At 57.7% G+C, this 57,343-nt stretch carries 52 protein-coding genes and 8 pseudogenes (2 of these 60 running past the window's edge); 39 read left to right on the top strand and 21 right to left on the bottom strand.

Features of this window, described 5'->3' with window-relative positions; translation table 11 throughout:
• The 5 genes from ACA058_RS11170 to ACA058_RS11150 form a co-directional block, all read left to right on the top strand.
• Positions 1–573, top strand: the 3' portion of a protein-coding gene (locus tag ACA058_RS11170; RefSeq protein WP_497639120.1) for a DUF932 domain-containing protein. The gene continues 396 nt to the left of window position 1, outside the view; the window shows 573 of its 969 coding nt (coding positions 397–969); its start codon lies off the left edge, out of view; the stop codon is at positions 571–573.
• Between the two features lie 75 nt (positions 574–648).
• On the top strand, positions 649–1,653 hold the full coding sequence (locus tag ACA058_RS11165) for a YqaJ viral recombinase family nuclease (protein ID WP_497639119.1): 1,005 nt from the start codon (positions 649–651) through the stop codon (positions 1,651–1,653).
• An 89-nt stretch (positions 1,654–1,742) separates the two neighbouring features.
• Positions 1,743–2,639, top strand: coding sequence for a recombination directionality factor (locus ACA058_RS11160; RefSeq protein ID WP_497639118.1), 897 nt, complete (start codon positions 1,743–1,745; stop codon positions 2,637–2,639).
• Positions 2,640–2,696: 57 nt separating this feature from the next.
• Positions 2,697–2,909: a hypothetical protein gene (locus ACA058_RS11155; RefSeq protein ID WP_497639117.1), complete on the top strand. Its 213-nt coding sequence runs from the start codon at positions 2,697–2,699 to the stop codon at positions 2,907–2,909.
• Between the two features lie 66 nt (positions 2,910–2,975).
• On the top strand, positions 2,976–3,299 hold the full coding sequence (locus ACA058_RS11150; RefSeq protein WP_497639116.1) for a hypothetical protein: 324 nt from the start codon (positions 2,976–2,978) through the stop codon (positions 3,297–3,299).
• A gap of 9 nt (positions 3,300–3,308) precedes the next feature.
• Here ACA058_RS11150 and ACA058_RS11145 read toward each other — a convergent pair whose 3' ends face one another.
• Entirely contained in the window at positions 3,309–3,656 is a 348-nt protein-coding gene (locus ACA058_RS11145) for a helix-turn-helix domain-containing protein (RefSeq protein WP_497639115.1), read from the bottom strand.
• A gap of 139 nt (positions 3,657–3,795) precedes the next feature.
• Between ACA058_RS11145 and ACA058_RS11140 the strand changes: the two genes are divergently transcribed.
• From ACA058_RS11140 to ACA058_RS11090, 11 genes and pseudogenes are all read left to right on the top strand, one after another.
• On the top strand, positions 3,796–4,149 hold the full coding sequence (locus tag ACA058_RS11140; protein ID WP_497639114.1) for a hypothetical protein: 354 nt from the start codon (positions 3,796–3,798) through the stop codon (positions 4,147–4,149).
• A 125-nt stretch (positions 4,150–4,274) separates the two neighbouring features.
• Positions 4,275–5,063: a hypothetical protein gene (locus ACA058_RS11135; protein ID WP_497639113.1), complete on the top strand. Its 789-nt coding sequence runs from the start codon at positions 4,275–4,277 to the stop codon at positions 5,061–5,063.
• Between the two features lie 883 nt (positions 5,064–5,946).
• Positions 5,947–7,493, top strand: a pseudogene (locus ACA058_RS11130) (TerC family protein).
• 698 nt (positions 7,494–8,191) lie between these two features.
• Positions 8,192–8,662, top strand: coding sequence for an HPF/RaiA family ribosome-associated protein (locus tag ACA058_RS11125; protein ID WP_497639112.1), 471 nt, complete (start codon positions 8,192–8,194; stop codon positions 8,660–8,662).
• Positions 8,649–9,116: pseudogene (locus ACA058_RS11120) on the top strand (L-threonylcarbamoyladenylate synthase). Before ACA058_RS11125 ends, ACA058_RS11120 begins: the two are co-directional and overlap by 14 nt.
• On the top strand, positions 9,113–10,087 hold the full coding sequence (locus tag ACA058_RS11115; RefSeq protein ID WP_497639111.1) for a TerC family protein: 975 nt from the start codon (positions 9,113–9,115) through the stop codon (positions 10,085–10,087). Before ACA058_RS11120 ends, ACA058_RS11115 begins: the two are co-directional and overlap by 4 nt.
• Positions 10,088–10,251: 164 nt before the next feature.
• A complete protein-coding gene (locus ACA058_RS11110) occupies positions 10,252–10,902 on the top strand; it encodes a DUF2459 domain-containing protein (protein ID WP_497639110.1) in 651 nt (216 codons plus the stop codon).
• A 798-nt stretch (positions 10,903–11,700) separates the two neighbouring features.
• A complete protein-coding gene (locus ACA058_RS11105) occupies positions 11,701–15,024 on the top strand; it encodes an Ig-like domain-containing protein (protein WP_497639916.1) in 3,324 nt (1,107 codons plus the stop codon).
• 334 nt (positions 15,025–15,358) lie between these two features.
• Positions 15,359–15,661 carry an ArsR/SmtB family transcription factor gene (locus ACA058_RS11100; RefSeq protein WP_095195290.1) on the top strand — a complete coding sequence of 101 codons (303 nt, stop codon included), beginning with the start codon at positions 15,359–15,361 and terminating at the stop codon, positions 15,659–15,661.
• A gap of 61 nt (positions 15,662–15,722) precedes the next feature.
• Positions 15,723–16,697: a zinc-dependent alcohol dehydrogenase family protein gene (locus ACA058_RS11095; RefSeq protein WP_497639109.1), complete on the top strand. Its 975-nt coding sequence runs from the start codon at positions 15,723–15,725 to the stop codon at positions 16,695–16,697.
• Positions 16,698–16,739: 42 nt separating this feature from the next.
• The gene (locus ACA058_RS11090; protein ID WP_497639108.1) at positions 16,740–17,033 is read left to right on the top strand and encodes an antibiotic biosynthesis monooxygenase family protein; all 294 of its coding nucleotides are present in this window, start codon (positions 16,740–16,742) and stop codon (positions 17,031–17,033) included.
• A 283-nt stretch (positions 17,034–17,316) separates the two neighbouring features.
• Here the strand turns inward: ACA058_RS11090 and ACA058_RS11085 are convergent, their stop codons facing one another.
• A complete protein-coding gene (locus ACA058_RS11085; protein ID WP_497639107.1) occupies positions 17,317–18,747 on the bottom strand; it encodes an IS1182 family transposase in 1,431 nt (476 codons plus the stop codon).
• 213 nt (positions 18,748–18,960) lie between these two features.
• Between ACA058_RS11085 and ACA058_RS11080 the strand changes: the two genes are divergently transcribed.
• The 7 genes from ACA058_RS11080 to ACA058_RS11050 all read left to right on the top strand — a co-directional run bounded on the left by ACA058_RS11080 (position 18,961) and on the right by ACA058_RS11050 (position 26,782).
• Complete coding sequence (locus ACA058_RS11080) at positions 18,961–19,503, top strand: hypothetical protein (RefSeq protein ID WP_497639106.1); 543 nt, start codon at positions 18,961–18,963, stop codon at positions 19,501–19,503.
• Positions 19,428–21,440 (top strand): DUF1254 domain-containing protein, encoded by a 2,013-nt coding sequence (locus tag ACA058_RS11075; RefSeq protein ID WP_497639915.1) that lies wholly within the window; start codon positions 19,428–19,430, stop codon positions 21,438–21,440. Before ACA058_RS11080 ends, ACA058_RS11075 begins: the two co-directional genes overlap by 76 nt.
• 34 nt (positions 21,441–21,474) lie before the next feature.
• Positions 21,475–23,151, top strand: a complete 1,677-nt coding sequence (locus ACA058_RS11070) for a DUF1254 domain-containing protein (protein WP_497639105.1) — start codon at positions 21,475–21,477, stop codon at positions 23,149–23,151.
• Between the two features lie 70 nt (positions 23,152–23,221).
• Positions 23,222–23,389 (top strand): hypothetical protein, encoded by a 168-nt coding sequence (locus ACA058_RS11065; RefSeq protein WP_497639104.1) that lies wholly within the window; start codon positions 23,222–23,224, stop codon positions 23,387–23,389.
• A 42-nt stretch (positions 23,390–23,431) separates the two neighbouring features.
• Positions 23,432–23,791: a DUF1254 domain-containing protein gene (locus tag ACA058_RS11060; protein ID WP_497639914.1), complete on the top strand. Its 360-nt coding sequence runs from the start codon at positions 23,432–23,434 to the stop codon at positions 23,789–23,791.
• Positions 23,697–23,960 (top strand): DUF1214 domain-containing protein, encoded by a 264-nt coding sequence (locus tag ACA058_RS11055; RefSeq protein ID WP_497639103.1) that lies wholly within the window; start codon positions 23,697–23,699, stop codon positions 23,958–23,960. Before ACA058_RS11060 ends, ACA058_RS11055 begins: the two co-directional genes overlap by 95 nt.
• 863 nt (positions 23,961–24,823) lie before the next feature.
• Positions 24,824–26,782: a methyl-accepting chemotaxis protein gene (locus ACA058_RS11050; RefSeq protein ID WP_497639102.1), complete on the top strand. Its 1,959-nt coding sequence runs from the start codon at positions 24,824–24,826 to the stop codon at positions 26,780–26,782.
• 231 nt (positions 26,783–27,013) lie between these two features.
• On the opposite strand, the gene ACA058_RS11045 is transcribed toward ACA058_RS11050, so the two are convergent.
• From ACA058_RS11045 to ACA058_RS11025, 5 genes are all read right to left on the bottom strand, one after another.
• Positions 27,014–28,450 (bottom strand): IS1182 family transposase, encoded by a 1,437-nt coding sequence (locus ACA058_RS11045; protein ID WP_497639101.1) that lies wholly within the window; start codon positions 28,448–28,450, stop codon positions 27,014–27,016.
• A 297-nt stretch (positions 28,451–28,747) separates the two neighbouring features.
• Positions 28,748–30,121, bottom strand: a complete 1,374-nt coding sequence (locus ACA058_RS11040; RefSeq protein ID WP_497639100.1) for a transposase — start codon at positions 30,119–30,121, stop codon at positions 28,748–28,750.
• 164 nt (positions 30,122–30,285) lie between these two features.
• Positions 30,286–31,131 (bottom strand): hypothetical protein, encoded by an 846-nt coding sequence (locus tag ACA058_RS11035; RefSeq protein WP_497639099.1) that lies wholly within the window; start codon positions 31,129–31,131, stop codon positions 30,286–30,288.
• A 16-nt stretch (positions 31,132–31,147) separates the two neighbouring features.
• A complete protein-coding gene (locus tag ACA058_RS11030) occupies positions 31,148–31,972 on the bottom strand; it encodes a DUF2092 domain-containing protein (RefSeq protein ID WP_497639098.1) in 825 nt (274 codons plus the stop codon).
• A gap of 57 nt (positions 31,973–32,029) precedes the next feature.
• Complete coding sequence (locus ACA058_RS11025) at positions 32,030–32,842, bottom strand: transporter (RefSeq protein ID WP_497639097.1); 813 nt, start codon at positions 32,840–32,842, stop codon at positions 32,030–32,032.
• Between the two features lie 328 nt (positions 32,843–33,170).
• Here ACA058_RS11025 and ACA058_RS11020 point away from each other — a divergent pair, with 328 nt between their 5' ends.
• The 8 genes and pseudogenes from ACA058_RS11020 to ACA058_RS10985 form a co-directional block, all read left to right on the top strand.
• Positions 33,171–34,784, top strand: a complete 1,614-nt coding sequence (locus ACA058_RS11020) for an arylsulfatase (RefSeq protein WP_497639096.1) — start codon at positions 33,171–33,173, stop codon at positions 34,782–34,784.
• Between the two features lie 77 nt (positions 34,785–34,861).
• A complete protein-coding gene (locus ACA058_RS11015; RefSeq protein ID WP_497639095.1) occupies positions 34,862–36,130 on the top strand; it encodes an OmpP1/FadL family transporter in 1,269 nt (422 codons plus the stop codon).
• A gap of 47 nt (positions 36,131–36,177) precedes the next feature.
• Entirely contained in the window at positions 36,178–36,855 is a 678-nt protein-coding gene (locus tag ACA058_RS11010; RefSeq protein ID WP_497639094.1) for a DUF3313 domain-containing protein, read from the top strand.
• A 62-nt stretch (positions 36,856–36,917) separates the two neighbouring features.
• Complete coding sequence (locus ACA058_RS11005) at positions 36,918–37,346, top strand: hypothetical protein (protein ID WP_497639093.1); 429 nt, start codon at positions 36,918–36,920, stop codon at positions 37,344–37,346.
• A 14-nt stretch (positions 37,347–37,360) separates the two neighbouring features.
• A complete protein-coding gene (locus ACA058_RS11000; protein ID WP_497639092.1) occupies positions 37,361–37,819 on the top strand; it encodes a glycine zipper 2TM domain-containing protein in 459 nt (152 codons plus the stop codon).
• Positions 37,820–37,983: 164 nt separating this feature from the next.
• Positions 37,984–38,265: pseudogene (tnpA, locus tag ACA058_RS10995) on the top strand (IS66-like element accessory protein TnpA); the annotation flags it as partial.
• The gene (gene tnpB / locus ACA058_RS10990; RefSeq protein WP_497639091.1) at positions 38,262–38,597 is read left to right on the top strand and encodes an IS66 family insertion sequence element accessory protein TnpB; all 336 of its coding nucleotides are present in this window, start codon (positions 38,262–38,264) and stop codon (positions 38,595–38,597) included. The pseudogene tnpA (ACA058_RS10995) and the gene tnpB (ACA058_RS10990), both read left to right, overlap by 4 nt.
• A gap of 61 nt (positions 38,598–38,658) precedes the next feature.
• Positions 38,659–39,108: pseudogene (locus ACA058_RS10985) on the top strand (IS66 family transposase); the annotation flags it as partial.
• Here ACA058_RS10985 and ACA058_RS10980 read toward each other — a convergent pair.
• The 10 genes and pseudogenes from ACA058_RS10980 to ACA058_RS10935 all read right to left on the bottom strand — a co-directional run bounded on the left by ACA058_RS10980 (position 39,084) and on the right by ACA058_RS10935 (position 46,746).
• The gene (locus ACA058_RS10980; protein ID WP_497639913.1) at positions 39,084–40,019 is read right to left on the bottom strand and encodes a sensor histidine kinase; all 936 of its coding nucleotides are present in this window, start codon (positions 40,017–40,019) and stop codon (positions 39,084–39,086) included. The pseudogene ACA058_RS10985 and the gene ACA058_RS10980 sit on opposite strands and share 25 nt — an antisense overlap.
• Positions 40,020–40,055: 36 nt before the next feature.
• Positions 40,056–41,440, bottom strand: a pseudogene (locus ACA058_RS10975) (ATPase domain-containing protein); the annotation flags it as partial.
• Positions 41,437–41,871: a hypothetical protein gene (locus tag ACA058_RS10970; protein WP_497639090.1), complete on the bottom strand. Its 435-nt coding sequence runs from the start codon at positions 41,869–41,871 to the stop codon at positions 41,437–41,439. The gene ACA058_RS10970 and the pseudogene ACA058_RS10975, both read right to left, overlap by 4 nt.
• 101 nt (positions 41,872–41,972) lie before the next feature.
• A pseudogene (locus ACA058_RS10965) lies at positions 41,973–42,179 on the bottom strand (hypothetical protein); the annotation flags it as partial.
• Positions 42,180–42,210: 31 nt separating this feature from the next.
• Positions 42,211–42,789 carry a plasmid pRiA4b ORF-3 family protein gene (locus ACA058_RS10960; RefSeq protein ID WP_497639089.1) on the bottom strand — a complete coding sequence of 193 codons (579 nt, stop codon included), beginning with the start codon at positions 42,787–42,789 and terminating at the stop codon, positions 42,211–42,213.
• A gap of 3 nt (positions 42,790–42,792) precedes the next feature.
• Positions 42,793–44,298 (bottom strand): IS66 family transposase, encoded by a 1,506-nt coding sequence (gene tnpC / locus ACA058_RS10955; protein WP_497639088.1) that lies wholly within the window; start codon positions 44,296–44,298, stop codon positions 42,793–42,795.
• 37 nt (positions 44,299–44,335) lie between these two features.
• Positions 44,336–44,680 carry an IS66 family insertion sequence element accessory protein TnpB gene (gene tnpB / locus ACA058_RS10950; RefSeq protein ID WP_462034897.1) on the bottom strand — a complete coding sequence of 115 codons (345 nt, stop codon included), beginning with the start codon at positions 44,678–44,680 and terminating at the stop codon, positions 44,336–44,338.
• Complete coding sequence (gene tnpA / locus ACA058_RS10945) at positions 44,677–45,054, bottom strand: IS66-like element accessory protein TnpA (protein WP_497639087.1); 378 nt, start codon at positions 45,052–45,054, stop codon at positions 44,677–44,679. Before tnpA (ACA058_RS10945) ends, tnpB (ACA058_RS10950) begins: the two co-directional genes overlap by 4 nt.
• 27 nt (positions 45,055–45,081) lie before the next feature.
• On the bottom strand, positions 45,082–45,969 hold the full coding sequence (locus ACA058_RS10940) for a DUF1254 domain-containing protein (protein ID WP_497639086.1): 888 nt from the start codon (positions 45,967–45,969) through the stop codon (positions 45,082–45,084).
• A 99-nt stretch (positions 45,970–46,068) separates the two neighbouring features.
• On the bottom strand, positions 46,069–46,746 hold the full coding sequence (locus ACA058_RS10935; protein WP_497639085.1) for a DUF3313 domain-containing protein: 678 nt from the start codon (positions 46,744–46,746) through the stop codon (positions 46,069–46,071).
• Positions 46,747–46,781: 35 nt separating this feature from the next.
• Between ACA058_RS10935 and ACA058_RS10930 the strand changes: the two genes are divergently transcribed.
• On the top strand, positions 46,782–46,961 hold the full coding sequence (locus ACA058_RS10930) for a DUF1214 domain-containing protein (RefSeq protein ID WP_497639084.1): 180 nt from the start codon (positions 46,782–46,784) through the stop codon (positions 46,959–46,961).
• 132 nt (positions 46,962–47,093) lie between these two features.
• Here ACA058_RS10930 and ACA058_RS10925 read toward each other — a convergent pair whose 3' ends face one another.
• Positions 47,094–48,209, bottom strand: coding sequence for a formylglycine-generating enzyme family protein (locus tag ACA058_RS10925; protein ID WP_497639083.1), 1,116 nt, complete (start codon positions 48,207–48,209; stop codon positions 47,094–47,096).
• A gap of 181 nt (positions 48,210–48,390) precedes the next feature.
• On the opposite strand from ACA058_RS10925, the gene ACA058_RS10920 reads away from it, so the two are divergent.
• The 6 genes from ACA058_RS10920 (at position 48,391) to tnpC (ACA058_RS10895) (ending at position 55,893) form a co-directional block, all read left to right on the top strand.
• On the top strand, positions 48,391–50,877 hold the full coding sequence (locus ACA058_RS10920; RefSeq protein ID WP_497639082.1) for an arylsulfatase: 2,487 nt from the start codon (positions 48,391–48,393) through the stop codon (positions 50,875–50,877).
• Between the two features lie 397 nt (positions 50,878–51,274).
• On the top strand, positions 51,275–52,030 hold the full coding sequence (locus tag ACA058_RS10915) for a bestrophin-like domain (protein ID WP_497639081.1): 756 nt from the start codon (positions 51,275–51,277) through the stop codon (positions 52,028–52,030).
• 189 nt (positions 52,031–52,219) lie between these two features.
• Positions 52,220–52,840, top strand: coding sequence for a tyrosine-type recombinase/integrase (locus ACA058_RS10910; protein WP_497639080.1), 621 nt, complete (start codon positions 52,220–52,222; stop codon positions 52,838–52,840).
• A 763-nt stretch (positions 52,841–53,603) separates the two neighbouring features.
• Positions 53,604–53,930, top strand: a complete 327-nt coding sequence (gene tnpA, locus ACA058_RS10905) for an IS66-like element accessory protein TnpA (RefSeq protein ID WP_497635028.1) — start codon at positions 53,604–53,606, stop codon at positions 53,928–53,930.
• On the top strand, positions 53,927–54,328 hold the full coding sequence (gene tnpB, locus ACA058_RS10900; protein WP_497639079.1) for an IS66 family insertion sequence element accessory protein TnpB: 402 nt from the start codon (positions 53,927–53,929) through the stop codon (positions 54,326–54,328). The genes tnpA (ACA058_RS10905) and tnpB (ACA058_RS10900) overlap by 4 nt, the downstream gene beginning before the upstream one ends.
• Entirely contained in the window at positions 54,325–55,893 is a 1,569-nt protein-coding gene (gene tnpC, locus ACA058_RS10895; protein ID WP_497635027.1) for an IS66 family transposase, read from the top strand. The genes tnpB (ACA058_RS10900) and tnpC (ACA058_RS10895) overlap by 4 nt, the downstream gene beginning before the upstream one ends.
• A gap of 182 nt (positions 55,894–56,075) precedes the next feature.
• Here tnpC (ACA058_RS10895) and ACA058_RS10890 read toward each other — a convergent pair.
• Positions 56,076–56,342: pseudogene (locus tag ACA058_RS10890) on the bottom strand (IS630 family transposase); the annotation flags it as partial.
• Between ACA058_RS10890 and ACA058_RS10885 the strand changes: the two are divergent.
• Positions 56,336–56,828 (top strand): annotated as a pseudogene (locus tag ACA058_RS10885) (PLP-dependent transferase); the annotation flags it as partial. The pseudogenes ACA058_RS10890 and ACA058_RS10885 overlap by 7 nt on opposite strands.
• 112 nt (positions 56,829–56,940) lie before the next feature.
• Here ACA058_RS10885 and ACA058_RS10880 read toward each other — a convergent pair.
• Together ACA058_RS10880 and ACA058_RS10875 are read right to left on the bottom strand one after the other, a co-directional pair.
• Positions 56,941–57,300 (bottom strand): carboxymuconolactone decarboxylase family protein, encoded by a 360-nt coding sequence (locus ACA058_RS10880; protein WP_497639078.1) that lies wholly within the window; start codon positions 57,298–57,300, stop codon positions 56,941–56,943.
• Between the two features lie 42 nt (positions 57,301–57,342).
• Position 57,343, bottom strand: partial view of a thioredoxin domain-containing protein gene (locus ACA058_RS10875; RefSeq protein WP_497639077.1) — a 1-nt sliver only. The gene runs 1,988 nt beyond the window's last position; a 1-nt sliver of its 1,989-nt coding sequence is all that appears in the window; its start codon lies beyond the right edge, outside the window — the gene reads right to left on this strand; only part of the stop codon is in view: it crosses the right edge, with 1 base visible at position 57,343.

The following is a 57,343-nucleotide window of genomic DNA, read 5'->3' as shown; positions in this document are numbered from 1 at the left end:
AAGGGTAACGACCAGGTCAACGGCTACCTGCTGCTGGCAACATCCTGCGACGGCACCCTGGCCACCACGGCAACGCCGACCACAGTGCGCGTGGTGTGCAACAACACCCTGACTATCGCCCTTGATGGCACCAGCCGCGCGATCAAGGTGCCGCACAACACCCGCTTCGATCCGAAGGCAGTGAAAAAGCAACTCGGCATAGCCGTCGCCGGTTGGGACGAGTTTATGTACCGCATGCGCGCCCTGGCCGAGCGCAAGGTCCAGTGGCATGAGGCGCTGGGTTTCTTCATGAATGTGCTGTGCGAAACCAACCCGACCGGTGCTCTGCCGGAAGTCCTGCCCAACGAGCGCGCCCTGCGCAAAGTTCAAGAGCTGTACGAGGGTCGTGGCCGCGGCAGTCAGCTGGACTCGGCACGCGGAACCGCCTGGGGCCTGCTCAACTCCGTGACCGAGTTTGTCGACCACGAACGGCGGGCACGCAGCAACGAGTACCGCATGGACTCGGCCTGGTTCGGCCAAGGGGCGCAGATCAAGCAACGCGCCCTGGATGCTGCTCTGCGTCTCGCCGCCTAACAACACTACTCATCAGCCGCATCGCCCGGTCAGCTTAATGCTGGTCGGGCGTTTTTATATCTGCAGGTGAATACGATGAAAACAACGTCATTGAACAGCCATACCCGCAAAACCCGCCCAGCCCTGCGCCTGGTCAGCACCAAGGAACTGCCGCGCGAGGACTGGCTGGCCGTGCGCAAACAGGGCATCGGCAGCTCGGATGCAGCCGCCGCCGTCGGCCTCAATCCGTACAAGTCGCAGTTGGAACTGTGGCTGGAGAAAACCGGTCGTGATACATCACTTCCCAAGCTCGACCCGCAGGATGAAGAGAGTCCAGCCTACTGGGGCAATGTGCTGGAGCCCATCGTGGCCTGGCATTACAGCAAACGCAGCGGCAACCGGGTACGACGTATCAATGCCGTACTGCAGCATCCGAATCCCGAGCTGTCCTGGATGCTCGCCAACATCGACCGCGAGGTAATCGGCGCAGACGACGTACAGATCCTCGAATGTAAGACCGCCGGCATAAACGGGGCACGCCTCTGGAAGGAAGGCGTACCCGAGTATGTAGAACTGCAAGTGATGCACCAACTCGTAGTCACCGGCAAGCAGGCGGCAGATGTGGCGGTGCTGCTCGGCGGTCAGCACCTGGAGATCCATCGCATCGAGCGAGATGAGCAGATGATCGCCCGCCTGATCGAACTGGAGCGTAAGTTCTGGACCTACGTGGAAACCGATACCCCGCCGCCAGCCGACGGTAGCGCATCGGCCGAGGCGGCTTTGCGCTGCTTGTACCCGGAGGACAAAGGCCAGACCGTCGACTTCAGCGGCCATGCAGGGTTGGCGGCGGCCTACCTGGAGCTCAAGGCCGTGCGCCAATCCATCGGCGAGAAAGAAACGCGCGAGGCCCAGCTCAAGCAGATGCTGCAGCAGGCCATGGGCGAGGCCACCCGAGCGGAGTTTTCCAGCGGGTATATCAGCTGGAAGAAATCCAAGGGCAGCACCGTGCTCGATGTCGAACGCCTACTGCAAGAGAAACCTTACCTGCAGGTTCGCTACGCCAAAACCAAGGAAGGCAGTCGCCGCTTCCTGATCAACTGATTCCGCTACCTCTCACTTCCCTCCCCCTTGGCCAGTCCACGCAGTTCGCCCTGTGTGGCTGGCCTTTTTTCATTTCCAGGAGAACCATCATGTTGAAAGGCTTAGCCCTGACGCCCCCTTTGCTCGGACGCATCTCCATCGGCAAAGTCATCGAGAAAAACGGCAAACGCCTGCCGGAGAAAGATGATCAGTTCACCATCACGTCCCAGGTGCAAAGCAGGGATGGCTGGCTGCTACACCCACTCAACGACGAACTGCGCCAGAGCAAGGAAGACAAGCTGCGCAGCATTCCTGTACGCCTATTGTTCAACGAACCGGAACTGAATTTCCGGGCCGACTACACCCTGTTCGACCGGCAGTCTGGCAGGCCGTTGTGCGTGGGCAATGGCGAGACCTGCAAGCGTGCCACTCAAGACGGCATGCAGTCACTGCCCTGCCCCTCGCCGGATGCGTGTCCATTGGCCAAAGGGGGGGCCTGCAAGCCTTATGGTCGGCTGAACGTACTCATCGGTGATGACGATCCGCTGGGCAGCTTCGTGTTCCGTACCACCGGCTTCAATAGCATCCGCACTCTGGCCGCTCGGCTGCATTACTTCCAAGCCATCTCGGGCAACCGCCTGGCCTGCCTGCCGCTGGAACTGCGTTTGCGCGGCAAGTCCACCCGGCAAAGCCACGGCACGCCGATCTTCTACGTCGATATCACCGTGCGCAGCGGCATGAGCATGGAGGAAGCATTGCTCGCCGCTCGGCAGCTCGATGAAGCCCGGCAATCTGCGGGCTTCGATCAGGCCTCATTGGACAGCGCAGCGAAGCATGGGCTCGGCAACGGGGCGTTCGAGGACAGCGAGGAAGACGGTGGCGCCGTGATCGAGGAGTTTTATTCGAGCACGGATGCCGCCACCGGCGCTGCCCAGAGTGACGAACCGCAACCGGCACCCAACTCACTCGCGGGCAAGCTGGAAGCGCTCGCCTCGCACGGCAACTGATACCACTCCTGCCTGGGCTGAATGCATCGGCCAGGCAGGCTCTTTCGGAGAGCCGTCATGACCCTGCTTCGATTTCTATTCTGCCTATTCATTTTCATCGGGGCGCTGGCTGCAGCAGGCGTACTGGTGCTGAGCATTCTGCTAATGCTGCGTTTCCCGCCGTTGCTGGTCGCCGTAGTCCTTGCGTGCTGGATTCTGAACCGCCTGTGCAAGCTGCTGCGCGCATCCGGCCAGGACAATCCCACGAGAAATCCCACATCGCAGGGGTGACCTCAGCAACCTTTATGAGCGGCCAGACAGGGAATGGCCGCACTTAACCCATCAGGAGAATGAACGATGATCGGACAATGTTTGATCTGCGACTCAAGAGCCGTCCTGACCCAGGAGGCCGCAAGAGGCATTGCCCTGCTGGCCGGCCTGGCCGATGGCGCGCTACGAGGAGTTCAGGACACGAATCAGGGCACGCAGGATCGCCTCGGATACAACTCGCTACTGAGTGGGCTGGCCGCCATCGCACCGACTTACCCATCGGCGCTGCGATTGGCTGAGGATGTCGCCAAATATCACTTCGCAGGCTTCGACTGTCTGTGCCTGCGCTGCGGCGCTTTATTCGATGAGGCGGTGAAGGAAGCTTCTGAGCAAGCGCCTCAGCCGCCGTAAAATAGCAACTCAGTCACGACCGAGCCGGTCAACAAGACGCTCCACCACACCCATGACGAGTGCGCGGTCATCCGTATCCAGCGTGGACAGCAAATCGTAGAGCCTACGCGCCTGGTCTTCTGGGCGTAAACTGCCCGCCGTCAGCAAGTCGGCGGTTTCACAGCCAAAAATTTCCGCCAGTTCGACCAAACGCTCGATGTTAGGCATGACGATCCCACGCTCGATACGGGATACGGCCTCGCTCCCAATCCCAAGCTTTTCCGCAACCTGCTCCTGACTCAGCTTGCAACGAGAACGCTGGCGAGCAATTGCTTGACCAACAAGCTCCGCCAGCTGCTTCGATTCGGTTTTTGACATGCCACCCTCCAATTCAACTTGGATGGTTGGTCATCAACCTATTGACATGAAGGACTTACCAAACCGAGACTCAACCCAAAAGGTTGATATGCAACTTTTTCTCTAAAACACTATCTCTTGCAGGGAGCTCAGAAAAGCCATGATCGTCGTAACCGGTCTGAATGAAGCGCAAATTGAAGGTCTCGTGAAAAGCAAAGCGTCCTTCGAGATCCATGGCCTCAGGGGCAACTTCATGGCAGGTATCAAACTTGTCGAAACTAAGATTGAAAGCCAGGGACTGAAGTGTCGAGTCACAAGTGATGTGAAAAGTACTGTGGTACAGGGCGGCGCACTTGGTGCTGTATTCAGCGTCCTGACAACACCTGCAACATTGACCATAGCAACATTGACGGCCGTAGCAGGTGTGGGCCATGTGCTAGTCACTTACAACCCCGACTACGAAATCCTCAAAGACTACGTCAATAAAAAGCTCAGGGTCACGTACAAGAAATAGCTCTCAGATAGTTACCGAAAGCGACATTGATTGCCCCACGACACGCCGGGGTTTGCCTTCATCATCGGCCGTTAAACGGCCTGCTCTTATTTCGCCCTCAACAAAAGCAACAAACTGGAGAACCCATGAAACGGATACTCAGCATGCTCCTTCTCGCGTTCTGTGCTCACGCCACCGCCTCCGTGGACTATTACGAAGGCAACGGCCTGTTCTTCCCGGATGAGACCTCACTCAAGGGCCTCCCCGAAGCCATCCCATGTAACATGAAGAAGATCTACACCGGACAGACCATCTTGAACTGTACTTGGCTGGCCAATGCGCGCTACGTGCTCCTGTGGGATTCCCAGCGTCAGCAGAACGTCCGCTACAACAACCAGATCAGTGGGATGTGTCAACGTGGCAAGTGCCGCGTGAGCAACGCAATGGTGGGTGAGTGGAACCAGGACATCCCGTTCCTGATCTCGATGTGGTACCGGATCGGGACCAGCACGGATGGCAAGCCGGTCGCCTATCGTACCGACGCCTCTCGCCAAGTGTCATACGCGGAAGCAGGTAGTCTGCTGATGAAGTTTTACCTCGATGCTGGTGTCCCGGACAATGAACTGGTCTCGACCTTCGACAAGCGTTACATCGGTGGTTGGGCAGGGTGGAATCAGGAGAAGGGCGGAACTGCATCAGCAGCCGCGAAGACACCTTCTGCTCCCCAATCCGAATGGCCAGAAGTCAAAACCGCCTGGTGCAATCCGCGCATGGATGATGACTGTTACATCAACAGCAAAAAAGTCCCTATTGCCGAACTGGGCAAATGGTTGCCGGACATCAGCGAATCGAATGCCGATCAGCAAGGCGGTCACTGTGAAACCATCCTCTGCTTCGACAAAGACGACCAGCCGATGGGCTATCTGTTGCAATAACTAGCCTGAGCACTGCGGCACAGGCTAGAACAGTCGCCTTGCTAATTCTACATAGGGGGCATGCGCCCCCTATTGACTTCACTTCAGTATTTATTTTTTGGTCAAGTACATAGCCGTGTTCATGATGCTGCGCTTTCCGCTACCTTGGACTCAGTCGGAATTGCCCGTTCGCTCTTTGCGTAATTGCATGGACTTGACCACCTGTTTGCATTGCCACTGACCAGTCAATTGCATCCGTGCTGACCAACCGTTTGCATGCGACTTGACCGGCAAGCGCCGTGGTGATGACCGGCAGAGAACGGCAAAACGCGGCCAGTGGATCTAGGCTTGCAATGGAAGCCTCCAGCCATGCGAGACAACGATTTTTCTTGAAAGGGTGGTGTTGAGGGGGCGGCTGTCTTTTCCCACTATCGTCTGCTTCGATCGATTCTTTTAGCCACAGAAGTAGATATCTGCATGCACCTCCTGAGTCAAACTTTGTAATAAATTTTGTGGTTAGAAAAATTGCAGGCACTGTAGGATTGTCTCCCCCAATTGACATCAGGTCGACATGAACACCCTTCTGGAGCCTCCCAGTAGCTCTTTTCAGCGAAGCCTTCACCTCCGTTCAGATTACGTTTGCCAGCGCACGTCCCGGCTTGTAATCCCGCTCAATCCAAAAATACTGTCATTTGCTGCTTCAGCAAGTCTCCTAGCGCATACGTTCGCAACAACGAGCATTGCCGCCCAGTCACGGTCGCGTCGATACCTGCTGCCCAGAGCGTCTCCACATTGTCAGTCTTTGGTTCTTAACGGAAAGCCCGTAGCTTTGCTAGGCAAACGTCTGGCCGACTTAAAAGTTAACTCTTACACCCGATATCCTCGAGAGACTGAATAATTCCCTATGGAATGGATAGCTGATCCCACGGCATGGCTTGGCCTGCTCACACTGATTGTGCTGGAGCTTGTGCTTGGCATCGACAACCTGGTGTTTATTGCCATTCTGGCTGACAAATTGCCACCCGAGCAGCGAGACCGTGCACGCGTTATTGGCCTTTCCCTTGCCTTGCTGATGCGTCTGGGGCTACTGGCGAGTATCTCCTGGATGGTGACGCTGACTCAGCCTTTGTTCGAGGTTTTCGACAAGAGCTTCTCCGGACGTGATTTGATCATGTTGTTCGGTGGTGTGTTCCTGCTGTTCAAAGCGACCATGGAGTTGCATGAGCGGCTCGAAGGGCACGTTGCTGAACGCTCTAGCAGTGGAACCTACGCGCTGTTCTGGCCCATCGTGGCGCAGATTGTGGTGCTGGACGCGGTGTTCTCGCTGGATGCGGTTATTACTGCCGTGGGTATGGTTGAACACCTGTCAGTCATGATGATTGCTGTGGTGATCTCTATTGGCCTAATGATCATCGCCAGTAAGCCGCTGACTAATTTCGTCAACGCTCACCCAACCGTGATCATGCTGTGCCTGGGCTTCCTGATGATGATCGGTTTCAGCCTCACTGCTGAAGGCTTGGGCTTCCACATTCCAAAAGGTTACCTGTATGCAGCGATTGGTTTCTCAATCCTGATTGAGTTGTTCAACCAGGTTGCTCGATCGCGTCGTAAAAAGACCTTGCAGGGCCATCGCCCAATGCGTGAGCGCACTGCACACGCCGTTATGCGGTTGGTGGGTGGTCGGCAGTTGGGGGCAGATGAAGTAGGTGAAGAAATCGCTGACATGCTGGGCGGCAGCCCTACCGACGCGGTGTTCGACCGCCGGGAACGCGTGATGATCAGCGGTGTTCTTCAGCTTGCCGAACGGCCGATCCGTACGGTGATGACAGCACGGGCAGAGGTGGATCACATTGATCTGGCTGACACCCCGGAAGAGATTCGCATGAAGCTAATGCATTCCTCGTACTCCCGGCTGCCACTTATCCGAGAGGGGCGAGTCGACGAGCCGCTCGGTTTTGTACACAAAAAAGAACTGTTGAAGGAGCTGCTGTCAGGCAACCAGCCGAACCTCGAAAACATGGCGCGCAAGGCAATCAACTTGCTGGAGAGCTTCACGATTCTCAACGCCCTCGAGCAAATGCGCAAAGCATCGACACACATCGCCTTTGTGGTGAACGAATTCGGCGACTTCATGGGCATTCTCACCATGACGGACATTCTCGAATCCATTGCGGGCGAGCTGCCTGATGCCAGCGAAATCGAAGGCCCCGACATTATTAATGACAGTGGTGGGTACATAGTCAGTGGCGCACTGAACCTTAGCCACCTCCGTGAGCGAATCGGCTTTCGAGCTACTGCGACCGAGGACTATCAGACCTTGGCGGGACTAGTAGTAGCTTATTGGATCGTCTGCCAATGATCGGTGACAAAGTCGAATGGCAGGGCTGGAGCCTGACCGTGGCCTCAGTCGAAGAGCGCCGGGTGACGAAGGTACAGTTACGTAAGGAATGAATGCAAACGAGGCGGACAATTCGGCCTCGTTTGTTTCCAGCACTATTCACCTACAGCAACGCGGAAGTTCAAACTCACACGAATCCCTTTTTCTCACGACAGCTCTGCTGTCCTTTACGCCAAATCGCTCTATTCGTGAATCCATCAGGGGCAATCAACTGTCTGCCTCTGGCCGTCTGCCAATTGTGACTGGCCGGTTTGGGCCGGCTGTGTGAAAACGTTTTAGAGCAGGTTTGACAGTCAGGACTGGAACGAAAATCGCGTTCCTACGCAAATTTCCGGTCCGCTGATTAACCAAACGCTGGCAGATTTTACGTAGCAACGCAGACTTCAAAACGGCGCATGCGTTTTCACACAGCCTGGGTCGATAGGTGCCGGTCTCGACTGTTCGAAATGCATGCGTCCGGCCAATAGGCCTTCCGGATCCCAACGCTAAGGGCGATGGTGTCAGATCATTTTCAACACCTGCATGCGAATTGCCAAGCCTCCTACGGCGTCAGGTGCAACTGTTCGGCGGCGCGCGCCATGCCGCCCTCCTTGGCCACGGACCAGAAATAAAGCATTGCTGGTAGTTGAACATACGAACCAATACTTCGTTAGTAACGAACAATTCGCAAAGAATAAACGATTTTTATTGATGCAACATTCCCGCTAGCATGAGCTCTTCCAGCCCCTCGGTGCTTCATGCGGAGACAGTCATGCAGATGGCTATCCAATGCCGCGGTTTCGAGCTAACCGAGGGTTTCCACCACTACGTCAGCAAGCGCCTGGCCTACAGCCTGAGTCATAACGCCGCCCGTATTGGGCGGGTGATAGTGCGGCTCTGCGTCAGCAACGACCCGTGCGACCAAGTTAAGCGCTGCCACCTTGAACTGCGCCTGAAAGGGCTGCCGGCGGCGGTGGTCGAAGACACCGAGGTCGATATTTACCTAGCCATCGACCGTGCGGCCGAGCGCGCCGGACGGAGACTCGCCCAGCGTCTGGCGCACAGCCAGCAGGATGCTCTCGGTGTCCGCTGGGAGGAATACGCAGAGCGGCCGAACAACGGCACGCCAGAGAAAATGAGGGAGACAATAATGAGTCAAACGCGCGAGAACCGTCCTGCGGCCGGCATAGTCATTGGCTCGAATTCGGACTGGTCGGTGATGCCAGCTGATGATCATGAATGAGATCGAACGCGCGGCCGAACACCTGCACGCCGGCAAGCTGGTGGCCTTCCCCACCGAAACCGTCTATGGGTTGGGCGCCAATGCGCTGAACACCCAAGCGGTGGCCAGCATCTACGCGGCCAAGGGGCGCCCGCCGACCATCCGCTGATCGTTCACGGCGCCGCTGGCGATACCCTGCTGCGGCTAGCGCTGGGTGCCGGAGACGGCTTGGAAACTGGTCGAGCACTTCTGGCCGGGGCAGTTGACCCTGGTTCTGCCGCGCGCGGCGGACGTGCCGGACGCGGTCACTGGCGGTCAGGATACAGTGGCGCTGCGCGTCGCGACCGGCGCTATGCATCTGCATGGCTGGTATTTCGACATGGCCCAGGGTTCGTTGTTGCACTACAACCCGGCGCGTAATGGCTTCGAGCCCAATACTGAAAACAGCGCCGATCCGTCAGGGGTAACGGCATGACCGCCTTGAGCGTCGGCGAACCTTGGATGTGGGCCGCCTTCATCATCTTCCTCATCGCCATGCTGGCGCTGGATCTGTTCGTCTTCGGCGGGCGCAAGGCCCATCGCGTTTCGGTCCGGGAGGCGCTGGCCTGGGTCATCGCTTGGGCCAGCCTGGCGCTGGTCTTCGCCGCCCTGCTCTGGTGGTATCTGAACGGCACGCTCGGTGCCGAGATCGCCCAGCGTAAGACGCTCGAGTTCCTGATGGGCTACCTGATCGAGCAGTCGCTGTCGATCGACAACATGTTCGTCTTCGTGATGATCTTCGGCTACTTCGCCGTGCCGCCGGAATTGCAGCGTCGCGTCCTGCTCTATGGCGTGCTCGGCGCCATCGTCATGCGCGCCGTCATGATATTCGCCGGCGTCTGGCTGGTGTCGCAGTTTGCCTGGCTGCTCTATGTCTTCGGCGCCTTTCTAGTCATCACTGGCATCAAGATGCTGATCTTCGCCGAACACCAACCTGATCTCGACAAGAACCCGTTGCTGCGCTGGCTGCGCGGTCACCTGCGCGTCACCGACGATTTTCACGGCGAGAAGTTCTTCGTGCGCCAGAACGGCCTGCGCTGGGCGACGCCGATGTTCCTGGTGTTGGTGCTGATCGAGGCCAGCGACCTGATGTTCGCGGTCGATAGCATTCCGGCCATCTTCGCCGTCACCACCGACCCCTTCATCGTGTTCACCTCCAACATCTTCGCCATCATGGGTTTGCGCGCGCTGTACTTCCTGCTCGCCGACATGGCCGACCGCTTCCACCTGCTCAAATATGGCCTGGCCATCGTACTGGTGTTTATCGGCGGCAAGATGTTGGTCATGCCGTGGTTCCACATGCCGATCCAATGGTCGCTGGCCCTCGTCGGCGGAATCATCCTGACTTCGGTGCTGCTGAGCCTGATCTTGACGAAGGGCAAAACGCGAGTCGCGGGAGAAGAATGATGAACGAGACCAAAGCACCTTACATCCTGAAAGCCTCGACGACTAACCGGCCGTGCGGCCCACATGCCTGCTTGGGGGCGCGGGCCAGCTTCTATATTTGTATACAGCGGCCCCCCTGCCGGGGTTTTCCCACGTTTCGTTAGCGAGCCTCCAAGCCCTTGTGTATGCGTATTGTAGTGCTGGCCCTGGTCCTGACGCTGTTCGGCTGCGCTACCCCGTCGGGCCCGCCGAGGGGCGAGGGCGGCGGTTGGTGGTCCTTCTATGTAGTGAATCATGGCCTGCATACCGGGTTGGCAATTGCGCGCCCCGATCTGCTTCAGGTGCTTCCCGCACTGGCCGACGAGTTCGGCGACGGCGACTTCGTTGAGTTCGGCTGGGGTGACGAGGACTTTTACCGGGCCCCACAGGCCACCTTGAGTCTCGCCCTGCGGGCCTTGTTCGGGTCGACGGCAACCGTGCTGCATGTGGTCAAGATTGCCGGAGACCCCAGGCGGCGTTTTGCCGGAAGCGAGGTCATCGAGGTGCAGGTGACGGAGGACGGCTACCGGCGACTGCTCGCGTTCGTGGCCGGGACCTTCACCCACTCAGCGGCGGGCACCTTGGCGGCGCTCGGGCCTGGCCTGTATGGCGAGAGCTGGTTCTACCAGGCCGAGGGCAGCTATTCGCTGTTCTATACCTGCAATACCTGGGTCGCAGAGGCGCTGGCCGCGAGCAGCTGCCCAATGTCGCCTACAGCGGTGGTTACGGCGGGGAACGTCATGTCGCAGTTGCGCCGGGCGACAGCGGCCGGTGCATCTTGCCTGGCTACCCGCTAACCCGCGCCTGACGGCGGGTGTGTATTCCAGTGAGGCTGACACCCAGTTCCAGTGATTGCGACCCATGGCGCTGATGATTCTGACCCACCCAAAATCCTGTTTGCGAAACTGCATCCCACGTGACCACCCGTATTCGTTCCCACCGACCAGCCAATTGCATTGGTGCCGACCACGGTTTGCATCAGGCATTGACCAATGCCCGCCGAAGAAGCGACCGGCAGAGAACGGCCGAGGTTGTGTAAAAACGTTTTTCAGCGCGATTGGAGCCCAGTGCTGGACTGAAAATCGCGTTTCTACGCAAAATCCAGATCGGCTGAGCAGCCGATAATTTTCAGATTTCGCATAGACGCGCAGACTTCAATTTTGACGAAGCGTTTTTACACACTCTGGGCCAAAAGCGGCCCTTCTCGACCAGTTAAATCCATGTCGCCTTAGGGCAAGCAGCCCTACCAAAAGCGGTCGGTGAAATAGGGCCGCTACTATCTCCATAAATGGGGTACTTCACCCACCCAACCGGGCGTTTACCACCTAATTTGGGGAATATTCCCCCCTCCCCCTTTCTCTCGCTTAAAACACTCAAAAACAGCTTGTTAATTAATTTGAATTTTTTCTTCGCCCTATGGTAATGGCTCATTAGTTGCACTACCCCCCTGGTGCCCGCACCAGCTGTCGTCCCGAACTTCATGGAGACGGCGGGACTCGCCAGATTCGGCATGACGCGAGGGGTGAGAAATGAAACGCGGGAAACCACCATGCAGCTCCATCGCCTTGCTGCTCAGGTCAAGCCTGCCCTGTGCGATGCTCCTTACCCTGGCCACCGCCAACGCCGCACCGCTGGATGATTTCGGCCCGCCACCACCGACGGACCCCTCGGCGTTTATCAATCCCCCGGCCGACCCCAAGGCCGCGCTGGATGCCTTGCTGACCTTGCCACCCGCCAACCAGGGCGCGATTGCCCTGCCCAACGGTGTGTTCGGTGACCGGAACACGCCACTGGCCGATAATGTGCTGCCGCCAAACCTGCAAACATCATTCAAAATCCCCACCAACGGCAAGCCCAGCCCATTGTTCGGGGCCCTGCCGTACACTCAGCAACTGCTGTTGCTCGAAGAATTCGGCACGGAAAAACTCGACCCGACACTGCCGGCGCCGCCCCTGACCTTCCCGGTTCCCACCGTCGGCCCGGCGCCCCAGCAGGACCCGAACAACATCGCCCGCAGCGGCCCTTCGGCCGCAGCTCTGGAAGCCTTCATGCGCCAGCCGGGGCTGTACCCGTTTCCGTCACAGTTTTCCAACGTGCTGGACCGCAACCCGTGGAAAGCGCAGATCGAAGCCTTCCTCAACCGCCATCCGGTCGGCTCGCCGGCCGAGGGTCGTCCGCCAGGAAAGGGTTGGTCGCACCAGCGCTGGAACGAGTTCTACCCGCAGGTCGCCTTCAAAACCGCGCAAGCGGGCGCCAGGCTCAACGGCGGCATGCGCGACCGCCGACAGTTGCACAACTACGCCGTCGGTGAGTTCGGGCCTGGCGGGCTCTACAACCAGACCTCGGACACCCCGATCATAACGGGCACCACCAAAGGCATCTATACCCGTTTTCACCCCAACATGCCGGTGCAGAACCACAAGGCGCTATGGACCTTCGACGGCACCTTTCCGCCAAAACTGTTGATGGTGCGGTACGGTCAACCGGTGCTGGTGCGTCACTACGACGCCCTGCCGATCGATCCGTCGGCCAACATGGGTTTCGGCCTGCACACCCTCAGCAGCCACGAACACAACGGCCACAACCCGGCCGAAAGCGACGGCTATACCAATGCGTTTTTCTTTCCGGGGCAGTACTACGACTATCGCTGGCCGATCCAGTTGGCCGGCTACGACACCATCAACACCAAGGCTGAAGATCCGCGCGCGGCGTTCCCCTGCGCCCCGGGCGAAACCCTGTTCGTCAACGACGCCAACCCGGGCCTGAAGACCTGCAACAACGGCACCATCAGGATTCGCGGCGACTGGCGCGAAACCATGAGCACCCACTGGTTCCACGACCACATGCTCGATTTCACCGCGCAGAACGTCTACAAGGGCAACGCGGCGATGATGAACTACTACAGCGCCCTGGATCGTGGCAACGAAGCGCTGCAGGACGGCGTCAACCTGCGCCTGCCGAGCGGTTCGGCGCTGCCCTGGGGCAACCGCGACTACGACGTCAACCTGATGGTGGCCGACACGGCCTGGGACAAGAACGGTCAGCTGTGGTTCAACCCGTTCAACACCGACGGCTTCCTTGGCGATCAGATCCTGGTCAACTGGCAGTACCAGCCGCGCCTGAAAGTGCGCGCGCGCAGCTATCGCTTCCGCATCCTCAATAGCTCGGTGTCACGCTTCTTCAGGATCGCGCTGGTGCGTGAAATCGCCGGCACCGGCGGCGAATTCCCCGGCCCGGCAGGTTCCGGCCTGTCCTATGCCCGCGTGCCGTTCCACTTGATCGCCAACGACGGCAACCTCATGGAACACGCCGTGCCTTTCGATGGCAGCATGGACCTGGACGCCGACGGCGACACGCAAGACCACAACGCCATCCTGCCGACCATAGGCAACTCAGAGCGCTTCGACATCATCGTCAACTTCGCGAAAAACGAGATCAAGACCGGCGACAAGCTGTATTTCGTCAACCTGATGGAACACAAGACCGGCAAGGGGCCGGAAAAGAATGACCTGAGCCTGGCCGATGTGCTGTCCGGGAAGTACAAGGCGGTGCTCAAGCTGGGTAGTAAAGGGCTGGAATGGGACAAGGGCGATCCGGTGGTGGGCAAGTTCCTGCAGTTGGTGGTTCAGCCTTACAGCGGCACGGATGTGAGCATGAACCCTGCCGACTACGAACCCGCCAAACCGGGCAAGGCGGCGGGTAAAACCATGATTCCGCTGACCCTCAACCGTGACGATCCACAGGTGCAGGCCAAACTCAAACTGGCGCGGCATCGCGAGTTCATCTTCGGCCGTTCCAACGGCACCGACGAACAACCCTGGACCATCAAGACCGACGGTGGTCCAGGCTTCCCCATGGACCCACGCCGGATCAGCGCCGCTGCGCAACTGGCCACCGGCCCCACCCCCGCCGGGTTCTCCGGCGACGGCACCCTGGAAGTGTGGAAAATCAGGAACGGTGGCAACGGCTGGAGCCACCCGGTGCACGTGCATTTCGAAGAAGGCATCGTCCTCAACCGTGACGGCAAGGCGCCGCCGGAATGGGAAAAATGGGCGCGCAAGGACGTCTATCTCATCGGCGAGGGCATCGACAGTTCAGTGGACGTGGACATAGCGATCCGCTTCCGCGAATTCGCCGGGACCTACATGGAGCACTGCCACAACACCCAGCACGAGGACACATCCATGCTGCTGCGCTTTGATGTCGAGCATCCGGGCCAGTTCCAATTGATGCCAACGCCCCTGCCCGGCTGGGACGGCGTCACCTACGTCAACTCCGCTGCGCTGCCGACCTTCCGCACTGGCGATAAACGTGACAATAACGAAGGCGAAAACAAAAAACCGATCGCCAACCCCGACAGCGCCATCAGCAACAACGGCCAACCGCTGCCCATCAATGTGCTGGCCAACGACACCGACCCTGACGGTAACCTGCCACTCAAAGTGGTGGATCTGGCGCAACCGGACTCCGGTAAGGGCACGGTCAGCACCGATGGTCTGCGCGTGATCTACACACCACCGGCCACGGTCCCCGCGCCCTTCACCGCGACCTTTACCTATAAGGCCAGCGATGCCAAGGGCGCGGACTCGGCTCCGGCGACGGTGTCCGTGGCGGTCTCGGCAGCGGTCGTCGAGAACCTGATCGTTACCAGCGCTACAGTCACCGCCCGCAGCAACGGCCGCTACCACTGGGTCCTGTCCGGCACCACCTCGCGTGGCACGGGCAATACCATCACGGCGACTGCCACGACCACATCCGGTCCGCTGAACCTTGGCACCGCCACCCTGACGCTTACGCCAACAGGCGCGCGCTGGCAGATAGCGGTGACGACCACCGGCAGTGTCCCGTCGCCTAGCCCGACGGTGACCATCAAGTCGGCCTTCGGCAACACCGTGACGGTGCCAATAGTGGCGCAATGAGTTACAACTAAGCTTTAGCGATGAGGGCCTCATAGGTTTTGAGGCCCTTCTGCTACAAGCGAATTGACAACTTACCTGGCTGTCAAATCTTCAGAAGATCAACCTTAAAAAACAGTAGTGCACCATTAGAGTTTCCTTCTTTGTGGTCGACAAAATGGGTCGTTTGCAGCCCATCGCGACAGACAGAAATCGGCCAGAAGCGGTCAGTCGGGTCGTCGGCCGGCGCCTTCAACCTATCGCCATAAAGCCCCTGGGGAAAATCACCACCCTGCGTATTTCGTCCTCTGTTGATTCTCGTATTGACATATCGATAAATCTCGATATCATCCGCCCCATGGAATTACTCGAAATATTCAAAGCCCTCTCAAACCCTACACGCCTTGAAATCTTGAAAGGCTTGAAGGACCCCGTAAAGAACTTCCCTCCGCAGGATGAAGGTGACGTTCTCACGGTGGGGGTCTGCGTCAGTAGTATTCAAGAGGGGATCGGGCTGTCGCAGTCAACTGTGTCTGGCTATCTTGCCACTCTGCAACGAGTGGGCTTGGTCGAAGTCAGGCGCATCGGTCAGTGGACCTACTACAAGCGCAATGAAGCAACCATCAGTGCGCTTGCCGAGATCATAGGGAAAGATCTGTAATTTTTTACCGCAGGATATCGATATATCTCGATATCCCTTTTTGTCGATACGAGGATATACAATGAAAGCGATGATACTTAAATCATTTGGCGGCCCGGAATCATTCGAACTCTGCGACGTGCCCAAGCCAGTGCCGGGTGCGGGACAAGTCCTGGTGCGGGTACACGCAACTTCCATCAACCCGTTGGATTACCAGGTTCGACGTGGCGACTATGCCGACCTGGTGCCACTGCCGGCCATTACCGGACACGACGTGTCGGGCGTTGTCGAAGAAGTTGGGCCGGGTGTGACGACCTTCGCTCCAGGAGACGAAGTCTGGTACACCCCGCAAATTTTCGACGGGCCAGGCAGTTATGCCGAGTACCACGTTGCGGACGAAAGCATCATCGGGAAGAAGCCGCCATCGCTGAGCCATCTTGAGGCGGCAAGTCTGACCCTGGTTGGCGGGACGGTGTGGGAAGCACTGACCGTGCGTGCAGCGCTCAGAGTGGGGGAAAGCATTCTGATCCACGGCGGCGCAGGAGGCGTAGGTCATGTAGCGATCCAGGTGGCCAAAGCCATTGGAGCGCGGGTCTTCACGACTGTGCGCGAAGCAAACTTTGAGTTCGCACGCAGCATGGGTGCCGATGTGCTCATCGACTACGAAAAGGAAGATTACGTCGAAGCCATCCTGCGGGAAACCGGCGGCCACGGCGTGGATGTGGTGTTCGACACCATCGGCGGCAACACACTGACGCGCAGCCCCGACGTGCTCGCCCAACTGGGCCGCGTGGTCTCGATTGTGGACATTGCCCAGCCGCAAAACCTCGTTCAGGCCTGGGGCAAGAACGCGAGTTATCACTTCGTTTTCACCCGACAAAACCGCGGCAAGCTTGATGAACTGAGCGCATTGGTAGCGCGCGGTCAGCTGCGCCCGCACGTTGGCGCGATCTATTCGCTGGCCGACCTTGCGCTCGCCCATGCCCGGTTGGAGAGTCCCAACAACAGCCTTCAAGGAAAAATCGTGATTGCAGTCGAGCCATCGCTCATCCCATAAGTGCGTACTTTTAACTGTTTAAGTCATTTTCGAGGAAACACCATGATTTATGAGATCGCTCTGCTCCCCGTTCACAAAGAACGCATTGAAGCATTCAGACGTGCATTTGCCGAGGTCGCTCCTTTGCTCACCCGCGCAAAGGGTTACGGCGGCCACTTGCTCTCGCAAGGGATTGAAACCCCCGAGCAATTCAACCTGATCGTGCGCTGGGCTTCACTTGAGGATCACACGCCGGGCTTCGAAGAGAGTGAAGACCATCGGGTGTTCATGCTGGGCCTGGAGGAATATTTTTCGGAAGAACCGAGGGTCTACCATATTGAAGGCGGCAGCTTTTAATACTGGAGAACATGATGATTCGAACAGCACCGTTAGGATGGGTAATGCTAGAGCCTCAAGAGGATTGTGGCTTTAAAGCAATTGGCCGTTGTCGGAAACAGACGTTCATGACCGGCAACTTTCGGCCCAGAGTGTGTAAAAACGCGCGGATGCACTGTCGGCGCGCAGCGCCGACGGTTGTTAGTTGAGTAATTGCTCGCAACAAGTCCTGCGGATCGTCACTAGGGCCTGGGAGCCCCCAGCGCCGCTTCTACCTTGCTGGGTGGCCAAAATACAGACCTCTTCAGGCCGACAGCGCCTTCATTAAACCGCTGGTACCGAGAATTTTCATGACCCGCTTCAAGTTGTAGGCGAGGACGTTCAAGCTCATCTCCGCACTTACTCCGTTCAGCTTTCGTGTTAGGAAATGCGTGGCGCCCATCCATTGTTTGAGTGTCCCGAAGGGATGCTCGACCGTACGCTTACGGACTCGCATCATGTCCGGCGCGTTGCTCAGTCTGTTCTGCATTTCCTCCAGTATGGCTTCATGCTCCCAGCGTCGAACCCGCCGTTCCGTGCTCGGTGTGCACTGCGGTTTCATTGCGCAGCCCCTGCATTTCGAACTCCAGTAACGGTGCAGCGTCAGGCCTTTTTCAACGTTGGTATAGCGCCAGATCAGTGCTTCTCCAGCCGGGCAAATGTATTCGTTTTTTGCCGCGTCATAGATGAAGGCATCGTTATTGAAACGCCCGTCCGCTTTGGCTCCAGAGGTCATCGGCTTGGGCACATAGGCAGTGATGCCTGCATCGTGACAAGCCAGGATCTCTTCGCTTTTGAAGTAACCTCGATCAGCCACTACCGACAACGTTTCTGACGCCATAGCCTCGCGGGCCTGCTTGGCCATCGAGCTGAGTTGATCGCGGTCGGAACCGACGTTGGTAACCTCATGTGCAACGATCAAATGGTGCTGCGTATCGACTGCTGTCTGCACGTTGTAACCGACGATTCCAGTGCCGCGAGTCATCATGGAACGGGCGTCTGGATCGGTCAGTGAGACCTGTTTATCCGGCGATTCGTTGAGCTGAGTTTCAATGACCTGTAACTCTTTCATCTGAGCTTTGAGCTTGTCGATTTTCTCTTGCAGACGAGCAGCCTTGGGCTGAGCGATCGAAGGTTCTTGCCGATCGGCTTCGTCGAGCGCAGTCAGGTACCGATTGATACTCGATTCAATTTCTTCCATCCGCCGCTTCAGCTTGGCGCTGGTGAAATTGCGGTCGCGGTTGTTGACGGCCTTGAATTTACTGCCGTCGATGGCGACCAGATTTTCTCCGAACAGTCCCAACTGCTGGCACAGCACAACGAATTGGCGGCAGACGCCTCGGATGGCCTTGCTGTTGTCTTTTCGGAAGTTGGCGATGGTCTTGAAATCGGGCATCAAACGTCCGGTCAGCCACATCAGCTCGACGTTGCGTTGGGCCTCTCGTTCAAGACGCCGGCTCGATGGGATGCGGTTCAGATAGCCGTAGATGTAGATCTTCAGCAGGATCGCGGGATGGTAAGCCGGCCGGCCAGTATCAGCCGGTATGGCGCCTTCGAAACCCAGTTTGACCAGGTCGAGTTCGTCGACAAAGACGTCGACTACGCGCACCGGATTGGTATCCGTGACGTAATCGTCGAGGCTCTCCGGAAGGAAGGTTACTTGGCCTCGATGTTCACCTTGGATAAAGCGCTTCATGGGCGATCCCTGCGATGAAATCCTCAGAAATCATAGCAAGGGTTTGCGAAAGCGTTTTTACACACTCTGGGCCAGGAGCGGACGGTGGACAGGGTGAGGTCAGCTCTTCATTAAATCTGTTGGCTATGTATGTAAGGAACAATTGTTCTCTAGCGACAAGCGAAAAGAACTAGCCTTTTTTGATTGATGAGTTCACTCCACTGTCAGGAGGGTATGCCCAATGGACGCAACCACCATAGCGACGGATTACCTAGTTATCGGCGCAGGGGCAACGGCAATACGCTGCTCGATGAGTCGGATGCGAGTGTGGTGATGGTGGATCGGCATGCTCAGCCTGGCGGCCACTGGAACGACGCCTACTTGTTCGTCCGCTTGCACCAGCCTTCCGCTTTCTATGGCGTCAACTCCCGCGAACTGGGCTCCGGCCGCAAGGACGAATCCGAGTGGCGCGAAGGCTTGTATGAATTGGCCTCGGGCGTCGAGATCGTCAGCTACTTCGACCAGGTCATGCAGCAGCGATTCTTGCCATCTGGCCGGGTGCGATACTTTCCGATGTACAACTACGAGGGTGATCGCGCCAATAGCCATTGCATCACCTCGTTGCTCACCAGCGAGCGACATCAGGTCCAGGTGCAGAGGAAGCTGGTCTATGCGACTTTTGCACTGAGGCAAAGTAGAAGCTGGACGGCGCGAACCGTTACGCCCTGCGCTTTGCGCCGGACCATCTGCCGCCCATCAACGCCCTCTGGTCGCTGACGATGAATGGATTGCCGTCGAGCCTTTTCGTGGCCAATCCAATCAATCGCTACTTGCTCAACTCACCCATGTTGCCGCAGTTCAAGCGCGAGGCTGACAGCGGGCTGACTTTGCTGATCCAGAACGAATCCCCCGGCAAGGACAAGGTAAGCAACTGGCGGCCTGCGCCGAAAGGTCCGTTCATGATGGCCATGCGTCTTTACTGGCCGAAAGCCGAAGCGGTGGAAAGCAGTGGACCGCGCCGCCGCTACAGCAGGCGAAGTGAAGTGGCCAAATCAATCAAACAAAGAAAAGACTCAGCTATGAGAACCCTGACAGTGAAAAACCACGCAAGGAAGTCAACCATGAAAACAGAAACTATCCTCGTCGTCGCGCTGTTCGCTGGCAGTCTCGCGCTGCCGGCCTTCGCGCAAACGCCCCAGTCCATCACCACGCCGGACAAAGTCGAGACGCGCATCGGCGCGCTCGACTTCAAGGACGGCATGCCGAGCAAGCAGACCATCGACAAGGTCTATGACAATCTGGACTTCACGCACGCGTTCGAGGCGTTCGTGAACACTCTTCAAGGGGTCAGCATCCACGCCTTCCACAAGGGCCTACTGAGCATCGGGGTCAAGGACAACGAGGTTCTGGTCTTCTCCGAGCTGATGGATGCCAAGTCGCTGTACCTGACGGCCAATGCCGACACCATCTATTACATGGGCATGCTCGATCTGACCAAGGGTCCGATGGTGCTCGAGGTGCCACCCAAGACGCTTGGCGCCATTAATGACTACTGGTTCCGCTGGGTGATCGACATCGGGTTGCCTGGGCCTGATCGCGGCCTGGGCGGCAAGTACCTGATCCTGCCGCCCGGCTACGAGGGTCCGCTGCCCAGTGGCTTCAATATCGCCCGCGCCCGCACCAGCCGCGTCATATGGTTCGCTCGCTCGTTCCTGGAGAACAACGATCCGAAGCCCGTGGCCGAATCGATCAGAAAGTTCACCAAGGTCTATCCATACGAGGCCGGCGGCGTCGGCACCCCCATCGCCGAGTTCCTCAGCGGCAAGGCTCAACTTGGCAAAGTCACGCCACCGCCACCGACCGTGTTCCACGAAGGTACCGGCAAGGTGATGAACACCATCCCGCCGAACGACTTCAGCTATTACGAAATGCTCAATGAGATCGTGCAGCAGGAGCCTGCAGGGTCGCTCGACCCCGAGTTGATGGGGCCGGTCGCCGCCATCGGCATTATCAAGGGCAAACCCTTCGCGCCGGATGTGCGGATGAAGAAGATCCTCAGCGAAGCGTTGGCGCTGGCCAATGCCACGTCGCGGACCCTGTTCATCAGTTCGCGCGCGGCGGACTGGTATTACTACCCCGGCTCTGGCTGGCAGAACATGCTGTTCGCGAACGGCTACGAGTTCGAGACGCCGATCCCGATGATTACGCCCGAGGGCGTCAAACCCTTCCCGCCCACCGGCTACCGCCAGTTGGATGCGCGGACGGCCTTCTTCTACGGCGTCACCGCGATCACGCCCGCGATGGCCATGCGTCTGCCCGGCATTGGCTCAACCTACCTATGGTCGATGGTCGATGCCAACAAGGAGCCTTTCGATGGCGCCAAGACCTACAAGGTGACGCTGCCCAAAAACATCCCACAGGCGAACTTTTGGTCGTTCACGCTGTACGACAACATGTCGCGTTCGATGCTCGACACCTCGCAGCGCTACCCGCGCGCGGGAAGCCAGAGCTATCCGTCACCCGCCGCCGAAGCGGACGCCGACGGTTCCACAACGATCTATTTCAGCCCCACCCAGCCTGCGGGCGTCAAACGGGGTAACTGGATTCAGACCATGCCGGGTAAGGGCTTTTTCCCGATGCTGCGTCTCTACAGCCCGCTCGAACCATTCTTCGCCAAGACCTGGCGGCCGAGCGAAGTCGAAGTGGTGAAATAGAGGCTCAACAAAGAAGCACTGAAAAGGAACAACCATGAAAACTACCAATCGCACTTTCATTAACGGGGTGTTGGCTGCCGCGCTCGTCGCAACAGTCATCACCGTCATCACCGTCGCGGGTGAAGCCACAGCCCAGACATCCTCTGCAATCCCCCCGGCGATCACCACGCCCGACCGGCTCCAGACGAGCCTCGGCACGCTCGAGTTCAAGGACGGCGCACCCAGCAAAGAGACCGCTGCGAAGGTCTACGATTACCTCGACCTAATGCACGGCGTCGAGGCGTTCGTGAACGCCTACCAAGGCGCATCGGTGGCGGCCTCCTTCAAGGGCTTCAACGATGCCGGCGTTCCGGACAACACGGCCCTGATCTGGTCGGAACTGATGGATGCAAAGTCCCTGTTCCTGACCGCCAATGCGGACACGGTTTATTTTTGGGTCAACTTCGATCTCACCAAGGGGCCGCTGGTGGTCGAAACGCCCCCGATGTCGCTCGGCGTCATCGACGACAGCTGGTTTCGCTGGGTGACCGACATCGGCCTGCCGGGACCCGAACGGGGTGAGGGCGGGAGGTTCCTGCTGGTGCCGCCTGACTATAAGGGCGTACTTCCGGAGAACGGTTACTTCGTGAACAAGCTGCGCACGAACCGGGCAATGTTGCTCGGCCGGTCATTCCTCGAGAACAATGATCCCAAGCCTGCGGTTGAACTCATCAAGAAGACGCTCAAGGTCTACCCTTATGTACCGGGCGGCTACGGCACGAGCATTGGCGCGGCACTGGCAGGCGAAGCCACGCTGCTGCGCAGCCCGGATCACAAACTGGACTGGGCCTTCCTGCGTCCGCAACCGCCGGTGAAGTTCACCGAAGGCAGCGGCAAGGTCCTATCCACGATTCCGCCGAGCGACTTCAGCTACTTCGAAATGATCAATGAGGTGGTCCAGAAGGAGCCGGCGGGTGCCCTCGATCCGGAGATCATGGGTTCACTTGCTGCCGTTGGCATCGTCAAGGGCAAGCCGTTCAATCCGGATGCGCGGATGAAGAAAATCCTGACCGATGCGGCGGCCATCGGATCGGCTACGGGCCGAACCCTGAACTGGAAGACGCGCCCATCCGAGGGGTGGTTTTACTATCCCGGCTCCGCCTGGATGAACATGCTCTTCGCCGGCGGCTACAACTTCGAAACGCCGCCGCCACAGGTCAGCGCGGACGGAACCATCACACCCTACCCGCCCACCGGGTATCGCACGCTCAACGCGCGCACGGCGATGTTCTTCTACGCCACCGGCATCACCCCTGCGATGGTCATGCGGCTGACGGGTATTGGCTCGCAATACATCGGCGCGTTTGTGGATTCCAAGGGCGAATACTTCGATGGGAGCAAGACCTACAAGATGACGCTCCCGCCGAACATCCCGGCGGAGAAGTTCTGGTCCCTGACCCTCTACGACAACCAGAGCCGTTCGATGCTCGACACGCCGCAACGCTACCCGCGTGCGGGCAGCCAGAGTTATCCGACGCCCGCCGCCGTCACCAACGCTGACGGCTCCACCACCGTGTACTTCGCCCCCACCAAGCCCGCCGGCGTAAAGGATGGCAACTGGATTCAGACCGACCCGAAGAAGGGCTGGAACACGCTGCTGCGACTGTACAGCCCGCTCGAGCCTTTCTTTACGAAGCAGTGGCGGCCGACTGAGATCGAACTCGTGGAGTGAGCAAACCAATCAACGACCGAAAGGGCACAACCATGAAAACAAAAACGATCTTCGCCACCCACTCGCCGCCGTGCTGGCGCTCACAGCCGTCCACGCCGCGGACATCGCTCCCGCCGAGATCAAAACCATTGCCGAAGTAGGTTTCATCTACGGCCTGCCGATCGTGATGAACTACGCGGTGATGGATGAGTACTCGGTGGATCGCAACTCCGGCCAGTTCAAGGCGCCGTTCAATTAGACCAACAATGAGGCCCGTGTTTTTACCTGCGAAGACACGGCCATTGTCACGCCAAACAGCGACACGCTGTATTCCGTCGTGTGGGCGGACCTGCGCGCCGAACCGATGGTGCGGTCGGTTTCGGCGGCGGAAAAATCGCGCTACTACTCGGTGATGCTTTGTGACGGCAACACCTTCAACTACGGTTACATCAGCAGTCGCGCCACCGGCGGTGAGGCCGGCAAGTACCTGACCCAACTAGAAGGGCGCAACCCTGCGCTTTGCGCCGGACCATCTGCCGCCCATCAACGCCCTCTGGTCGCTGACGATGAATGGATTGCCGTCGAGCCTTTTCGTGGCCAATCCAATCAATCGCTACTTGCTCAACTCACCCATGTTGCCGCAGTTCAAGCGCGATGCTGACGGCGGGCTGACTTTGCTGATCCAGAACGAATCCCCCGGCAAGGACAAGGTAAGCAACTGGCTGCCTGCGCCGAAAGGTCCGTTCATGATGGCCATGCGTCTTTACTGGCCGAAAGAAGAAGTCGTGGATGGCAAGTGGACCCAGCCTCCGCTTCGTCATGCGCAGTGAATTGACCGCCAGCAGAAATTAGCGACGCAGTTGTTTCTGGCGGTGAATGACCGCTATTGGCCGATTCTGTTGAAAAAGTCGGTCCGCCCAAACGGCCTGATCATTGACTGGTGAAAACGCCTTTTTTGCACGCTGCTACGTGAAATCTGAGTCCGGAAGCCTCTGCCGAAAGTAAAGATTTCAATCTCGGACGCATACTTTTCTGCTGCGCAAACCATGGCCGACTTTTTCAACAGAATCGGCCAAGAGCAGCCAGTCGGATGTATCTGGATAATCAGGGGCGATCCTGAGTCCTGATTATTACTTGCACGGGTTGAATGCCTCCAACTCACCATGGGGAAGAGGTACTCCGATGTCCCATGGGGGCATAGTTGTTTGGCAAAGGAACATTGGTATCCCCGTTTCCGGTTGCACGAACAAACAAGCCGTCTTGTACTGTAAGCAACGGTATGTGTTGGGGCTGTAGAAATCGAACTACTTGTTCCCTTTTTTTCACATCTACTACTCCTACAGCTTCGCCCAGGCTCAACGCGTAGTAACGCTGCGCCTCGAAAAGGTGCATGGGCATCGTGCCCTGCTCCAGATGTAACCGCATGGCACCTCGGGCGAGCGAAGTTACCAACAAGTGAAAGGTCGCTCAGCAATTGAGAAGTTGCCTCTGGAGTTCCATAAGGCGCCCGGTATGCACATCCAGAAGCTGCGACCTTTAACGTTCGCCAACCAAACATGCGCCCTGCGAATTTGCTTAAACAGCAACTCAAAAGCCCAAACCCATTCAGTGCGTTCGATAATTTGCACAGTTCTTGCAGAATACTTAACAAGCACCCTAACCTGTAACCCTTCTACCCGCGGAGCCGTTGAACATGCCGTTACGCTTGAAATTAGCGCTGAGCTACCTGTTGATCGGCTTGATCCCGGTTCTGGGCATGGCCTTTACAGTCTATCAACAAGCCAGTACCGCCCTTCGCGAGCAGACGCTGAACGCCCTCGAGGCTGTTGCCCATATCAAGCAGCAGCATTTGCTGGACAACTGGCAGGAGCGGCGCAACCAGATCAGCACCCTGGCCAGTACCCTGAGTAACAGCTACCAGGGACTGGACAGCAATGCGCTGATCAGCATCGCCAACTACGACCGCCCGATGTTTGAAAACTACATCAGCACCTTTGGTTACCGCGAGCTGAAACTGATCACGCCCGATGGCACCGTCATGCTCAGTCTGCAGCGTGGTAGTGACGACCAGCACAATCTCAGCGAAGACAGCCTGCGCGACACCCCGCTAGCGCGCTTGGTCAAGCAAAGCCGCGACAGTGGCAAATTGTTGATCAGCGACCTGCAGTACAACCCTCAGAGCAAAGAGCCGACCCAGTATCTGGCCGCCCCAGTCATGTCGAGCGACGCACTGCAACTGACTCTGGTTCTGGAGTTACCCATCGCCCCGCTCAATAACGTGATGCAAACCCGCCAGGGTCTGGGTGAAAAAGGTGAAACCTACCTGGTCGGCAGCGATGCCAGCCTGCGCTCGGACTCGGCACGCTTCCCTGAACGCCAAGTCAACCGCAGCCTCAATGCGCAAGTTGGCCTCACTGGCAGTGCCGTCAGCAATGCCTTGGCGGGTCAACAGGGACGCATTGCCGAACCGGGTCTGGACGGCAGTACTGCACTGAAAGTGTTTGTCCCCGTCTCCTTCGATGACAATCACTGGGCCCTGATTGCCGAAATGGATCAGGCCCAGGCGTTTGCCCCGGTACAGCAGCTGATGTGGCAAGTCTTGCTGCTGGGACTACTGACCGTCGTCGCCGTTGCCGTCGCCACCTGGCTGGTCAGCCGCAGCGTGATGCGCCCGCTGGGCGGCGAACCGAGCAATATGACCGTACTGGCGCGTCGCTTGGCCGCAGGCGAGCTGAACCTGCCGACCGAACAACGACAACAGGCCGGCTTGATGTTGGCTTTGCACGAAATGGCTCAGGCCTGGCGCGATGTGATTGAGCGTCTTCGCCAATCGAGCCAGGATGTCGGTCAGGCCAGCAGCGATATTCTAAGCGCCGCCGGGCAAACCAGCGAACGCCTGGACCTGCAGCAAGAGTCGCTGGAAATGGTAGTCAGCGCCGTCGAGCAAATGTCCAGCACAGTCCAGGAGATCGCCCGTAACGCCACCGACAGCGCGCAGGGCAGCACCGCCGCACGGGGTACCTTTGGTGAGATGCAAGGCACTCTGCAACAGATGATCGGCCAGCAGGGACGCTTGCTGAACGACATTGGCCGGGCTGGCAGAGTGGTAGACACCCTGACCAGCGACGCCCTGCAAATCGGCACCGTGCTCGCAGTGATCCGCGGCATTGCCGAACAAACCAATCTGTTGGCACTCAACGCCGCGATCGAAGCCGCGCGCGCCGGGGAACAAGGCCGTGGCTTTGCTGTAGTCGCCGACGAGGTGCGCAACCTTGCCCAACGCACAAGCAGCGCCACCGAAGAAATCGTAGCCATCACCAACACTTTGCGGGGCTCTTCCACTGAAGCCCTTCAGGCGATGCAGGCCTCGGCCGAACAAGCACATACGCTGGAGCGTGAAACCCAAGTCGTGCTGACCTCGCTCAGCCAGTTGGACAACTCCCTGCAAGGCGTGCACGCCCTCGCCGTGCAGATCGCCGTCGCCGCTGACGAACAGGCAGGAACCACGCAGGAAGTGAATCAGCACATGCACCGTTTGCACGATATGACTCGTGACAACCGGCAGAATGCCGCTCATACCCGCAGCAGCGGCGAGCATCTGCAGCAAGTGGCCAACAACCAGCAAGCCCTGGTACTGCGCTTCCGTCTATAACCGCCGGCACTGAGTCCCGCCGGGTGGCCGCCTGTAAGGACTGGCTGCAATGGGTCCAGGCTGTGTGAAAACGCGCTAAATACCTCGAAACCGAGAGTCGCGAGGGTTGCCTATGGAATCACGCGGGCGGAAGCGCGAATTAGCTCAGTCAGTGACATAGAAGTTCGTAATGCCGTTTGAGCCGCGTCAGCGGCCCAAACGGCTACTAACTGGCGAGCCAAGCGACTGGATTCAAGCCCTGATCGCCTCAAGCAGTCCTGCGATGCCGAAGGTGCTCATCATTCGTTTGAGGTTGTAGGCGAGCACATGAAGGCTCATTTCGGTACTTACCCGCGCAAGTGTTTTGGTCAGGAAGTGGGTACTTCCCATCCAGTATTTGAGCGTTCCAAAAGGATGCTCAACGGTCTGTCGGCGACGCCTCATCATCGTTGGATCATGATCCAGCCGAGCCTGCATCGCATCGACTACGGCTTCATGTTCCCAGCGCTTTACCCGACGCTCCTTACCCGTCGTACATTGCTTGTGCATTGAGCAGGACTGGCAGCCCGAGAAGTAATAACAATGCAATAACATGCCGTCTTCCATCGACGAGTGCCGCCGGGTCAGTAACTGTCCCGCAGGGCATCGATACTCGTCCGATGCAGCAACGTAGATGAAGTCCTGCTTACCAAATCGGCCTTCGGCTTTGCTGCCAGATGTCAGGGGTTTCGGTACGAAGGCAGTGATGCCGGCTTGCTCGCAAGCAAGGATTTCCAGACCTTTGTAATAGCCTCGGTCGGCCACCACCGTCAGCGACTCAGCGCCGATCTCTTCACGCGCCTGGTTCGCCATATTGCTCAGTTGCCCACGGTCATTACCAACGTTGGTCACCTCATGGGCAATGATCAGATGGTGCTTGTCGTCGACAGCTGTTTGTACGTTGTAGCCAACCGTTCCGGTGCCTCGGCCGCTCGTGGCCATTGAGCGTGCATCTGGGTCTGTGAGGGAGATCTGCTGGTCTGGACTGTCGTGGAGCTGCGCCTCGATGTCCTTGAGTTTCTGCATCTGCTTTTTCAGTGTTTCTATCTTTTCTTTAAGCCGCTCGGCCTTGGCCTCGGCCACTTCGGGCGTTGCCCGATCCGCCGAATCCATCGCCGCCAGATATCGATCAATGCTCTGCTCGATCTGCTGCATGCGTGCCTTCACCTTGCCCTGAGTGAAGTTGCGGTCGCGATTATTGACGGCTTTGAATTTGCTGCCGTCGATGGCGATGATCGACTGAGAGAAGAGATTGAGGTTGCGGCAAAGAACTACGAACTGGCGGCAAACGTTGCGAATGGCTTTGCCGTTGTCTTTGCGAAAGTCGGCAATGGTTTTGAAGTCAGGAGCCAAACGCCCCGTGAGCCACATCAACTCGACGTTGCGCTCGGCCTCACGCTCAAGCCGACGGCTGGACTGAATCCGATTGAGGTAGCCGTAGATATAGATCCTCAGCAACACCGCTGGGTGGTAGGCCGGACGACCAGTTGCGGCAGGATCGACCCCCTCAAAACCAAGTGCGCCCAGGTCGAGTTCATCGACGAAAACGTCGACCACTCGGACTGGATTTTCTTCGGTTACGTAATCGTCCAGACACTCCGGCAGCAAGGTGACTTGCGTCCGAGCCTCACCTTCAATAAATCGCTTCATGATCGCCCCCGCTACGATCTCGACGATCAGAAGATTAGACAATTGCGGGAGTTTTCACACAGCCTGGGTCGACTGCGGCCCTTCGCAACAGGCAGAAATCGGTCACCCTCTGCCTGTTGCCAACGTCGGCTTTGGGTCGATTCTGTTGAAAAAGTCGGATTTTCAGTTCGCCTGAACTCAGGCACGGCTACCACCGGAGAACCTACTCACCACATTGAGTGGTTTCTCGGCCCTTCGTTGACCTTTGCTGCTCTGTTATTGGGTTAGTTTGAAGGTTTTTGCTTAGTGCAGGCGCACCTATCCCGTGACTGGTGGCCCTTGAGAGGTAAATTTGGCCAGCCGGCGCAGGTTCTGCACCGCGGCGGCCAGCGTGAACTCATCGGTCGCGCCACTCATGCCGCGTAGTCGCAAGCGATCCAATTTCAGGATGCGCTTGAGGTGGGCAAACAACATTTCGACCTTCTTACGTTCGTGGCGAGAGCGCACGTACTCCGGTGTCGCTGCAATGCGCCGAGCCACATCACGAGCGGCTTCATGGACACTGCGAGCGATCTTGCGAAACGCAGTGTTCGGGCAGCACTTGGCTTTCATCGGACACGCTACGCAGTCGGTCTGCCTGGATCGGAAGATGATGGTGTTGGCTTTGGTGACGTGCGAACGCTCATTCTTGAAGGCTCGCCATTCGCTGCGCAATGCATTGCCGGCCGGGCAGCGGTATTCCTCGGTCTCCTCATTCCAGTGGAAATCGTTGCTCGAGAAACTGTCGTTCTTGCGCTCGGTTTTGTCCCATACCGGCACATGCGGCTCGATGTCTTTTTCCTCCACCATCCAGGCCAGCATCGGCGCTGTACCGTAAGCGGTGTCGCCGATGAGGCGCTCCGGCTTGATGTCGAACAGCGCTTCGACCCGCTCGATCATGGTCTTGGTGCTCTCAACCTCGGCCGTTCGATGAGCCGGTGTGGGTTCCACATCCATGATGACGCCGTGTTCGGTATCGATCAGATAGTTCGTGGAATAGGCGAAGAACGCTGGGCCTCCCGGAGCAGCGGTCCAGCGGGCTTGAGGATCAGTCAGCGATAAACGCTTCGGTAGCGTTTCGGCCAGAGCCTCCTCATCGAGCGCTTCAAGGTACTCACGCACGGCGCGGGTGCTCAGGGACGGATCGCTCCAGTTGACCGGTTCATCACCCGGTACGCCGCGCTGGCGACTGGCATCCGCTTTAATGATGCTGGCGTCCACGGCAAACCCTTCGCCTTTGACCAGACCGGCGTCCATGCAGCGACGCAATACTTCATTGAACAACCAGCTAAACAGATCACTGTCCCGAAAACGGCCGTGTCGATTTTTGGAAAACGTCGAGTGATTGGGTACTTCATCTTCAAGGCTCAACCGGCAGAACCAGCGATACGCCAGGTTCAAATGAGCCTCTTCGCACAGTCGCCGCTCGGAGCGAATGCCGTAGCAATAGCCCACGATCAGCATGCGGATCATCAGTTCAGGATCAATCGACGGACGCCCAATCGGGCCATAGAAATCGGCGAGGTAATGGCGCAGGTCGCTCAGATCGAGACATTGATCAATGCTGCGCAGAAGGTGATTGGCCGGGATGTGATCTTCAAGGTTGAACGAGTAAAACAGTCGCTCCTGCCCACTCGATAACTGTCCCATCATGCTGTGTGATCCCCCTCCGGCCAATGAAGAGATTTTGCCGGAGGTCAGCCAGGGGAGCTACTTTTTCAACAGAATCGGCCAAAAGCGGACATTGTCCCGTTTGCCTGCACCGTCCCTCAAACACGGTCAATCTCGTCAGGCATTGCAATAGAGCAAGCTCCCGGTTACGGCATGGGTACCACGGTGTAATAAACACCGTTGGCACCATAGGCGGGACGCACCCAGGAATTGCCGCACTGGTAATACGTGCCATGCGAGACGGCTCTCAAACCACATCCGGAAGGAAGGGTGGCAAACGTCGCGCCCATGGGCATTGTCGGTGGCGCGGAAGCTACCATACCCGCGTTATAGCCTGCTCCATAGGCGTTATTGTTGGCATTCCGGTTTGCCGCCGTCGCGACAGCCGCTCCCATCACCACACCTGCCGCCGCTGCGGCTGCCGGGTTAACCCCGTCGTTATAGCTACAGTTGTAGCAACCACTGCTGGCAATGACCGTGGTAGGCGGATGATAGTAGGCCGTCCCGTAAGGAACGGGGTGATAGACACTCGCACCGTAGACGGGCGGACGGTAAGCCGTCGTGCCATAGCCATCCGCATGATAACCGCCAGCCTCAGCGCCATATGCCCCTTGCGCATGCCAGGCCCCTTCGCCACCCGAAGCCGTTCCACCTTCCGCGCCAGTGCCGTGCCAGGATCCCTCGCCACCCGAGGCAGTCCCACCACTCTCGGTCCGACCGCTCCAACTGCCTTCACCACCGGATGCCGAGCCGCCGCGATAGCCTGAGCCGCTCCAGCTCCCGCCTCCACCGGAAGCCGACCCGCCGCGATTGCTTTCGCCACTCCAACTTCCGCCACCGCCCGAGGCCGAGCCGTACTCACCGGAATGACTCCATGAGCCGCCCCCACCGGAAGTGCGCCCGAAACCGGAGGCGTGGGACCAGGCTGCCGCCTCATTGCAGGTGAGCACCGCGATAAACAGGCCGGCGAATTTCAAGGTAGATCTGTTCATGGGTCAGTCTCCTTGTTCAGGGTTTTGGTTTTTCCGCTGGATCTTTTACCCCTTGCGGGGCACTAAGCTCGGGCGGCGGGGCAAACTGAATGCGGTGCGCCGTTTCGATGTGGTCGGGTTTGAAGAAATCCGCAGACATCGCTGATTCGAGCTTCCAGTCAGTAAAATCGACCTGATGCCGGGATCGGGTCGGATCATCGAGAAACACGGCGCGCAACCGGCGTGGCAGCTTGTCCTGCACACCGATCCACGCCTGGACAAATACGCTGTCGCTGGTGTACGCGATTACATTGGTGGTGGTATCGCCGACGACCGTACTTTGGCCGATGTAAAACGCCACGCGCATATCCCGGGACAAATCCTTATAGGGATCGGCAACGATCACGTCGGTAAACGGAAAATAGATGGCGGCACGCTGGTAGGCGGCCTCCAGGGTCGCATCAATGGTAGGAGGCGCATCCGCCTGTGCCAGCAGGTTGTCCTTGCGCTCAAAGGCATAGGCTTTTTTGCCGTCGTAGTAAAACTCGGTGGCCGGTCCGTCGCCCGACGTCAACACACGAAGGCGATCCGGTCGTTGCACGTTGACCAGGTCCACAGTGCCATAAGCCAGGGGAGGTCCCAGCCGACTGGGTTTTTCATAAGTTGTAACGGCTTTGAAACTCATGCCCTGGGTGGACGCCAACCTTGTGCTCATGGCCTTGAGAATTTCCAGCGCCTTGGGTTCCAGTTGCGCCGCCGGGGAATCGGCAGCTGGAGGTTGTGCAGCGTGCAGCGGGACCATGAACAGACCCAGAACTAAACCGAGTGAGTACAACCGGACTTGCTGTTGAAAGGTTGGCATCCTTTGTTCTCCGCAGAGACGTGCAAATGGGGCGGTTCGGATTGCGTGGTGGTGCAGTCATCGGGGAAACAACAAGGTGATCGCTGCACGAAATCCCCAGCCGTGCGCGCCGTCCTCCAGACTGTCGGCCCAGTAACGCGGCCCGGCCTGGATGGTCAGCGGATGGCCGCCCAGTCTGAGTAGCTGAGTGACTGTCAGGTTGACCGGTACAGACCATTCCTGGGTCTGCCAGTTGTAAGTCGACTCAGTGTTCACGCCAAAGGTGGTGTAGGTGTAGGTGGTATACGACAAGAATGGCTGCAAGAACGTTTGATTGACCTTTTTCGCATTGGGCTGCTCGCCACTCAGGCTCCAGATGTGGTTGGCCAGAATGCCGCGGGTCCAGCCGTTCGACTGTATCAGCGCCACGCCTGTCGGGCCGAATCCCCACTGGCGACTGCTGAGCAATCTGTCGCTGCCGGTGGGGATCAGCAGTGCCGGCCCGGCCCCTAGGATCCAGCCGCTTTGCGTAGGGTCTTTGGGCGAGAAGAAAAAGCTCTGGGTCACGTCACCTGTGCCGGACTTGTCCGCCAGGCCGTCCGGAGCCAGTCCATGCTGGTCGATGACCGGCAAAATGGTGCGCGAGATCAGGTTCCAGTCGTCATTCAATTCAAATGGCAACACCGGTTGGATGTTGGTGACACTGTGCATGCCCTCCCCCGTGGTGCCCATCTTCTGGTCCCAGTTGTACTGGACCGGAAGGCTGTACATGGCGGCGACCGGGTTCAGTGCTTTTTTGGCCAGTTCAGCCGAGTCGTCGGCATCAGCAGCGCCCACCCCAAAAAGAAATGCACAGGGCAACCAACACAGTTTCGGTCGCAGGCTTCGCATGGATTGATGCCCTCGCGTGGTATCACCTGTGGCCAACAGTGCCTTGCGCCACAGCACCCGAACTCTAGACGGCTATTGTGTACCGCGCACGAAGCAGCCTGTTTTGCCACTGGTACTTCTGAAGTGATACCAGCAAAGCCCAGTTTTATGTCAGTCGCCATTCAATCTGAAAAAAACTGTACAAATCCTCGCAATACACTCCGCTGCCGTAACAATTTTCTGGATATTTCGACATTGCTACCTACGCTCTCCGCGGGGGGATCCAATTTTTTAAGAGCAGCCGGGGGGCTTCTCTCACAACGCCAGCAACAGTGCACAGGATCTCGACATGAACCGGACAAAGTTATCCACGCTATTCGCGGTACCGTTACTGTTGTCAGCAATGGCTATACCGACTCTGTCGCACGCCGCCGACAAGCAACCGAACATTGTCGTCATCATGGGCGACGACATTGGCTGGTCCAATATTGGTGTCTACAACCAGGGGATGATGGCCGGCCGCACTCCCAACCTCGACCAACTTGCCAATGAAGGCATGCGCTTTACCGACTATTACGCCGAGGCCAGTTGCACCGCCGGGCGTGCCAACTTCATTACCGGCGAACTGCCGATCCGGACCGGCATGACCACTGTCGGCCAGGCCGGCTCGCCCATCGGTATTCCCGCCGAAGCGGTCACCATCGCCACCGCCCTCAAGGCCATGGGTTATTCCACCGGGCAGTTCGGCAAGAACCACTTGGGCGACTTGAACGAATTCTTGCCCACCGTGCACGGATTCGATGAATTCTTCGGCTACCTCTACCACCTCGACGCCATGGAAGACCCGGCGCACCCCAACTATCCGCAAGAACTGCTCGCCACCGTTGGTCCGCGCAACATGGTTCACAGCTGGGCCACTACCACCGATGACGCCACGGTCATGCCGCGCTGGGGCAAGGTCGGCAAACAGAAGATCGAAGACGCCGGCACGCTCTATCCGGAACGGATGAAAACCGTCGACGACGAGATCCGCGAAAAGGCTTTCACCTTCATCGACAAGGCCAAGACGGACAACAAACCGTTCTTCCTGTGGCTCAACCCGACCCGCATGCACATCGTCACCCACCTCTCCGACAAGTACGAAGCCATGCGCAACGCGCAAAATGGCTGGTCGGAACAGGAAGCCGGCATGGCGCAACTCGATGACATCGTCGGCGATGTCATGGCCAAGCTGAAAAAAGACGGCATGGATGACAACACCATTGTCATTTTCACCACTGACAATGGCGCGGAAAACTTCACTTGGCCGGATGGCGGCACCACGCCGTTTGCGATGGGTAAGGGCACCATCATGGAGGGTGGATTCCGGGTTCCGGCCATCATTCGTTGGCCTGGCAAGGTGCCGGCCAATCAGATTGCCAACGGCATCATGTCCGGGATGGACTGGTTCCCGACCCTGGTCGCGGCGGCCGGTAACCCCAACATTACCCAGGAACTGCTCAAAGGCAAGCAACTGGGCGACCGCACCTACAAGGTGCACCTGGACGGCTATGACCAGACGCCGATGATCACCGGCAAAGGTCCGTCGACCCGTAACGAAATCTTCTACTTTGGCGAGAGTGCGCTCGGCGCGGTGCGAATCGGCGACTATAAATATCGCTTTATTGATCAACCAGGCGGCTGGATGGGCGCCAAGGTGGCAGTCGACGTACCGATACTGACCAACCTGCGCCTCGACCCCTTCGAACGTATGGGTTGGCCGGAGAATCAAGCCGCTCAAGGTTCACAGCAGTACTTCGACTGGTTCAAGTTCCAATTCTGGCGCTTCGTGTTCGTCCAGCAACAAGTAGCCAAGCTGGCTGAAACCGCGATCGAGTTCCCGCCGATGCAAAAAGGCGCGAGCTTCAACCTCGATTCGGTCAAGGCCAAGATCGAAGCGGCACGGGCAGCGATGGCCAAGTAAGGCGTCGAGTTCACGGGTGGCCGATGCTGGCCACCCGTCTCCGTGACGGACGTTTATTGACGCAGTAGGGAATTCATATGCAGATAAAAACTTCCGCCCTGCCCGCATTCACCGTGCTTGCGTTGTGCTGCCAGCAGGCCCAGGCCGGCGGCATCATGCTCTACGAAATCGGCACCGATAACGCCGGCCTGGCCAACGCCGGTGCCGCCGCCCGGGCCCAGGGCCCTTCGACCATCGCCAGCAATCCCGCCGGCATGAGTTACCTGCCCGGCACGCAGATCACCGGCGGCTTGCAGGTGCTCTACGGCAACCTCGAGTTCAATCGCGACGGCGACACCAACGTTGCGGGCAGCGGCAGTGGCGCCGCCCTCGAACCGATGCCCGGCGGCAGTTTTTTCATCACCCATCAACTCGACGACCACTGGAGCGTCGGCTTCGGCCAGTACGGCGACTTCGGCCTGGCCGTCAACTACAACAACGACTGGTCCGGCCGTTACTTTGCGCAAAACTCCAGCCTGCTCGGCTTGTCGATGGTGCCCAGCGTGGCCTATCGTTTCGACGATCAATGGTCGGTGGGTGTCGGCGTTAAAGCCATGTACGGCAAGATTCAGGCCCAGACCGCCATCGACCGCTCACCCTTGGGCTTCACCGACCGTGGCGACGGCCAGTTCAAATACAAGGATGAGGACTGGGGCTTCGGGGCCAACGTCGGGGTGATCTACGCCCCGCAACCCGGTACGCGCATTGGTGTGACCTACACCAGCAAGGTCGACCTGGACTTCGAGGACGGGCTGGACGTCAAAGGCAACGGCCTGGTCCTGGATCGCCTGAATGGCCTGAACACTCAGCTCGACATGACGGTGCCACAAACCGTGACCCTGAGCCTGTTCCAGCAACTGGACCAGCAGTGGGCCTTGCTCGCTTCGGTCAATTGGCAGGACTGGTCGGAGTTCGGCGATGTCGGTGTGCAGGTCGATACCGCGGCAGCCGGCGCGCAATCGACCACCATCGACGCCAACTACAAGGACACCTGGCAACTGGCGCTCGGCGCGCAATACCAGGCTACACAGAAATTGTTGTGGAATTTCGGTGTGGCTTACGACAGCAGCGCGGTCTCGGATCACAACCGCACAGTCACAGTGCCCATGGCTGAATCCTGGCGCATTGCGACAGGTGCCAGCTATGCGCTGAACAAGGACACCGACATCAACGTCAGTTGGGCCATGGTCTGGCTCGGCGACATGTCGGTGGACCAGACCAAATCACTCTCAGGCGATCGAATTTCCGGTCAATTCGACAGTGCCTGGATTCAAGCCGTGACCGGAAACATGACCTGGCGTTTCTGATTTTCTGTTGACGAAACAACGAACTAATCCCAGGAGCACACAGCACTATGAATCTGACCCGAAAATTATGTGTCGGCGTGGCGTTAGCCAGCTTGTTGCTCGGCGGCTGCACCTCCCAAGTTACCGAGCGCGAGCAGTACTCCGGCTTCCTGTCCAACTACAACAACCTTGAAGAAGTGACCACTACCACCGGTGAGAAGGCGATGCGCTGGGTGAGCCCATCATGGGACCCGAATGCCTATGACACCGCCATGTTCAACGGCTTGGAGTTTTATCCGGCACCCAAGCCCGGCGAACGGGTAAACCAGCAGACGCTCACTGAGTTAAACAACTACATGACGAGCAAGGCCAAAGGCGTGCTGGGGCAGAAATACCGCTTGGTATCCGCCCCGGCTGCGGCGCCTTCCGGGTCAAATCCCTTCATCGTGCGGGCAGCCATCACCGGCGTAACCGCCTCGAACGAAGGCATGAAATGGTATGAAGTGGTTCCAGTCGCGGCCGTGGTCGGCGCGACGCAGGCAGCCACCGGTCACCGGGATCAGGACACGAACCTGTTCATAGAAGCCGAGTTCATCGACGCAAAAACCCAACAGACTGTGGCCAAAGTAGTACGCAAGGTATTCGGTAGCCAACTTTCAAACGACAGCCAGCAAATCACCACCCAAGACTTCAAGGCCGCTATTGATAAGTTGAACGCCGACCTGTGGGCCTTCATCCGTAGCTGAACCTTGCGTCAATCGCCAACACTGCTGGGCGATCAAGAACCCTCAACAGGAGGACAACTGACATGTCGGCTTATTCAATACTCAGGCACTCAAGATTACATCGGCCATTTCTAAACGCAGCGCTCATCGCGAGCCTGCTCACGCTCACTGCTTGCGCAACGGTCGATGCTCGAACGACCGCTTATGTCGGGGTTGAACACCCTGCACCAACGCTGGCCAGCCAGGTCCAGGTATTACGGGTAGAGCCCACTCGCCCTAATGTGCGACTGGGCGAAATTTTGATAGATGCCAGTATCGATCCTGCTCCGCCCATTACAGAAGTCGAACAGAAACTACGTGAACAAGCCGCCACGCTGGGCGCAGACGCGGTGGTTGTCGTGTATGACCACATCCAGCCAGTGGCCGCGTACGTATCAGGGCCACTCTGGAGCCGAGACATCGAGACCATTCAAGGGCGCAAACTGAAAGGCATCGCCATCCGCTATCAATAAAGAGGTTTATAGACATGAAATCAATCTTGTCCTGGCTGACGCTGACGATGGCTACCGTGCTGATAAGCGCCTGCTCCGCCGTGGATTCTGTCGACGGTGGCGCCGGCGAAGTTGAAATTCGCTCGGGCGTCATAGAGCAGATATCACTCACGCAGATGCAGACCAATCACGACAGCGGAGTCGGCGCCGTACTCGGTGGTCTTGGCGGTCTCGGTATCGGCAGCCTGATCGGCCGTGGTACCGGACGCGATGTCGCCATGGTTGCCGGCGCCCTCGCCGGTGCTGCTGGCGGTAATTATGCAGAGAAGAAAAAATACGACCAGCCAATAGAAGCGCAACAGATCATCGTAAGGGTACAAAGTGGGGTGCTGGTATCAGTTACCCAGCCAATCAATCCCTCGTTGGGCAAAGGTATGAAAGTCTATATCCAAGGCTCGGGTAATGAAGCACGTGTGGTACCGCAAGGCGGCTAAACTTAAGTGTCTAGACTGAGCCTCATCTGTAAGGGGCCGGGGAACACACCTTCCGAGCCCGAGCAATAAGGGCGATTGTGTCCGCGTATTTTTAAGCGGAAGCAATTGCCCTTAACGCCAGGATCGCCATGCGCCAACGTAAGTCCTAGCCGAAATCCTTCAAGACCCAAGTCGTCCAAGAGTGCGAGCAGCCCGGTGTTTCCGTGGCAGCTATTGCGATGAGGCATGGCATCAACGCGAATGTCGTTCGCCGGTGGCTACCGCTTTACCGTGATCAGCAGGCCGCCACCCTGCCAGCTTTCATTCCTTTGAAAGTCGAATCAAAACGAGTGGCTGAAGCGTCGGCGACTATTGAACTACCACTTGGCCAGCAAACGCTCACGGTAACGTGGCCAACTTCCGATCCCGAAGGGTGCGCCCGATTCATCCGTGGGCTCGCTCAATGATCCGCATCGATTCCATCTGGCTCGCTACCGACCCCATGGACATGCGTGCCGGCACCGAGACTGCGTTGGCCAGGGTGATCGCAGTGTTCGGTGCGGCGAAGCCGCACTGCGCTTATCTGTTCGCCAACCGCCGCGCCACTCGCATGAAAGTTCTGGTGCATGACGGGTTTGGCATCTGGTTGGCTGCTCGCCGGTTGAATCAAGGTAAGTTTCACTGGCCAGGCATTCGGCATGGCTCTGAAATGGAATTGGATGCCGAGCAACTTCAAGCCTTGGTACTGGGCCTGCCATGGCAACGCGTGGGTTCTGGCGGCGCGATCACACTGCTTTAAGGGCTGCCATTAGCCTATCGGTCTATCGCCGCGAACTGCCTGCTCTGGCAAAATCCGCGGCATGACTTCTTCGCCCAATCTCGACCAAATGTCCCCCGACCAACTGCGTGCCTTGGCTGCGCAGTTGCTGTCGCAGGTCGACACCATGGGCAAGAAGATCCACCGCGACCAAACAGTGATCGAGAAGCTGACGCACGAGATCGCCCAGCTCAAGCGCCTGAAGTTTGCCAAACGCAGCGAGCAGCTGAATCCTGAGCAGGCCAGCTTGCTCGATGACCTGATCGATACCGATATCGCAGCGATTGAAACTGAGCTTCAAGCCTTGCAAAGCGCTCCAACGCCGACCGAGAAAAAGCAAAAGCCTAAACGCACGGCGTTGCCGGCAGAGTTTCCACGCACGTTGATCCATCACGAACCGGACAATACTCACTGCCCATGTGGCTGAGCACTCAAACGCATCGGTGAGGACGTCAGCGAGAAGCTGGACTATACGCCCGGTGTGTTTAGCGTCAGTCCGATGCCCAAGCCTGACCCATTGAAGCCGACAGCGTGCACGTCCTGAACATAGGGGTCGAAAATAAACGGCAGTGCTTTAGCGGAAATGCCGATTCCATTGTCGGAAATATTTATCTTCAAAACGTCGGAAGCTACTGTTACAGAGAGTTCGATTCTACCGTGGGTCGGGGTGTATTTAGCCGCATTCGCCAAAAGATTGTGGAGAATCTGCGCGAGGCGCCCCGGGTCACCATTGACCATCAAGAGGCCATTGGGAAGAGGGGCGTTGAAATGCTGCTCTTGTGCGCTCATCAAAGGGCGGCACGCATCAATGGCTTCACGCAGAACTTGAATTATGTCGACATCGCGGCGATTGAGTCGCAACTTGCCAGTGCTGGCACGGGAGACATCCAGCAGATCATCCACCAGCTGTGACATATGTTGCACTTGGCCTTCGATCAACTCCCGCATCCGAGGCAGCTCGTCGCTAGGAATCCGCACCATACGTTCTGCAATCATGCTGATGGGTGTTAATGGGTTACGTAGCTCATGGGCCACTGTCGCCAGTATGCTTTTTTGTTGACTCAGTGCGCGCTTGGCAACAGCCTGAAGGTCTTGAGCGCTGAGCGCGGCGATGACCAGCTGTGCATTAGCCTCACGCAGTCCCTGGTACAAACGTTGCTCTTCCAAGCGAGGGGCAACTATAGCGTCTGACTGCACCAGCAGTTTCGCCGGTACTAGCTGCGGATTACCCTCAATCACCTGCTCGACCTGCTGACTATCCACCAGCCGGCTGCTGGTGTCGCTCAACTCTTTTTGCAGTGCTGCTAACACAGCGCGTGCTTCAACGGTTTTCTGGCCAAGCAGGAAGAGTTCGTGAGCGGCATTAGCGATCTCACGCTCATTCGTGCCATCGACATTACTCATGAGTCGGGCGCAAGCATTTTTATCTCCTGGATGTGATTCACCTGAAATCCGCTTTGTCGGTCGGCCTCCGAGCAGACCTTCTTGGTCATGAAGCATTTCGCCAATCTGCAAGCCGTCCATGATGCGCAGTAAGCGGCTCTCTACTTCAATATAGCGTTGGACAATGATCGCGTCGGTGAGAAATGCCGTGCCGTAAGGGCTGAAACGCAAGTCGGTGTAGCGGTCTTCCAGCTCGGAGGTCATCAGCACACTGACCCCGGCACTGGTCAGCGCGGTGACCATGCGCGACAGCGATTCACGGAAGTCTTCGCGGAAGGTCGGCGCCAGCGCCAGTTCGAAGCCCGACAACGAGTCGATCACCACACGAGTGGATTTCAGGCGAGAGATCTCGGCCAACAGCAACTGGACGATTTCGTCGATGGACAAGTCCGGTGCACGACTGTCCACCAAGCCTACCTGACCGCTTTGGATCAACTGAATGAGGGCGGCATTTTGAAAATGATTGGGCCGTTGTTCGAACACCGCGATCACGCCGGTTTCGCCGTTGCGTGCGCCTTCGGCCAGGAACGTCGCCGCCAGGATGCTTTTGCCCGACCCCGACGGCCCAGCCACCAGCAAGGAATAACCCCGAGGTAGGCCTCCACCGAGCATGTCGTCGAGCTGTGGCACGCCCATTTTCAGGCGCTTGATGGGAATCTCCAGCGGCGCTTCAACCGGGTTGAGTGACGCGGGTGCAAACACCTTGATCCCCGACGTCGCAATGCGGAAGGTGTGCAGGCCTGGCAGCGTTGGCTGGCCGCGCATCTTCATGATTCCAGCTTGCGCACCATCGAGTTGCGCTCGACGCTCTGGCGCAGCCAGATCAGGCCATCGGCCACGGTGAAAATCGGGTTGGTGTCGGTTTCGGTGAAATACTCGCCAATCAGGAAGGTCGTCGCCTGCCAGGTGGTCATCAACATGCCCAGTTGCTGAACGAACTGCGGCAGGTTGTTGTTGGGGTTGTCCTGGGTCTGGCTGGCCAGCACCACCGAGCGGAACGAGTCGACAAACACCAGCGCCGGTGAATGAGCCTCCACCTCGCTGACGATGCGCCGCAACACTTCGTCCAGATCCCCGGCCAGGGTGTCGTCGGCCAGGTTGATGTAGCGGATCGACTGGTTGATCGCTTCGCTGTCGAAAAAGTCGAATTGCTGCTGATATCGCAGCATTTTCAGCGGCGGCTCGCCCAGCACGGTAAAGAACAGCGCCGGACGTTCGGGCGTCGCCAGGGCAAACATCATCTGATGCGCCAGGGTGGTTTTTCCGCAGCCAGGCGGGCCGGCGATTAGGTTGAACGAAAACTCCGGCAATCCTTCGCCCAGCACCTCGTCCAGTCCCGGCACTCCGGTGGCTAGGCGGTTGATAGTCACTTTGGTGCTCATGGCGAATTTTCCTGCGAAGGGTTGTCGCTCAAAGAAGGTTCCCACACGCCACGAAGCAAACGTGCGGTGAGCGAAGGCCCGATCAGCTTGGTCAGTAATTCATAAAACGTGGTCAGCAGCACTTCACCGAAAAACAGTGCATCGACTTCGCTTTGCTCGACGAGTACAGATTTGAGGGCTATCAGATCCAGCGCGGCCTGCACACTGTCATAGGTGCCGGCCAGACGCGGATGAGTGGAAGCGCACAGGTGGAGGCTGCGGCGATAGAGCGCGACAACCCCTTGCTGGCCGATGATGGGTCTGAGGGCTGCGTCCATATCCTGCAAGGTTGAAATAATTGCGTGGACGGTCTTTGCAAGATCAGCAATGTCACCAACCCGGCGCGTCAGAGAAGCTACGATCTGGCGGCCCTCTTCGCTTTCCCTGGACATGGCTCACTAATTTTTGATGGGCACCTATCGATGGTACACCCTATAACCTGTGATCGAGTTTTCATTTGGACGCAGAGCTGATGATGTCCCGAATATCTCTCTCAAGCACCTAGTTTGGTGATTTGGATACAAACCGACCAAATGCCAAGCAATATCCAGAACGTCGCAAAGATCCAAGGTGTGCGCACCGAAAACAGCAATGCCTTGCGATACCCCTTTTGCGTGGACTCTCTCTCACAAAATAAAGGCGATTCGTCATACGCCAACCCCATTACAGGCTCGCTATGCAATAGCTCGCTCTGCTTGAAAGTAAGCGTCCGAGCTACACCGCCTTGCAACTCAAACCTTAATCCGTTTAAACCACTGGTTCACGCGCTCGCACTCAAATGCCGCTGGATCAAAAACATCTCCATGCCATTCAACCATCGCGTCATGCTCTGGATGATCGGGGTTGGCCATCGCCTCTAGAAAGTCCTCGTAACCAGACCCGCCACCCACGTCTTCCGGTGGGCAAGCATTGGCGCCCTCGATGCAGTACGGCACCTGAGGACAGGCGATAGCGGGTAGCGTTTTTTCGACCTTGATACTGTGATGCCAACTGTCACCAAAGTCGTAGAGATAATTGAATGTCCGCTTTCCGTTCAGCGCCTTGATCAGCGTTTTACGGGCTTCCGGGTTCACCGTCGGCCCCCAGCCATCAGGATCGGGAATACCATAATTCTCACCGGCAATTTCAAACTCATGCAGATGGCTATCACTCCAGCCCATCACGACCTGGATGACATGGTGCAGTTTGCCCAAGGTAATATTTTCAGGCACCGCGAACCGACGCCAGATCGTCGGAGTGATCCACTTCAGCTCAATGTGCAGCAGCAACAGGTCGGAGGCGGGTTTGGGTAAACGGACAGTTTTAGCCATGGATCAGGCGGCCTCGCAGTGTTCAGTGTGGTTCAAAGAAATGTTCCAGGGCAGCAACTCGCTCACCCGATTGATCGGGTGCTCGGCAATGTGCTCAAGCACGTAGGTCAGATATGCCTGGGGATTTAACCCGTTTAGCTTGGCAGTACCCACCAGGCTGTAAATCGCAGCCGCTCGTTCTCCGCCGGCATCGGAACCGGCAAACAGGTAATTTTTGCGACCCAATGCGACGGCGCACAACGCGCGTTCGGCGGCATTGTTGTCGATTTCGATTCGACCGTCATTGCAGTAGCGCGTCAGCGCCTGCCACCGATTGAGGGCATAAAGGATTGCACCGCCCAATGTCGATTTTTTCGACAGTTGAGCCAGCGTCTGGTTAAGCCACGCGTGCAGGTGCTCCAGCAACGGACTGGCCCGACTTTGCCGAACCGTTTTTCTATGATCTGGCGGTTGTCCTCGGATCTCGCTTTCGATGGCATACAGGGCGGCAATCCGTTGCAGCGCCTCGCCAGCAAGTGGTGAAGCCTGGTCTTTGTAGACATCGTAAAACTTGCGGCGGGCGTGAGCCCAGCAGGCGGCTTCCTGAATGGTGCCTGTAGCATACAGCTGAGCAAAACCGGCGTAGCCGTCAGCCTGCAAGATCCCGCTGAAGCCCTTGAGATGAGCACGGGGATGTTGCCCCTTGCGATCCGGCGAGTAGGCAAACCATACAGCCGCCGGCGTCGTGTAACCGGCAGGTCGGTCGTCCCGCACGTATGTCCATAGGCGAGCCGTTTTGATTTTGCCGTTGCCCGGCGCGAGCACGCCAATCGGCGTGTCGTCGGCATGGACTTTATGGCCGCTCATGACATGGCGCTCAAGGGCGTTGATCAGCGGCCTGAGCAATTGACTGCTCTGGCCGACCCAGTCAGCCAGAGTTGAGCGCTCCAGATCCACGCCCTCACGGGCGTAGATCTCGGATTGTCGATACAGTGGCAAATGGTCAACAAACTTGGAGACCAGCACGTGGGCCAGTAGCCCAGGGCCTGCAGGGCCTCGGGCTATCGGGCGACTCGGCACCGGTACCTGGGCGATGTGCTCGCAGCAGCGGCAAACCAGCTTCGGGCGAACATGGCGGATCACTTTGAAACGCGCTGGGATGTACTCCAGTACCTCAGATACATCCTCCCCCAAGTGGCGAAGTTTTCCACCACAACCAGAACACTGTGATTCGGGCTGATGGACGTGAATTTCGCGAGGCAGGTGTTCGGGCAATGGTTTACGGCGCGAAACTGCGCGAGGTGCCGGCTCGACTGGCGGTGTCAGTTCGGCTTGGCTGACTTGCAATTCTTCAAGACTTAACTGGAGCTGATCGATCATCGCGTCCAGTTGTTCGGAGCTGCGACCGAACTGCATGCGACGCAGCTTGGCGATCATCATTTTCAACCGCTCAATCTCTGCCCGCTGGGCAGAGACCAGAGCTTTCAAGGCTTGAAGATCGTTAGGCAAGGAGTCGGTCGCGAGAGTCATGACCGAATGTTACTTGGGATTTTTTCAGCGTGGCAAGTTAGACCGCGAGGACGGGTGCTGTACGAATTGGTCTGCGCCAATCAATGCCTTCCAACAGCATCGACAACTGCGCAGTCGTCAGCGGCACGCTGCCGCTGGTTGCTTGAGGCCAGACAAAGCGTCCTTGTTCCAGCCGTTTGCAAAACAGGCACAACCCGTCGCCATCCCACCACAACAGCTTGATCCGATCACCGCGCCGTCCGCGAAAAGCAAAGATCTGACCCGAGAAAGGATCGGCTTCAAGTTGAGTCTGCACCAATGCCGCTAAACCGTCGAAGCCACGGCGCATGTCGGTGACGCCGGCGGCGATCCAGATACGGGTTCCTGCGGGCGGGGCAATCATCGCAGTAACTGCTGCAAGATGAGTTGCACCGTCTGCGGATCTGGCGCGCCAGTGATGCGCAGCTTGGCTTTGCCAAGCTCAATCACGATCTCGGAATGAGATACGGGCTGTGACTGGATGGTTTGCAATGCATCCGTCGACGCCTCGATCACCTGGACAGGCAAAAACGTTGCACTCTGGTTAACCGGGCCAAATGCCCCTTCCTGATATTGCTGCCGCCAGCGAAAGACCAGGTTGGCATTGACGTCATGCTCACGAGCGATCAACGACACGGAGGCGCCAGGCTGGAGGGTGGCCTCGACGACTTGGCGTTTGAAGTCCAGCGGGAAGTTGGGGCGGCGGCCGGTTCGACGAGCGGGGGCAACTGTATCCAAGATAGTGTCCACTAAAAATGGTGTCCACTATCTTGTGCCTATCGCCGCCAGCTGCCCGAGAATTTCCGGGCTGTAAGCTTCGTTTGGCTCGTACTGAACGATGCGGTTCACCTCTTCGTAAAACTCGAAATCATTGGCGTGAATCGTGTTGAAGGCCTTACCGGAGACGTTGATGAACTTCATCGGCGGCGGATTGGCCGCGTCGGCCAGGCGATACACCTTGGCGTGTTTTTTGGTGCTTTCGACCGCGTTTTTCGTACCGCTGGCATCCAGGAAGCCGCGCCAGAACACTAGATTGCCGTAGGTACCGGAACGCAACACGAAATAGCCTTCTGGGACATCACCCTTGTAGCCTGGCGGCAGCAGCAGGAATTTACCGCCCTTGTTTTTATCCGGGCCGACCCGGCCAAAATCCGTCACGTACTGAAACCAGTGATCGTCGATCACGCCGAGCACGTTCGGCGGGGTTTCAATCACTACCGGACCGTCCTTGGTGTCGACCCACATCAGGTTGTAGATGCTCTCGGTATTCGGCGTCAGAAACAGTGACTTGGAGTCCATCAGGTTTTCCATGATGAGCACTGTTTGATTGTTATCGGCACCCTGACTGGCAAAACCGACACGTATCGCTTCGGCGGACGCCCCGCCCATGGCACTCAGATACGCCTCGACGCCCCGAGTGTGATCGAGGTTGTCATAGACCTTCTTGACGGTCTCCTCGTCCGGAAAGCCGTCGGTAAATTTCAGCGTGCCGATTCGGGTCTCCACCGAGTCAGGTGTAATGATGGCCGCCGGGATTTCGGTGGTCATTTTCATCTTTGGAGCTGTTTCGGCCTGGGCCAGCGCTGCGACCAGCGCTGCGACCAGCGCGAGCGTGAGTGTTAAGGCCTGACGTTGTTTCGGTTTGGTGTTCATGTCGATTCCATTTCCTGCTTGTTAGGCAGAGGAAGGGAGAAGCAAATCTGACGCGGTCCGTCGACAAGACGCCGCCTCGAATCCCCCTCTTCCAAGGGTTTATCGGAGCAACGCCTGCATATCGCTGGTCATCGCCTTGATTGCCGCCTTGAAGTCATTGGCGGTGATCGGCTGGCTGGAGTTTTTCAGCGTCTCACCAAAGACCTTGCGTACCGCTTTCACTACCGGCTGACCGGTGCTGGCATCCACCAGATCGGCCTCGATATACAGTTCGGTGTTTTGATCACGGTGTCCGGTGACCGCTTGAGTGGCCCCGACTACGGCGGCGACCGGCACCACCTCGTACCATTTCATGCCTTCATTGGAGGCCGATACGCCGGTAATCGCCGCATGCATGATCAGCGTGCGCGAACCTGCCGGTGCATCATTGAGAGTTCGAACCACCTGATACTTTTGCGCGAGCACACTGGTGGCGTTGGCACTGGTGTAGGCCTGCAACTCTTGCAAGGTTTTCAGGTTGACCCGCTCATCCGGCTTCGGCGCCGGGTACAGCTCCAGCTTGTCGAAAACCGCAGTGGTATACGCATTCGGATTGAAGCTCGGCGCGACCCAACGCATGACTTTCTGACCACTGGCCGCCGTCGTTTCTTGCAGGTTGTCGTAGTTGGGCAGGAAGCCTGAGTACTGCTCCTTTTCCGTGACTTTTGAAACACAGCCAGCCAGCAGCAACGTGCTGCTCAGCGCAGCACCCACCATCCATTTGCAGGAAAGACTCATGGGACAGTACTCCTTGACTTTTTTGGTTGTGTGCAGTGGTTCAGTTCACTAACGCCAAGTCATGCTGCCGCTCAGCGCTTGAATCCATTCATTATCGAATTCCCGATGGTGGCGTGACGCTGTGCATCCAGAACGAGTCTCCAGGGAAGGACAAAGAGGCCAACTGGCTAGCTGCGCCGAAGGGAGCTTTTTCCATGTACGTGCGGTTGTACTGACCAAAAGACGAAGCATTGAGCAGTCAATGCAAAACACCTGATCTGGTCCACGTAAAGGAATGGAGCCCCTCCTCCTCGCTGCCCTCCCGGTTCATTCCGGGGAGGGCATTCGCTTTATAGCAGCGAGTTCATTCAGCGATTCTGTTCCCATTGTTCATTGCTCATCGCCAGGCGAAAGCCCAGATGCGACATGGAATTCATAGGGTCTGCACCCTGCCTCGCACTGGTTCGAAAACTCGTGCAGTAGCTGTCGCTACACAGAAATGATCCGCCTCGGACGACCCTCTGTGGCGCATTGGCCGTGACCCCGAGTTCGGGGTCATAGCTGTCGGAAGGTCCCACCGGATTGACCGCTGCTTCACCCGCCGGTTGACGCTTGAGCCCAATGCTAAACGCGTCGGCACGATACCAATCGGCGACCCACTGCCAAACGTTCCCGGACATGTCGTAGAGCCCGTAGGCGTTAGGTCGGAAACTGCCTACCGGTTTGGTGCCAATCTTGAATTTATTGCTGGCCCCGGTCACGGGAAACGGCTGCACTTCATCCCAGGTGTTGGCCATCTTTTCCCCGCCGGGCGAGAAGTCATTGCCCCACGCATAATTCGCTTGTTCCAGACCGCCTCGTGCGGCGTATTCCCATTCAGCCTCGGTCAGCAGGCGCTTATGGGCCCATGCTGCATACGCCTGCACATCTTCGCGTGAGACCTGAACCACCGGATGGTTTTCCTTGCCTTCGATAGTACTGTCAGGCCCCAGCGGGTGACGCCAGTCAGCCCCCGGGACAAATGCCCACCACTGGCTGAAATCATTGAGTGGGATCGGTCTGTCTGTGCCCACAAAAACCAATGCGCCAGGCACCATGACGCTGTCATCTGGCTCAGGAGTACCCGGCGGCAGTTGTACTTTCAGATCTTCCCACTTGGGTTTGCGTTCAGCGGTGGTGACGTAATGCGTTTCAGCAATAAAACGGGCGAAATCGGCATTGGTGACGTCATAGCGGTCGATCCAATACCCGTCGAGTCGAACCTTGTGCGCCGGCCCCTCGTTGGGACGAGCCTGCTTGTGATCGCTGCCCATCAAGAATTCGCCGGCCGGCAGCCAGACCATTTCCAAGGGGCCATTTTTTCCATCACCCTGCGTCAACGGCACGGGACCTCGAAGGTGCTGATACACCGCAAACGCCAGGCAAGCCGACACGATCCCGGCGCAGACGATGGCGATACCAAAATTCCGTTTTCTGATAAGCATTTTCGCTCCTCTCGATTTCAGGCTGCGCCCTTTGCTGAACCTGCCTAGTATCAAGATCAGGTATAGACACCACGCCTCTAAAGTCAACGCCCACTCGGATTAACGATGAGATGGACTGGCGAGAGAAAAAAACGGTTCTACACTCCGACTTTGGGGATTCGGGGGGTTACAGGAGCTGGCCATGGCCAATGCGTACTGGACTCAATCATTACGGCTGCACAAGCGGCTCGGTGCGGGGCTGGCTTTTGCCATGCTTACGCTCTCTTGCGCCAATGCAGCGACACAGGAAGTCAACGGCACGCCCGGTTCACCCAGCGCGACCACGACCATCGACGGCAGATATCTCCCGAACCCTCCCGCAGCATTCGGCGGAGTTATCAACCTCGACGCCACGACCTCGACGCCCTACTGGTCCCCGACCGTCGTACCACCCAAAGACGCGCCGAATATCTTGTTGATCATCACCGATGACGTCGGCTTCGGTGCGCCCAGTACCTTCGGTGGGATTATCCCGACGCCGGCCATGGATCGCGTTGCGGCAGCCGGGTTGCGCTTCACGCAATTCAATTCGACGGCACTGTGCTCACCGACGCGCGCCGCCTTGATTACCGGGCGCAATCACCATTCCGTCGGTTTCGGCGTCATCACCGAAGTTTCAACGGGCTATCCCGGCTACAACAGCGTCATTACCAAGGACAAGGTGACCATTGGCAAAATTCTCAAGGACAACGGTTACGCAACTTCGTGGTTTGGCAAGAACCACAACACGCCGTCGTTCCAGATCAGCCAGGCCGGTCCGTTCGACCAATGGCCCATCGGCATGGGCTTTGATTACTTCTTCGGGTTCATGGGTGGCGAAACCAACCAGTGGCAACCGGGCAATCTGATGCGCAACACCACGCCGATCCATCCTTACGTCGGCAAAGCGGGTTGGAACCTGATCACTGCGATGGCGGATGACGCCGTCAGCTACGTCAATGAATTGAACGCGCTCGATTCGAAGAAGCCGTTCTTTCTTTATTACGCGCCCGGAGGCACCCACGCCCCGCATCACCCGACGCCCGAATGGATCGCCAAGTTCAAGGGCAAATTCGACATGGGGTGGAACGCCGCGCGCGACCAGATCTTCGCCAATCAGAAGCGCCTCGGTGTCATCCCGCCGGAAGCCAAGCTCACTGCGTGGCCGGATGAACTGAAAAAATGGGACGAACTGCCGGCGGACGAGAAGAAACTGTATGCCCACCAGATGGAGGTCTATGCGGCCTATCTCGCGTACACCGACCATGAAATCGGCCGGGTGATCCAGGCGATTGATGACATGGGCAAGCTCGATAACACGCTGGTTATCTACATCAGCGGCGACAACGGCGGTAGCGCAGAAGGCACACCCAATGGCACGCCGAACGAGATGACCACCTTCAATGGAATCAACGTACCGGTGGCCGACCAGATGAAATATCTCGACGCCTGGGGTTCGGACCAGACCTATCCGCACATGGCCGTGGGCTGGACCTGGGCCATGGACACCCCCTTCAAGTGGACCAAGCAAGTGGCGTCACATTTTGGCGGCACGCGCCAGGGCATGGCCATTTCCTGGCCAGACCGGATCAAGGATGCCGGCGGCATCCGAAACCAGTTTCACCACGTCATTGACATCGAGCCCACAATCCTCGAAGCCACCGGCATTGATGCGCCGCTCCAGGTAGACGGTATTGCGCAAAAGCCTATTGAAGGCACGAGCATGGCTTACCTCTTCGACAAGCCGAATGCCGACAAGCCATCCACGCGCATCACGCAGTATTTCGAAATGCTCGGCCTGCGCGCGCTCTACCATGAGGGTTGGATGGCATCGACGACGCCCTACCGCGCACCTTGGGACGTCACCGCGCAGCCACCCAAGGACATCGTCAATGGCGTCAAATGGGAGCTGTACGACATCACCAAGGACTGGACGCAGAACGACGATGTCGCCGCCGCCAACCCTGCAAAACTCAAGGAACTCCAGGATTTGTTCTGGGTGGAAGCGAACAAGTATCAGGTGTTACCGCTCGACGCCTCCGGTTTCACGCGCGTCGTTGCGCAGCGCCCGAGCATCGTGGCCGGACGCACCGAGTTCAATTACTTGTCGCCAGTGACCGGCATTCTTCCAGGCAACGAGCCCAACCTATTGAACAAATCCTACGTCATTTCGGCTAACGTCACCGTTCCGGAAGGCGGGGGCGACGGCGTGCTGGTGACGGACGGCGGCCGCTTTGGTGGTTATGCCCTCTACCTCCTCAAAGGCAAGCCGGTTTTCAACTACAACCTTGAAGGCGTGGCGCGATTCCGTTGGGAAGGGACCGAGGCGCTTACACCCGGAAAGCACGGCATCAGCTTCGATTTTAAATACGCGGGGCCGGGATTCGGTAAAGGCGGCACCGGTGTGCTGTCGGTGGATGGCAAGCAACTGGCTAGCCATACGATCCCCCACAGCGTTCCATTCGTCTTCGGCGTGGACGAAAGTTTCGATGTCGGCTCCGACACCGGCACCCCCGTCGATGACAAGGATTACCAGGTGCCGTTCGCTTTTACCGGTTCGCTGCACAAACTTACCGTCAAGCTCGAACCCACGCAGTTGAATGTCGCGGGCAAGGAAGCAGCTCAGAACAAGGTCGGTAACAAAGACTAGGAAAAACCACGCGGATCATCTCTCACGAGATGATCCGCGATTTACCCGCGACAGCCTCCTTAATGCAACCCGTCGGATTGATTCAGTCTAATGTAATCAGATATTTTCCTGAGAGTCCGGTATGGGTCCAGGCTGTGTGAAAACGAGCTAAATACGTCGAAAACTGAGAGTCGCGAGGATTGCATGTGGAATAAGCGGGCGGAAGTGCGAATTACCATGGAAGGTTTGGCGCTGAAATCGCACTACACTCCACCAGAGCAACAAACGATTTATACGCGCCGCTCGCAACGCGGTTCGAACGGGCTGCATGCCATGGCCGGCGCGCTACTCGCATGCGACGCGAGTCTTCCTCACGACGGCAGGAATTCCAAGGTGATGCGATGCGCAATTTTCTCTCATGAACCATTTCGCTATCGGACTCATCGCCTTCGTCGCTATCTTCGGCGGCGCTCTTATTGGCATCTTTGCTGCGCGGGCTCTGCCCGAGCATCACCTCAGCAATGAGTCGCGCAATGCGATCTCCGTTTCAGCGGCGATTGTCGGCACGCTTTCGGCCTTGGTGATCGGCTTGATGATCTCGACGGCGAACAGTTCGTTCTCGACACGGTCGAGTGAAGTATCCAGGATCGCCGTCGACATCGTCCGCATTAACCGAGTGATGCTGCGTTACGGACCAGAGGCGGAGGATGCCCGCGTTAAGCTGCGCAACTACGCGAGGGCGAAAATGCAGGAGTTGTTCCCGGCGGCAGGGGAACCATCACAGTCAACCGATGCGACTGTCGGGATGATGGAGGCGACACAAGAATCGATTCTATTGCTTGTTCCGACTGATCCAAGACAGCGCTGGCTGCGCTCGCAGGCTCTCACGCTTTCAGACGATCTCTTACAGGCGCGCTGGCTGCTGGCGGAACAGCGTGCCAGCAACATTCCGATGCCGTTCCTGATCCTGCTGATCTTTTGGCTTAGCCTGGTTTTCGCCAGCTTCGGTTTGTTCGCACCTCGCAATGCCACGACTATCGCCGTTTTCTGCCTCTGTTCGGTTGCGGTTTCGGGAGGCATCACAATGATTCTGGAGCTGGACTCGCCCTTCTCCGGCCTCGTCCATGTCTCCGGTGAGCCGATGCGCCAAGCGCTGGCCGAGATCATCCGTTGATCAATTAGTCGAGGATGGGGTCGGTCAGCACATAAAATTCGCCTAACCGAAGACCTCATTATTCGCGGAACTGAGACACTCGAATATCTCCTTTTAGCGGTGACTGCATGGCCGGAGTGGGTCGGATAGCGACCCCCCACGCACTGTGACTGATCCACCCTTGTCCTCCCTCAACGTGGAGGACAAGCTATGAACACTATTGCTACATACAGCCATCAGCCTTGGAACAAGGGAAAGCTTGTCGGGCAGAAAGCCCCGCTCCGAGTCAGAGATATCTGGGCCATTCGGGTCAGACTCCAGCTCGCGGAGAAGACATGGGATCTGGCTCTCTTCAACTTGGCTATCGACAGCAAGCTGCGTGCCTCTGACTTAACCAAGCTGCGAGTACGAGACATAGCCCATGGGGAACATGTTTCGTCACGGGCCATCGTGATGCAGCAGAAAACTCAGCACCCAGTGCAATTTGAAATCACAGAGCAAACCCGAACGGTTCTGGAGGCTTGGATGCATCAGGCCCACCTCCGCAGTGAGGACTTCTTGTTTCCAACCCGGTTGCACGGCTCAGATCATCTCTCCACCAGGCAATACGCTCGAATAGTCAAAGTGTGGGTGACAGCCATTGGCCTTGACCCAACCATGTACGGTACCCACACGCTACGTCGAACCAAGGCATCGTTGATCAATCGCAGGACGAAGAACCTGAGAGCTGTCCAACTCCTGCTTGGCCATACGAAGCTGGAAAGCACCGTCAGATACTTAGGAATTGAGGTGGACGATGCTCTAGAAATGGCTGAGCAGACAGAGGTTTGAATCCCGATAGCGACGGGCGCAGCTTAACCGTCGCTATCGGCCGAAATCGGTCGCTCATCCCAAACACGGCATTTTGTCTGGAGTTTAATGCTCTGGTCATATCCAGGGAAGAAAGCTCAAAGGCATCGTGATCATATACAAGTAGATAAATCAGCTGATTACCGGGGATACGCCTACACCCCTTGATACATCCGGCATACACAATCCCTGGAACTGCCGCAGGTTACGATCTTTTGATCTTGGTCTTCTGAACGTAAGCGTCATCGCCAAAAGCTCACAGGCTACGCCAGTTCCTGTACTGACCGCGTCCTACCTCGATTAATCGGGTGCATCCAGTCAGTGTTTGCTGGTGACTTTCGGAATTCATTGACCCACCCGAATTCTCAGAAAACGAAAGCCTCAAGCTGGATTTCAGAGGCTGCATATAGGTCAGTCAAAATCGGCACCCTGGGTCAAGATCGCATCAGCGCCAACAGTCATGGCCTTGATCAGTTTGCGAAACGTGAGCACGGTCTCCTAGCGTCGATATAGAAAACCCAATCTGAAGTTTTTACACACTCTGGGCCAAAAGCGGTCAGTCAGTGCGTTGTAAATATATCTCCCGCCTCACATGAGCAGAGTAGTTTATGAGCCTAATTAGGTGTCCGGGATTAGTAGATCACTGTAAGGGGCCGGGGAACACACCTTCCGAGCCCGAGCAATAAGGGCGATTGTGTCCGCGTATTTTTAAGCGGACGCAATTACCCTTAATGCCAGGATCGTCATGCGCCAACGTAAGTCATACCCGAAATCCTTCAAGACCCAAGTCGTCCAAGAGTGCGAGCAGCCCGGTGTTTCCGTGGCAGCTATTGCGATGAGTCACGGGATTAATGCCAATGTCGTTCGCCGGTGGATACCGCTTTACCGTGATCAGCAGGCAGTCGCGCTGCCAGCTTTCATTCCTTTGAAAGTCGCGCCGGTTGAACCAAAACAAAAGACCGAAGCATCGGCGATCATTGAGCTGGCGCTTGGCGAGCAATCGCTCATCGTGAAATGGCCAACTTCCGACCCTGACGGATGCGCCCGCTTTGTCCGAGGGCTTGTCCTATGATCCGCATCGATTCCATCTGGCTCGCCACCGAGCCGATGGACATGCGCGCCGGTACCGAGACGGCATTGGCCAGGGTGATCGCGGTGTTTGGTGCGGCGAAGCCGCACTGTGCTTATCTATTTGCCAACCGCCGCGCCACGCGCATGAAAGTTCTGGTGCATGACGGCTTCGGGATCTGGCTGGCGGCTCGGCGTTTGAACCAAGGCAAGTTCCATTGGCCAGGCATTCGCCAAGGCTCTGAAATGGAGTTGGATACCGAACAACTCCAGGCTCTGGTGTTGGGTCTGCCATGGGCAACGCGCGGGCTCCGGCGGTGCGATCACACTGCTTTAACGGCTGCCATTAGCCTATCCGTCTATCGCCGCGAACTGTTTGCTCTGGCAAAATCGGCGCCATGACTTCGCTCCCCAATCTCGACCACCTTACCCCTGAACAACTGCGTGCTTTGGCGGCGCAGTTGTTACAGCGTGTTGAGACGCTCGACCATCAAGTCGACACACTGGGTAAGACGGTCGAGACGATGGGCAGGAAGATCAACCGCGATCAAACGGTTATCGAGAAGCTCACCCACGAGATCGCACAACTCAAGCGTTTGAAGTTTGCCAAGCGCAGTGAGCAGATGAATCCTGAGCAGGCCTGCTTGCTCGATGACCTGATCGATACCGATATCGCGGCGATTGAAGCAGAGCTTCAAGCCTTGCAAACAGTGCTGGCTCCGACCGAGAAAAAGCAAAAGCCCAAACGCACTGCTTTGCCGGCAGAGTTTCCACGCACGCTAATCCATCACGAACCGGACAACACTCACTGCCCATGTGGCTGCGCACTCAAGCGTATCGGTGAGGACGTCAGCGAAAAGCTGGACTACACGCCCGGCGTGTTTACCGTTGAGCGCCATGTCCGTGGCAAGTGGGTCTGTGATGACTGCGAAACGCTGATCCAGGCGCCGGTTCCGGCGCAGGTCATCGACAAGGGAATCCCCACTGCCGGGTTACTTGCCCACGTCATGATCGCGAAGTTTGCTGACCACCTGCCTCTTTACCGTCAGGAATCGATCTTCGGCCGTGCCGGCTTGGCGATTCCACGTTCAACTTTGGCTCAATGGGTGGGTGTGACTGGGGTGCAGTTGCAACCTCTGGTCGATGCACTGCGCGACGTAGTGCTTGGACAGCAGGTTATTCATGCCGATGAAACACCCGTGCAGATGCTCGTGCCGGGCTCAAAGAAAACCCACCGCTCTTATGTGTGGGCCTACGCCACAAGCCAGTTTTGCGAAATAGCAGCTGTTGTTTATGACTTCAGCCCCAGCCGTGCTGGTGAACATGCTCGCAACTTCCTGCAAGACTGGAAGGGCAAGCTGGTGTGTGATGATTTTGGCGGCTACAAGGCCAGCTTCGCACTCGGCGTGACCGAGATCGGATGCATGGCCCATGCGCGACGCAAGTTCTTCGAACTGCACGCGACCAACAAGAGCATGCTCGCTGAACAGGCCCTGCGTTACATCCAGTTGCTTTACGAAATCGAGAGTGAAGTGCGTGACCTGGAACCGGATTTACGGCGCCGAATACGGCAAGAAAAAGCCGTACCGGTGATGGATATGCTGCATGCCTGGATGATGGCCCAGCGCGATCTCGTGCCTGAAGGCTCAGCCATCAGCAGAGCACTGGATTACAGCCTGAAACGCTGGGCAGCGTTGTCGCGCTACCTCGATGACGGGGCTGTACCCATTGACAATAATTGGGCGGAGAACCAGATCCGGCCTTGGGCGTTGGGGCGCAAAAACTGGCTCTTCGCAGGTTCGCTGCGCAGCGGCAAACGGGCGGCCGCGATTATGAGTTTGATCCAGTCTGCGCGGCTCAACGGGCATGATCCGTATGCGTATCTGAAGGACGTGCTCACGCGCCTGCCGACGCAGCGCGCGAGTGATATCGACCAGTTGCTGCCGCATAGGTGGCAGCCGGTCTAATCACGCAAGGCGTGATGCCCGGACGCATACAGATCACTACAGAAGTGTCCGATAACTCAGCGGTCAAAGGCTACTCAATCTTTCCATTTTTTGCTTCGCAGTCGCTGTCGGTTGTACAAGGAACAGGTCCGCCAAGGAAAGGCGGAAGCCAAGATGAGCTAGTGTGCTGTTTTCGAAATAATTTACCCGCCAGCCTGTGAGACCATCGCCTCACGGGCTCGCTGTATCTTGTTCAAAATATCTTCTCCCTTTGCATTCCAGACATAGCGAGTCGGCTGTGCATTTCGCAGTGCCAGGAACGTGGTAATCGAACTCTCCAATTCGCGAACCGAGCTGAAACTGCCCTCACGCAGATATACCGTGATGTCGCGAAAGAACCGTTCAACCATGTTCATCCACGAGCTGGAGGTCGGGGTGAAATGCATGTGGAAGCGTTTGTGCTTCTCAAGCCTTCGCCTTCGCCTCCGGGCTGGCGGCGATCTCCACCGTGCTCGAACTTGCTCGACGCTGGCGCGCACATCGTCTCCGGCAATGACCTGTACGGCGGTACTTTCCGACTGTTCGATAAGGTGCGCCAACGCAGCGCGGGGCATCGCTTCAGCTTCGTCAATCTGGCTGACCCGGGGGCATTCGAGGCAGCGCTGCAAGACGACATGCGGATGGTCTTGGTCGAGACGTCGAACAATCCTTTGCTGCGCCTCACTGACCTCGCCGACATCGCGCGCATCTGTCGCGAGCGAGGCATCATCTGTGTGGCCGACAACACCTTTGCCAGCCCGTGGATACAACGCCCGCTGGAGCTGGGCTTCGATATCGTGGTGCACTCGACGACCAAGTATCTGAACGGCCACTCCGACGTGATCGGCGGCATCGCGGTGGTCGGGCAGAACGCAGAACTGAGCGAGCGCCTGGGCTTCCTGCAGAACTCGGTGGGTGATGGTCAGGTGCGTCAGCTTCATGTGTGGACTCCTTCTCACGGTTGACTGTGGTTCGCACCTTCAGTCTGGCACTCAAGATGCCGAGGTGAGGAGGAGTCCATCCCATTGCTTATGATGGCTTATGATTGCTTATGGTTAGGGGGCCGGTGTCCTGTCTCCCAATCACATCGTCCGCCCAGCTTATGGCCGCAACGACGGTCGGGAAACCGAGCGTGCTCGTCAGCGAGATCAGTGTGTGACGGATCTGCTCTGTCGTAGCGCCCGCATCCAGTGCCCGTCTGGTATGACTGTGCACTGCGCCCTCAGAGCGGATGGCCGCCGCGGCGCCTAGCTGGATCAGCTGGACAACTTTCTCGTCCAGTGGGCCGGCATGACGCACAGCCGCACCCAAGGCATCCACTGCACCCAAGTAATCCGGGTACTGCTGTTTGAGACGTTGGTACGTGTTGTGCTCTCTCTTCCTTCCCATCTTTGTCTCCTTGCGTTGGAGGTGCGATTCAGTGCTCGCCTTT

The sequence above is a fragment of the Pseudomonas sp. LBUM1649 genome, assembly GCF_059716155.1.
The sequence above is the reverse complement of the archived record's forward strand: the minus strand, read 5'-3'. Positions and strand labels throughout refer to the sequence as shown.

Excerpts from the sequence above, each read along its gene's own strand:
- ACA058_RS11095 (WP_497639109.1), top strand. The coding sequence starts at position 15,723 with ATGAAAGCGATGATACTTAAATCATTTGGCGGCCCGGAATCATTCGAA.
- ACA058_RS10935 (WP_497639085.1), bottom strand. The coding sequence starts at position 46,746 with ATGAGTCTTTCCTGCAAATGGATGGTGGGTGCTGCGCTGAGCAGCACG.
- ACA058_RS11010 (WP_497639094.1), top strand. The coding sequence starts at position 36,178 with ATGAATCTGACCCGAAAATTATGTGTCGGCGTGGCGTTAGCCAGCTTG.
- ACA058_RS11005 (WP_497639093.1), top strand. The coding sequence starts at position 36,918 with ATGTCGGCTTATTCAATACTCAGGCACTCAAGATTACATCGGCCATTT.
- ACA058_RS11100 (WP_095195290.1), top strand. The coding sequence starts at position 15,359 with ATGGAATTACTCGAAATATTCAAAGCCCTCTCAAACCCTACACGCCTT.
- ACA058_RS11035 (WP_497639099.1), bottom strand. The coding sequence starts at position 31,131 with ATGAACAGATCTACCTTGAAATTCGCCGGCCTGTTTATCGCGGTGCTC.
- ACA058_RS11150 (WP_497639116.1), top strand. The coding sequence starts at position 2,976 with ATGATCGGACAATGTTTGATCTGCGACTCAAGAGCCGTCCTGACCCAG.
- ACA058_RS11125 (WP_497639112.1), top strand. The coding sequence starts at position 8,192 with ATGCAGATGGCTATCCAATGCCGCGGTTTCGAGCTAACCGAGGGTTTC.
- ACA058_RS11025 (WP_497639097.1), bottom strand. The coding sequence starts at position 32,842 with ATGCGAAGCCTGCGACCGAAACTGTGTTGGTTGCCCTGTGCATTTCTT.
- ACA058_RS11165 (WP_497639119.1), top strand. The coding sequence starts at position 649 with ATGAAAACAACGTCATTGAACAGCCATACCCGCAAAACCCGCCCAGCC.
- ACA058_RS11000 (WP_497639092.1), top strand. The coding sequence starts at position 37,361 with ATGAAATCAATCTTGTCCTGGCTGACGCTGACGATGGCTACCGTGCTG.
- ACA058_RS11070 (WP_497639105.1), top strand. The coding sequence starts at position 21,475 with ATGAAAACTACCAATCGCACTTTCATTAACGGGGTGTTGGCTGCCGCG.
- tnpC (WP_497635027.1), top strand. The coding sequence starts at position 54,325 with ATGACTTCGCTCCCCAATCTCGACCACCTTACCCCTGAACAACTGCGT.
- ACA058_RS10910 (WP_497639080.1), top strand. The coding sequence starts at position 52,220 with ATGAACACTATTGCTACATACAGCCATCAGCCTTGGAACAAGGGAAAG.
- ACA058_RS11015 (WP_497639095.1), top strand. The coding sequence starts at position 34,862 with ATGCAGATAAAAACTTCCGCCCTGCCCGCATTCACCGTGCTTGCGTTG.
- ACA058_RS11040 (WP_497639100.1), bottom strand. The coding sequence starts at position 30,121 with ATGATGGGACAGTTATCGAGTGGGCAGGAGCGACTGTTTTACTCGTTC.
- ACA058_RS11030 (WP_497639098.1), bottom strand. The coding sequence starts at position 31,972 with ATGCCAACCTTTCAACAGCAAGTCCGGTTGTACTCACTCGGTTTAGTT.
- ACA058_RS10970 (WP_497639090.1), bottom strand. The coding sequence starts at position 41,871 with ATGTCCAGGGAAAGCGAAGAGGGCCGCCAGATCGTAGCTTCTCTGACG.
- ACA058_RS11145 (WP_497639115.1), bottom strand. The coding sequence starts at position 3,656 with ATGTCAAAAACCGAATCGAAGCAGCTGGCGGAGCTTGTTGGTCAAGCA.
- ACA058_RS10960 (WP_497639089.1), bottom strand. The coding sequence starts at position 42,789 with ATGGCTAAAACTGTCCGTTTACCCAAACCCGCCTCCGACCTGTTGCTG.
- ACA058_RS11115 (WP_497639111.1), top strand. The coding sequence starts at position 9,113 with ATGACCGCCTTGAGCGTCGGCGAACCTTGGATGTGGGCCGCCTTCATC.
- ACA058_RS10980 (WP_497639913.1), bottom strand. The coding sequence starts at position 40,019 with ATGAGTAATGTCGATGGCACGAATGAGCGTGAGATCGCTAATGCCGCT.
- ACA058_RS11135 (WP_497639113.1), top strand. The coding sequence starts at position 4,275 with ATGAAACGGATACTCAGCATGCTCCTTCTCGCGTTCTGTGCTCACGCC.
- ACA058_RS11155 (WP_497639117.1), top strand. The coding sequence starts at position 2,697 with ATGACCCTGCTTCGATTTCTATTCTGCCTATTCATTTTCATCGGGGCG.
- ACA058_RS11045 (WP_497639101.1), bottom strand. The coding sequence starts at position 28,450 with ATGAAGCGATTTATTGAAGGTGAGGCTCGGACGCAAGTCACCTTGCTG.
- ACA058_RS10925 (WP_497639083.1), bottom strand. The coding sequence starts at position 48,209 with ATGCTTATCAGAAAACGGAATTTTGGTATCGCCATCGTCTGCGCCGGG.
- ACA058_RS11055 (WP_497639103.1), top strand. The coding sequence starts at position 23,697 with ATGAATGGATTGCCGTCGAGCCTTTTCGTGGCCAATCCAATCAATCGC.
- tnpB (WP_462034897.1), bottom strand. The coding sequence starts at position 44,680 with ATGATTGCCCCGCCCGCAGGAACCCGTATCTGGATCGCCGCCGGCGTC.
- ACA058_RS10915 (WP_497639081.1), top strand. The coding sequence starts at position 51,275 with ATGAACCATTTCGCTATCGGACTCATCGCCTTCGTCGCTATCTTCGGC.
- ACA058_RS11160 (WP_497639118.1), top strand. The coding sequence starts at position 1,743 with ATGTTGAAAGGCTTAGCCCTGACGCCCCCTTTGCTCGGACGCATCTCC.
- tnpB (WP_497639079.1), top strand. The coding sequence starts at position 53,927 with ATGATCCGCATCGATTCCATCTGGCTCGCCACCGAGCCGATGGACATG.
- ACA058_RS11080 (WP_497639106.1), top strand. The coding sequence starts at position 18,961 with ATGCCCAATGGACGCAACCACCATAGCGACGGATTACCTAGTTATCGG.
- ACA058_RS11105 (WP_497639916.1), top strand. The coding sequence starts at position 11,701 with ATGCTCCTTACCCTGGCCACCGCCAACGCCGCACCGCTGGATGATTTC.
- ACA058_RS10920 (WP_497639082.1), top strand. The coding sequence starts at position 48,391 with ATGGCCAATGCGTACTGGACTCAATCATTACGGCTGCACAAGCGGCTC.
- ACA058_RS11020 (WP_497639096.1), top strand. The coding sequence starts at position 33,171 with ATGAACCGGACAAAGTTATCCACGCTATTCGCGGTACCGTTACTGTTG.
- ACA058_RS11140 (WP_497639114.1), top strand. The coding sequence starts at position 3,796 with ATGATCGTCGTAACCGGTCTGAATGAAGCGCAAATTGAAGGTCTCGTG.
- tnpC (WP_497639088.1), bottom strand. The coding sequence starts at position 44,298 with ATGACTCTCGCGACCGACTCCTTGCCTAACGATCTTCAAGCCTTGAAA.
- tnpA (WP_497635028.1), top strand. The coding sequence starts at position 53,604 with ATGCGCCAACGTAAGTCATACCCGAAATCCTTCAAGACCCAAGTCGTC.
- ACA058_RS11110 (WP_497639110.1), top strand. The coding sequence starts at position 10,252 with ATGCGTATTGTAGTGCTGGCCCTGGTCCTGACGCTGTTCGGCTGCGCT.
- ACA058_RS11090 (WP_497639108.1), top strand. The coding sequence starts at position 16,740 with ATGATTTATGAGATCGCTCTGCTCCCCGTTCACAAAGAACGCATTGAA.
- ACA058_RS10940 (WP_497639086.1), bottom strand. The coding sequence starts at position 45,969 with ATGAACACCAAACCGAAACAACGTCAGGCCTTAACACTCACGCTCGCG.
- ACA058_RS11085 (WP_497639107.1), bottom strand. The coding sequence starts at position 18,747 with ATGAAGCGCTTTATCCAAGGTGAACATCGAGGCCAAGTAACCTTCCTT.
- ACA058_RS10880 (WP_497639078.1), bottom strand. The coding sequence starts at position 57,300 with ATGGGAAGGAAGAGAGAGCACAACACGTACCAACGTCTCAAACAGCAG.
- ACA058_RS11050 (WP_497639102.1), top strand. The coding sequence starts at position 24,824 with ATGCCGTTACGCTTGAAATTAGCGCTGAGCTACCTGTTGATCGGCTTG.
- tnpB (WP_497639091.1), top strand. The coding sequence starts at position 38,262 with ATGATCCGCATCGATTCCATCTGGCTCGCTACCGACCCCATGGACATG.